The organism is Acidovorax sp. LjRoot117 (assembly GCF_964252695.1).
Lineage (GTDB): Bacteria > Pseudomonadota > Gammaproteobacteria > Burkholderiales > Burkholderiaceae_C > Acidovorax.
This window is the reverse complement of sequence record NZ_CAXUPO020000019.1, coordinates 1-56,131: the sequence shown is the minus strand read 5'-3', so window position 1 is coordinate 56,131 and position 56,131 is coordinate 1. Positions and strand designations below refer to the sequence as shown.

The following is a 56,131-nucleotide window of genomic DNA, read 5'->3' as shown; positions in this document are numbered from 1 at the left end:
TGCGCGCTGCAAGCGAGTCGTGTCGGAAGCCCACTTTTGCAATGTATCCAGGGCAGCGCCTGTGTCTTTGGCGGCTTTAAAGTAGGTGAGGAAATATTGCGCTGCACGCGGGGCGTCACCTAGTTCCGCATACACCAAGCCGAGGTTTTGCAGCGTCATCGCACGGCTGGGCTGAACTTTCAAAGCCGTCAGCAGCGTACCCAGGGCTGCTTCATGCATGTCTTGCAAGTACTGTGCGTAGCCAAGGTTTCCAAGAATTTCCGCATCGAACGGATAAAGCGTCGCGGCTTCGGTCAGCGTGATGATGGCTTTTTCGCGACGACCGTCACGCATCTCATCAAGCCCAAGTTGGTTCAGCTCGCGCGCGCGCTTTCTGTCTTGAACTGGATCACGTGTTTTCTGGGCACTGATGCCGGCATCAGCCAGTATGTTCTGGATCTTGCTGGCTGGTGTGGGCACGAACTGTACGCCCATGGTACCCAGGTCTTGCGGCGTCAGGTAGTACATTCTTTGTGGAGGTGTCCTGATGATCTTGCCGAGAATGGCATCAGGCACGTCCAGTGTTTCGGCGAGTTCCCTGGAAAAATGGATCGTGGCGGCCTTCGCTTTGTCTGTCTCTAGGCCATTCTCTGAGGCACTATGCACTCCGACTCGAGCGTGTGTGCTGGCCCACCGATGAATGCCGGCAGCAAACAAGTAGAAACAGGCGCTCGCACAAACGTCATTGGCACCCACATGGGTAGATAGGCGGTTCTGACGGATGATTGATGCCAACTGCAAACCTGCCTCGACGTTCCCTCCGTCGGACTTGAGAAAGAGTCCCCAGACTGGGAAGTTCTTAGCCTTGGCTGCGTTCAGGACTTGTGTGAGACGAAAGGGATCGCTTTCCTCGATCTTGCCTTCAAACTTGACGATTATTTTCCCATCTGAACTCCAGGAAGGAGTCAGTGTGCTGGCTGATGCCACTGTACAAGACAAAAGGAGGGCAATCCCCTGTACCACCTTTAAGAAACTCTTCATCCCGAGACTCATGATTTTTGTGTTTGGTTGGGCCAACTTACTGAAGTTGAAGTGACAGCGCATGTGCTTAGTTGGTGCCCAGCAATCATAAATTGACCTCAGGATCTCCAGGCATTCAGATCCCAACTAATCTGATTTCGCCTGCATCGATCAAGCGTGCTGACGTCCACGACGCTGGTCCAATTTGGACTGCCTCGACGTTTCTGCGCGCAACGCCGCCGGGCTTTCAGGCTGTATTCCGCCCCGAGCCGTCTTTGCGTCACGACCATTTGGCTTCAACTCTCACGCTTTCGCGCCGACGCCGCCGCTCCCTTCGCTTGCCTCCATTGATCGGCGTACCCTACCCATCACGGCGGGGCGACTGCTACCACGACATCTTGCCCGCGTAGCGCTTGAAACTCTCGATGGAAAGTTCCAAGAAGCGACGGCTATTCCGCGCAAAGCCTGCGTCCAGCAAAGCCGTGATGGTCGCTTCCGATTGAAGCTCCAGGACGAGTGAATTGGCTGACGAGCTATGCCATCCAACGCGCCCCATGGGCATACGGGCGAACAGGCCGTGAGGCGTATTGGTAAAGGCCTGCTCCAAACTCGCTTCGCTGTCTTCCTCTAGATAGGCAAGAGCGGCAAGCAGTTCAAATCTTTCAAACACCAGTTCAAATTCAGCTGATACACCAGCAAAGCTGGATCGCCAGTTCGTCATCACGTCAAACAGATGATCGCTGAGAGGGGTCTTGCGACGATCCAGACCCTCCAACTCTTTCCAAACCCCACTCTCTGCTCCCTTCCACTCATCCAGAAACAGCGTGGAAACTACTCGCTTCGGGTCACGATACTCCCGGTGCCACGGCGCAACCAGCAGTTCATGGAGTGTCTTCCATCGCTGCGAGCGCGTCAGGCCGACTCCATAAGCAGTGAATATCAAGACGGCCGGATAAGATCGCACGCCCAGCCAAACCGCCAGGCCGTTTCCAACTTTTTCTGCCTGCAGATACAGCCCTCTGACAATGTCAAGGATCGTGGTCAGTTCAGAACCATCCCCCCATCTGCCGAGTACGCCAGCCATGCGCGTCAGAGGTTCTGCCAGCGCCTCATACTGCCGCACCCGTGATCGGAACTCTTCCTGATTCCACTGGCCATGGGGCGCAAACTGGCTGCCATCGAGCTGCGCCATCAACCGCTCAGTTTCCTGTGAAAGCAACTCGTCCAGTTGAATACGATGTTCCGGTTTCGCCAAGTAGCGCTTCGTACTATTCACTAGCAATTCGACGCTCAGCGGATTCTGACGCTGGCTCTGCTCCAGCGTTTCGACTCGCTGTTGAAGCGTCTGAAAAAATTCGTCCGCACCGGAGATCGGTATCGTCTTGGCGCTGCGCTGGGCAGCCAACTCGCTTGCACCCGTTCCCAGCGCACCCCGGGCAGCCCAATACACTGGATAGCGCCTGTTCGGCGCGCGGAGGAAGCCCGCCCGCAGAGCATGGTCCCAATCGCCCGACCAACCGCAGATGATCAAACCATGCTCATCAAAGATGCGATCAAGCAGCTTGTCGTAGCTATCCGGGTAAGCGCTCAGTTCCTGATCGGTATTCAGGATACGAGCATCCTTATAGTCGCCGTGCAGCTTGAGTAGATAGCAGCGGCTGTGCGTCAGTGGCTCTGCCCCCGCCAGGACATCGGTGGAAGACACCACCGTGGGTTCGACCCCTTGCTCTCGAAGGGCGTTCTCCATGAGTCGGTCAAAATTGGTCGTGACGATGACCCGAATGTGACCGGAACGAACAAGCTGCGCTATCGCGTGGTGCGCCTTGGTCGGAATTTTTCGACCTTCTTCGCGATCCCGTTCGTCTGGCTCTATGTAGCGGTGCAAGATCGCCCTTCGCTCGTCGGGTGAGCTGGCGATCTCTTCCAACAGTGCTGAATAGTTCGGCTCCTGGCCCGTCTTCTCGCGGTACCACTTCGCCCAATCAGACTGATCCTCGACGCCTTGGGCGGTCGCCACGCGGCGCACCAGATCCAGTGTGATTTCCCAACCGGTTGGAATCTCTGCGGAACGAGACAGGCCGGACCCAAGGAGGACAGCGAAGACCCCTTTGTTCTCGTAGACGGAAAATGCAAGTTGGGTGATGGGGTCGTTTTGGAGAAGTGTCATTGATCGTCAGCCTGCGCCAGCAGTTCAAGCTCGTGCTTAACCAGCGAGAGTAGCTGGTCCGCCTTCTTGTGATTGTTCCCAGAGTACGCCAATGCCAGAAGCGTGATTGGATGGATCGCCATTACCTCACACAACTCGACCAGCTTGTTGAGCGTCGGGCTCTTCAGATCACGCTCCAGAGAGCTCAGATAGGTTCGACTGGACACGTCAGAGAACGCTTCCTGGCTCAAGCCGCGCGCTTTTCTGACCGTCTTCAGTGCCTTCGCCAGTGAGTGTTTCGCAGCCATCCAGATGGGTTTCCAAAGCCCAAGATGACATTCGATTGCGCCCTATAGGGCTACAATCTATAGTGTTCATTTTGATGAGCGCCCTACGACTTCCAGCCTTTAAAGAAGCCGTATCTGCGGATTTCCACAAAACCGGGGAACTTGATTCGTGCCTTCGCTGGTTCGCAAAATTGCGCTTTTCCGTGTCCGTGCATGTACGGATTCGGCGGGTTGCGCTGCCGTGTCTGCGCACGAAAGTGCGCATCCGGTTCAGTGGTTTCCCGCTTTCGCGCAAAAGCACTTCCGTGCATCCTCGGTTTCGTGGGGTTCCTGACCATGACCCAGCCATTCACCACCGCCGACCAGCGGGTCCAACTGCTCGCCAACGGCGCAGCCCGCGCCACTGGCAGCGACACTGATCCGTTGCCCGTGGTGCGGCTGCTCACGCCAGATGCACACGCAACCTGGCTGCTGGCTGCACTCGACCCGGCGGATGGCGATACGGCCTGGGGACTCATTGATCTCGGCATCGGCATGCCGGAGCTGGGAACCGTCAAGCTTTCCGACCTGGCAGGCATCGTCGGGCCGCATCAAAAGCCCGTGATGCGCGACCTGTACTTTCGCGCATCACGCTCTCTGTCGGAATACGTCCGATTGGCGCAGCTTGACGGATCAATCCCTGACTAGTTCAAGCCACAAATTCCTAAGATAGAGACATCAGAAGACAGGGGTTGAGAAAGTGCATTGTGACTTTCTCGGTCTGATTCAAGACAGCTGGGGTCTGAATCAGCACTCTTGCGCCAACACGGTGCAGTTCTGACCCAAACGGACTCAATGCACGGCGCGGCTTGCGGCACGGTATGCGGTGCTGCGCCCCATTGCGGAGAAGTGCAGCCGTCGCATTCGGACAGGTCGTGCAGGTCTTCGGAGCCAATCAGTCTTGACAATTGACACCGCTCGTTACAGCTGAGTTTATCCCTCTGCTGGAGGGATGTCGAGGGGCCCTGGCGAAGCTCCAGCCCCCAAACCACCGTTGCGGCGATCTCTGTCCAACAGGGGGTTGTTTGATGGTTGATCGAAGCGCCGAGCCTTGGTATCCCACTGCGGCGTACCTCTACGTACTGCACCTGGATGACCTCGCGCTGGCCTGGGAGTATTTGCGCCGCCATCCCGACTACCAGCGTGCTTGGCTGCAGCGAGGCAGCCCGCAGGAGGTCGCTTCCAGCTGGGGGCTTCACTTGATGGAAGATCCGGCCCTGGATGCGCGCGACGCCCATCCCACCTGGTTTGCAGGCCACCCTTGCGTGGCGCAACTCCATCCCGACATCGATCCTCCGCCGGATGCCACTGAGTTCGAGTTCTGGCGTATTCCCGGTCAAAAGCACCTGGTCCACGATGGCCGGCGCCTGATGCTCGCCGCGCGCTGGCCAGGCTGCTGCCTGCGCCTGACCTTGGCACCCGGTTTGGAGGATGGCATGGCCTACGTCTACGCCACCCGCACCTGCATCGTGCCCTGCACACGCCCTTGCATGCTCCGTGCAGAGATGGACAAGCTGGCCACCGTCCCCGAAGAAGTACCTGCAGCTGCGGCGCGGCCACGGCCGACGCAGACGGCTCTGCAGGAGCTGCATACCCTGCAGGCGCTCGACGCAACGCTGGCGGGGGCCTCCTTGCGCGAGGTCGCCGAAGGGCTGTTCGGCACCGAGGCGGTGCTAACAGGCTGGCACGCCGATGGCGGATTGCGCTCCCGCGTGCGCCGCCTGGTGCGACGCGGCCTGGCGCTGATGCGCGGCGGCTATCGCCGCTTGGCCCAACTCCAATGACTTGGGGAGGGTCGTTTTGCCTTCGCGGCAGAACGACCCTGAACGGAACGCATCCCTTTCTTGAGACTGCCTCCATCTGGCTGCGCTCGTGCAGCCGGTCTTTCCTGACCGATGGAGGCTTACCCGATGCGACCCACTCCCTTGCGGCCTGCTGCCGTGCACAACACGGCGCCGCAACCCGCTGCTGCAGCACACCCCCAACGCTACCTGACAAACGACGAGGCCGCCGAACACCTGCGCCTGTCGCCACGCACCCTGGAAAAGCAGCGTGTGATCGGCGGCGGCCCGCGTTTCCGCAAGTTTGGCCGCCGAGTCATGTACGCGGTGTCCGACCTGGACGCCTGGGCCGACCAGCGCAGCTTCGAGGCCACGTCCGATCCCGAATACGCCGAGCACCACTCGGCTGACAGCCGTGCGCGCTGACCGGCGGTTCACCGGTGGCCATCGCCATGCCCAGCCCTCTGCTGCCGTCCCGATCCTCGGGGCAGCGATCAGCGCCGGAGCGCGAGCAGCTCGACCTGTTCCGCGCGCTGCCGGGCGACATGGCACCGCGCGACAGCCAGGATTTGATGGCCTTTCCGTTCTTCTCGCTGGCGAAGTCCAAGCGCATTCAGCCCATCGACTTCCGCGCCAGCGGCGTGACGATCCGCGTGGAGGGGACTTTGGAGCACGGCATCGCCACGATCTGGGATGCCGACATCTTGATCTGGGCCGCGAGTCAGATCGTGGAAGCGCGCGACGCGGGCATCCACCCATCGCGGCTCATGCGCGCCACGCCCTACGAGATCCTGCGCTTCATCGGGCGTGGCACATCGCTGCGCGACTACCAGCGCCTCAAGGCCGCCTTGGACCGGCTGCAATCGACCACGGTTGCTACCTCCATCCGCGAGACGACCGGGCGGCGCCTGCATCGCTTCTCGTGGATCAACGAGTGGAAGGAACTGGCCGACGCTCGCGGCATACCCCTGGGCATCGAGCTGATCCTGCCGGACTGGTTCTATGCCGGCGTGCTGGACGCGGCGCTGGTGCTGACCATCGACCCTGCGTATTTCAGACTCACGGGCGGCATCGAGCGCTGGCTGTACCGCTTGGTGCGCAAGCACGGCGGCAGACAGCCAGGCGGCTGGCAATTCGACTTCAAGCACCTGCACCGCAAGTCCGGCAGCACGGCCAAGCCCTACGACTTCGCCTGCGACCTGCGCGCGCTGGTGGCGCGACAGTCGATGCCGGGCTACGTTATGGGCATCGTGCGCATGCCCGAGGGCGGGGGCGAACTGCTGACTTTCCGGCCCGTGCCGCAAAAGGCACGGGGATAACCGCGGGACAAGCCGTGAATGCCCTCGTGCTATCAGGCGTGCCGGGTATCGTGCCATCAGGCGTGTCCCTATCGTGCTATCAGGCGTGCAAACCAGCCGGAAGCCCAATAACGGCGAGGGTTCCAGGCTCCTCTAACTTCCCTAACTTAGTTTCTCTAACTTTTAGTAGAAGCGCGCCGTTTCGGTGGACAACTCCCGAAAGGCACAGCTCGCAGTGTTTCGCCCGGCGAAGAGAACCCGGCTTTCCAGCAAGGAGGGCTGCGCCGTGATCATCGCCTTGCTCAATCAGAAAGGTGGCGTGGGCAAGACCACGCTGGCCACGCACATCGCTGGCGAACTTGCCATGCGCGGGCAGCAAGTCGTTCTGCTGGATGCCGATCCGCAAGGCTCGGCGCTGGATTGGACGCAGCGGCGCGCCCAGCCGGGCTTGCCGCGCTTGTTCAGCGCCGTGGGCCTCGCACGCGAGACGCTGCACCAGGAAGCGCCCGAGCTGGCGCGCAGGGCCGATCACGTCGTCATCGATGGCCCGCCGCGCATCGCCGCGCTGGCGCGCTCGGCGCTGCTGGCGGCCGAGCGCGTGCTCATTCCGGTGCAGCCCAGCCCCTACGACCTGTGGGCGTCGGCCGAGATGGTGGCATTGATCCGCGAGGCACAGGTGTTCCGGCCAGCGCTGCGCGCGGCCTTCGCCATCAATCGGCGCGTCAGCACGACCATCATTGGCCGTGAAGCGCGCCAGGCGCTCGCTGACCAGCCGCTCCCCGCGCTGCGCTCGGAGGTGCATCAGCGCATCGTCTTCGCCGACAGCGTGGCCGCCGGCCGGCTGGCCCGCGAGACGGCACCCGGCAGCGCCGCCACGCGCGAGATCGCCGCGCTGGTCGATGAGTTGCTGCGGTGGCCGACATGACCACGGAGCGACTCGTGCGCGGCAAGCGCATCGGCATCGGCGCACGTCCGCCCGCGAACCCGCACGCCGAGGCATGGGTTCGCCAGGGCGAAGCCGACGACCTTCGGAAAGGCGACGTCTACACCGCGCGCCTGACCCTCGACATCGAGCCCTCAATGCGCGCGCGCATCAAGGTTTCTGCTTTCACGCAGGGCGTGACCGTGGCCGAACTTTTGCGTGGGCTGCTGGAACGCGAGTTCCCGGAGAACACACCATGAACGCTCACGCTTTGACGGCCACCACCTTGGCATCCCCGGTAACTGCGCTGTCGCTCGCAGTGCTCAACCACAGGGCTCCCACCACATCACTGACCCGCGTATCGCTCGCTTACGTCGAGCAGCGCATCGACCTGTATCTGCGTTTCGGCGAGCCGGTGCGCACCATCTGGCTCGACCGCTGGCGGCGCGTCGCCCTGTTCCCGTCCGGCGCGGTGTTTTGCCGCATCCGCTGGCATGCCAACGACTTCGGAACGATCCGATGGCAGCTCATGGTGATGCAGGCATGCACGCCGTTGGAGGTGGCACAGCGCATCCCTGGCGTGCTGCCCGGTGCTCGGCTGTTGCTGCAAGCCGAGGGCGAACCGGCCGTGCGCACTGTGCTGGCCCAGATTGACGCTATCGAGGCGCTGGATATCGCCGCAAACGACGTGTCGCCCGCGTACTGGCGCACGCTGGGCAACCGGCTCGCTGCACGCCTGGCGCTGCCCGAATACACCGTAGAACGGCACGCGGCGTGGCTGGCGGGGAGGGCTCTGCCATGACGACGGCTTTCACGTCTACCAACGCCATGGGAACCGCGCCGCGTTCTCCCTCGCGCTGGCGCACTCGCATCGCACTGGTGAGCCTGTCTGTCAGCGGCCTTGCTGCGTTGGCCTGGGCGTCCTTTGTGTCGCCACTGCCGCGCCTGATCTACAACCCATCCGACAGCGTGGCGGTCGGCTGGTATCGCATCGAACTGATCGCCCATCAGGCCGTCTCGCTGCCACAACCATTGGCCGTGGGTAGCATCGTGCTGGCCCGGCTTCCGGCCGATGCCGCCGCGCTGGCCGCGCAGCGCGGCTACCTGCCGACGCGCATTCCGTTGCTCAAGCGAGTGGGCGCGGTGGCACCGCAGGAGGTGTGCATCGTTGGCAATAGCGTGCGCATCGACAGAGTACCGGTGGCCGCTGTTTTGCCGGCTGATCGCATGGGCCGGCCGTTGTCATCCTGGCAGCAGTGCCGGCGGCTTTACGCTGGCGAGCTATTCCTGCTGAGCATGACCAACCCGGCGTCGTTCGACAGCCGGTACTTCGGGCCGATTCCTGCATCCACCGTGATCGGTGTTGCGCATCCAGTCCGGCTGGAGAAACGCCCATGATTGCTGCCGATTCGTCGCGGCTTTGGGTGCGTCTCATTGTGCCATCGGGCGTTTCGTTCCGCTGGCTGTCGCCGTGTCGCTGCGCGTGCAGTGCGTGTGCGTTCGCACCGCACTTCGCGCAGCATCCGGCGCCGCCTCCCCATGTGCTGGTGTCTTGTCTCGAACGCGCCCGGCCTGCGGCCATGGCCGCGTTCGCCGGCAGGCCGGCTGCGAGCAGCGCAGCGCCGCCGGGCCGCCGAGACCCCGAGCGAAAGCGCAGGGCAAAGGCGGAAGGCAAGACAAAAGGGGGCGGCACCCAGCCGCCCGCAAAGCCAGTCTGCACGTGGGGGTGGCGCGGCACGGCGCGGCTTCGCCGCCGTGCCGCGTGGGGTGCGAGGCACGCGCCGATGCTGGCGTGTCCGCGTGCTTCTCACGACGGGACACGCTGTAGCTTCACGAGGAGACTGTCATGAGCGACCGTCGTGATGACGATTTCCGCATTCGCCCCAGCGCCCCGAAGAACCGAAGCCAGGGCTTCGTTTCCAAGGTGCTCAAGCAGGCCGGTAAGGCCAGCAGCGGCAAGTCCTCGGTGCGTTCTCCTCGGGGAACGGGCAAGGGGGCGGGCGCCGGCCAGCGTCCCGGTTCGCGCCTGGGACGCGGCCACACGGCGGCGCGCTTCGCGGGCGCGAAGCTGACGCCCATGTCGCGGCGCGTGACCATCAAGACGCTGCTGGTCAACCAGCGCCAGGCCAGTCCGCAGTCGCTCGCCAAGCACCTGCGCTACATCGAGCGCGACGGCGTGGGTCGTGATGGGGCGCCGGGCCAAGCCTATGGGCCGCAGACGGAAGAAGCCGACCTCGATGCGTTCAAGGAACGCTGCGCCGACGACCGGCACCATTTCCGCTTCATCCTCTCGCCCGAGGATGGGGCTGAGCTGGAAGACCTGCGCACCTACACCCGGCACCTGATGGGCCGCATGGAGGCCGACCTGGGCACGCGCCTGGAATGGGTGGCGGTCGATCACTGGAACACCGACAACCCGCACACGCACATCGTTGTGTGCGGGCGCGACGACACGGGCAAAGACCTCATCATTGCAGGCGACTACATCGCCGATGGCTTCCGCCATCGCGCCGCCGAGCTTGCGACTGAATGGCTGGGGCCACGCACCGATTTGGAGATTCAGCAGACATTGCAGCGCGAGGTGACGCAAGAGCGGTGGACGAGTCTGGATCGCACCCTGATGCGCGAACTTGGCGAAAACGGCCGGGTGCAGATAGAACGTTTCAATGAACCGCGGCTGCAACGCCAGCGCTCGCTGCTGATCGGTCGGCTGCAACGCTTGCAGCGACTGGGCCTGGTCGATGAGGTGCAGCCCGGTACCTGGGCCATCCATGCTGATGCCGAGAAGACCTTGCGCGCTCTGGGCGAGCGTGGCGACATCATCCGCACCATGCAGCGCGCCATGAGCGGCCAGCCGCGTGAACTGACTGTCTTCGAGCCTGGTCAAGATGAAGGAGGTGGCCGCACGGTCATCGGCCGCGTGGTCGCCAAGGGTCTGGCCGACGAGCTGCGCGACCGGGCCTATCTCGTCATCGACGGAATCGACGGCAAAGCTCACTATGTCGCGCTCAACGCCCGCGACGAACCCGCGAACTACCCGACCGGCGCTGTGGTGGAGGTACGCGGTTCGGCTGACGTGCGCACGGCCGACCGCAACATTGCAGCGCTGGCAAGCAGTGGCCTGTACCGCACGGATCATCACTTGGCGATTGTGCAGGGACGGGCCCCGACCGGGCGGGACCCGCAAGAGGTGGTTGCGGCCCACGTTCGCAGGCTGGAAGCCCTGCGCCGCGCCGGCATCGTGGAGCGTGTGATTGAAGGGCTCTGGAAGGTGCCGGACGACCTACCCGAGCAGGGCCGTCGCTACGACGCGCAGCGCCTCGGTGGCGTGGCGGTGGAGTTGAAATCGCAACTACCCATCGAGCGACAGGCCCGTGTGATCGGTGCAACCTGGCTGGACCAGCAGTTGATCGGTGGCGGCAAGGGGTTGGGCGACCTGGGCTTTGGCAGCGAGGTCAAGGATGCGCTCCAGAAGCGGACCGACTTTCTGGCAGAACAAGGACTGGTCGAGCGACGCGGGCGTCGCGTGATTCTCGCGCGCAATCTGCTGGGAACGCTTCGCGACAGGGAGGTGGCGCAAGCCGCCAAGGGCATCAGCGCGGAATCTGGTTTGGAGCATCGCCCGTCAGCCGATGGCCAGCGCGTGACCGGTATCTATCGGCGCAGCGTCATGCTCGCCAGTGGGCGCTACGCCATGCTCGATGACGGCATGGGGTTCAGCTTGGTGCCGTGGAAGCCGGTAATCGAGCTGCGGCTGGGGCAGCAACTCGCCGCAACGGTGCGCGGCAGTGGGGTATCTTGGGAGATCGGTAGATCACTAGGAAAGGGTATCGGGGGGCTTGAAAGACAGATATGAATAGATCACTTCGTCAGCAGGAATCGTTGGCAAGGAGAAGTCAACTTGTCGGTCTGCATCAACCTTTGTGACTGAATACGTCCAGTACTCCAGAGCCGATCTGTCGTTGCAAAGACATCACCCTTCAGTTCTCCCTGCTAACCTGCAACGGAGTTTGAGTTGGGTATCCACAGACCCCGAGTGGATCAGCTTCATACAAAAGGAGACAGGATGATAGATCTATACAGCTGGGCGGCACCGAACGGGCACAAAGTGCAGATTCTGGTTGAGGAACTGGAGATTCCATACCGGGCCATTCCGATCAACATCACCGCAGGCGACCAGCACACAGACGGCTATCGCGCGATCAATCCGAACGGGAAAATACCAGCCATCGTGGATCACGCACCGTCCGACGGTGGCGTGCCGTTCACGGTCTTCGAGACTGGCGCCATCATGGTCTACTTGGCGGAGAAGGAGAAGCGCTTCCTCCCTACCGAACTGCGCCAGCGCAGCGAAGTACTGCAGTGGCTGTTCTGGCAGGTCGGTGGGATCGGTCCGATGATGGGCCAGGCCCAGCACTTCTTCCGCTATGCGGCTGAAAAGGTGCCCTATGCCATCACACGCTACCAGACGGAGACAAGACGTCTCTTGAAGGTTCTGGATGACCGTCTTGAAGGTCGCGAGTTCATCTGCGATGAGTACTCAATTGCCGACATGGCCAGCTTCGCCTGGATCCGGATCCACAAGATGACCGGTGTCCCGCTGGACGAGTTCCCCCGTGTGCAGGATTGGTATGGCCGGGTGCGCAGCCGCCCTGGCGTTGGCCGCGGCCTGGATCTCCTGAGAGACCAATGGGTGGACGTGACGAAGTCCGACGAAGCGAAGCTCAACCTTTTCAAGAAGAACCGCTAAGCATGTCGATCGACACTGACCGGGTGGAAGCGTTCTTCGATTTGCGAAGCCCGTACTCCTACCTCGCGCTCGGACCGGCCCGCGCGCTTGCTCAGCGCAGCGGCGTCGCCTTCGAATGGTGGCCCTATGTGACGGACTTCCAATCCGCGTACGGTGGGGAAGTCGAGCAGCGATCAAGCCGCGACGTCGCGAAGCTGAAGTACCTGTACATGGATTGCCGGCGGCTCGCAAAGCTGCAGGGGTTGACGGTGCGGTCCACGACGAAGCTCTGGAATCCGACGCTCGCGAGCCAGGCCATTCTTTTTGCAAAGGCCAGGAATCGGCTTTGGGAGTTCTGCGACCCGGTGCTCGCTGCATTCTGGCGGCGCGAGTTCGACTTGGAATCTCCCGCGGAGGTAGAGGCGGCTCTGGTCAACGCGGGGCTTTCGCCTTCGGAGTGGAGCGAGTTCCTGCAAAGAGACGCAGAAAGAGCATTGGCGGGGACGCTCGAACATGCAGAGAGGCTAGGCGTGTTTGGCGCCCCGACTTTCATCTACAGGGGCGAGATGTTCTGGGGCGGAGACCGCATGGATCTGCTCGAGTCGGCGATCCTGGATGCGCCCGAAAAAGGGTAGCGTCGAACGCTGTGCCCAGCGGTTTCTAGCTTCTCAGAGTTTAGCGGCCAGTCTCTTTTCTCTTTGGAGTGGTTCATGAATAGAGTTCATGTGGATGTGGCGATCATCGGAGCGGGGACCGCCGGGATGTCTGCCTACAAGGCAACCCTTGCCCATACGTCCAGTATTCTGGTCATCGAGGGTGGGCCATACGGAACGACCTGCGCGCGAGTCGGCTGTATGCCTAGCAAGCTGCTGATCGCAGCTGCCGAGGCCGCGCATGCGGCGGATCAAGCCCATGCGTTCGGCATTCGGGTTGAGGCGGTCCATGTCGATGGCACGGCGGTGATGAAGCGCGTTCGTGATGAGCGTGATCGCTTCGTCGGATTCACCGTGGACGCAGTGGGAGGTTGGCCGTCTGAGCATCGCTTGCGTGGCTATGCGAGATTCCTGGATGACCACACTCTGCAGGTGGACGAGCACACCCAGGTGGTTGCCGAGCGCATTGTCATTGCCACCGGCTCCCGTACAAACGTGCCGGCGCCGTGGCGGCAAGCCGCAGGTGAGCGGTTGATTGTCAATGACGATGTCTTTGAATGGACCACATTACCGGATTCAGTTGCCGTGCTGGGAACAGGCGTGATCGCGTTGGAGTTGAGCCAGGCGCTGCATCGCCTCGGGGTCAGGGTGAAGCTGTACGGGCGCAGCGATCGCATGGGGCCGCTGACAGACCCTGCCTTGCAGACGCTGACCTCGCAGATCATCGGCGATGAAATTCCTGTGCACATGGAGGCGAAAGGTCTGCGCCTGAGCCGTGACGGTGACGAGGTACTGGTGCACGTTGGCGACGACACGCAGCGATTTGAACGGGTATTGGTCGCCAGCGGCCGGAGTCCGAACCTATATGGACTGGATCTGTTGCGGACCACGCTTCCAATCGACTCGGACGGCTTTCCGGTCTACGACCAGGAAACGGGTCGCGTCGGGGAGAGCCATGTCTTCATTGCGGGCGATGTCACCAACGAGTTGACGGTGTTGCATGAAGCTGCTGATTCAGGACGCATTGCCGGGGACAACGCAGGGCGATATCCGGAGGTGCGGCGCCGCAAGCGCCGCACCCCTTTGAGCATTGTCTTCTCGGATCCACAGATCATGGTGGCGGGCCAGACGCATGCTCAGTTGAGCCAGTCCGGCGTGGATTTCACGGTTGGCACCGTGTCCTTCGCCAACCAGGGCCGCAGCCGAGTCATGCTGAAGAACAAAGGGGCATTGCACTTGTATGCGGCAAGCGGCTCCGGGCGACTGCTGGGGGCGGAAATGATCGGTCCTGCTGCAGAGCATGTCGCCCACTTGCTGGCCTGGTCCATCCAACGTGGTGACACTGTGCACGAGATGCTCGGATATCCCTTCTATCACCCTGTCATCGAAGAGGGCTTGCGCACGGGCCTGCGGAATCTCGCACGAGCCATGCCCGATCGGAAACAGGTGGGAGCCTTTCTCGGCTGAGTGCGGCACGGTCCGGTCTCGGTCCGCAGCCGTACGTTGTCAACGCGTGGCCGCGCTGTCAAATCCCGATGTAGTTGCGCAGGCGTTGTGTGTGGACGACCAAATATCCTTTGGTGCCTTCGGTACGGACGATTCCATCCTGCTTGAATGATGCCAGCGCCATGTTCACTCGCTGGCGCGAAAGCCCGCAAATCAATGCCAGATCGTGTTGATGGATCGACAGCCTGAGCGCGTCTTCGCTTCCGTTCTTGGCGAGCATCAGGAGTGCCTTCGCAACACGCTTCTCAGGCCCCAGCAGGCGCGACGCCACAAGCATCCCGACGAATTCGCCCATTCGGGCGTTCATGACATCGCAAAGAAAGTTGCTGAACTCAAGTGACGAACTGCGCAGCACATTAAAGGTGTTCGCAGGAACAAGGCAGAGATGTGCGGAGGTTAGTGAGCGCAGGTCGTACTGCATCAATTCCCTCTTCAACAAGGAGCCGTCGCCGCACCATTCTCCTTCCCGGAGGTAGTACAGCGTCGTCTCGTCTCCTTCAGGGCCGACGATGTACATCTGCAGGTGGCCGCGCATGACGCCGTACCAGTATGCGCTGGGCTCGCCGGCGCGGGCAACATACTCGCCAGCGGCCACCTTAATCTCCGCTGACGTTCCTAGCGTCATGGCCCGAAGTTCGGCGGAGAGCGTGTGGAACCATGGCCACTTCCCGAGGAAGTCGGCTAAGCTTGACATGGAAGGGTCGTCCACTATGGATGCTTGGATGATTCTGTGTTCCATCATTCGTTTGCAACGCCTCAGCCACTGGCAACTGTGTTGATCCGGCCTAGATCGAGGAGTCCATCTGGAAGCGGCCGCGGTAGGCTCCCGGACTCATCCCGATGCGTTGACGGAAGAGTCTGGAGAAGGAACTGGTGTCGCTGTATCCAACCTGGCTCGCCACTTCTTCTACGCTATGTGAGCTTGTCTCGAGCAGTGCGCGTGCAGCTTCTAGCCGAAGATCTTGCAAATAGGCCAGGGGCGTTTGATCCAAAACGCTGCGGAAGCGCCGGATAAGGGTTCTGCCGCTGACCGCGAGCGTATCGGCGAGCTCGGTGATCCTCAGGTCGTTGGTCATGTTGCTCTGCAGCCAACGTTGGGCTCGATGCACCAGCTCGTCTGAGTGGTTCTTTTGTGCCAGCAATGGAAGGTAGGGAATCTGGCTGGTTTGGCTCACGTCGATCAGCATTGCCTTCGCACACTGGGACGCGATGACCGGCCCCGCAAAGCGCTCGATGACCCGCACGGTCTGAATCAAGTACGACGCTGACGCGCCTGCGCAGATCAGTCGATCCATCTCCGTGATCACGGGGCGAAGTTGCAGGTCGACGCGCGGAAACTTCGCCCTGAATTGCCGCTCCAGCCACCACGTAGTCGTTGCCGTGCGTTCATCCAGCAAGCCCGTCTGGGCCAGGATGAAGGTACCCGTGCAGTTCGCAGCAATCCATGTTCCTGTATGCCATTGCGCCGATAGCCATGCGCAGGCATCGGCTTGCCGGTCGAGGAACTGGTCGAACTGCCGGTGCCCGCCATAGTGAAAGCTGGGAACAAACACCAAGTCATAGCGTTCACGTGGTCCCAACTTATGGGTTTGCAAAGGCAGTCCATTGCTGGCAATCGCCGGCTCGCCCGACGGCGACACGAAACGCCAATCGAACAATGCCGACGCTGGTGCATTTCCGAGCTTCAGATGCGAGTTCGCAATCTGAAGGATGTCGGCAAACCCAGCCACGCTGGAGGCGTAGCAGCCGTCGAAGGTCAGGATGGCAGCACGTGTCATTCGTCGTAAACAGCATAGAACATGTCAGTTTCGACAATGTACACCAACCTATGCAAGTCTGCCTAATGAGCGTTGCTGGCCTCTAGACCAGCGACTACAAGAAGGAGCACGGAGATGAGCGGAATACCCTTTGCGCTATTGCGCAGCAATGTTCCTGACTGCGATCAGGCTTCGCGGCATCAGATGGATGTGAACTCTCATGACAGAGGACCTCATCCCGCTTTTGAAGCTGGCGACCAGATTGCTGTACTGGGAGGCTGCCAGGGATTCGTTGTTGTCCCGGCCGGTCAAGCGCGGGACTTCTATCTTGGGTACGCGTTGGTGGCCGTCCTAGCCATGGCGATGGTAGCCGTGGTCGGAATTGCATATTTCGTATTTGGGCTTTCGTTCTGAGTGCCTCCACTGTCTGCACCCCAGTACGTGATGGCGGATATGGCACAAACAAAGTCAATTTCGCCAATGTACGAATAGGGCGGGGTGTTGGTTAATAGGGGATCGGCAATTGACCGACCAAAAATTCCAAGGAGTTCCCCATGAGCCTGTCACTGCGTGCAGCCGAAGCACATTTCAGTGCTGTTCTTTCCGCCTGCGTCCAACATGGAGGGGGGCGGCATGTCTGAGGTCACACCGCCGCCAGGAGCTCTGCTACGTCCGGCGAAACTCGACGACCGGTATCGGCTGGATCGCGGCCCCGCCTACATCAGCGGTTCGCAGGCGCTGGTTCGATTGCTGCTCAACCAGAGCGCGCGCGACCGTGCGGCAGGGTTGAATACTGGCGGGTTCGTGAGTGGTTACCGTGGTTCGCCGCTATCTGGCCTCGACCAGGTACTTTGGGGCGTCCAGAAGCTCCTGAAGGAAAAGCAGATCGAGTTCATCCCGGGCCTCAACGAAGACTTGGCTGCGACCGCCTGCTGGGGAACCCAGCAATTGATGCAGCACCCGGAGGAGGCCACGGTCGACGGCGTGTTCGCTATGTGGTACGGCAAGGGGCCCGGCGTTGACAGAAGCGCGGACGCCCTCAAGCATGCCAATGCGGCTGGAACTTCCCCGCATGGCGGAGCGCTCGTGCTTGCCGCCGACGACCACACGGCCAAGTCGTCCTCGTTTGCGCACCAGAGCGAGCAGTTGCTGGTTGCTTCGTTCATCCCCATCTTGTACCCGAGCAACGTGCAGGAATACCTCGACTACGGGATTCATGGATGGGCGATGAGCCGCGCGTCGGGCCTGTGGGTTGGGCTCAAGTGTGTGGGGGATATTGTCGAGACCACGTCGATCGCGGACGTCGATCCGTTCCGGGTCGAATGCCGGCCGCCCGAGGATTTCAAGCCGACGGAAGACGTCCACATCCGCTGGCCCGACGTATGGGCGACGCAGGAGCCGCGGATCGTGCGCACCAAGCTGCCCTTGGCGCTGTCTTACTGCCGTGCCAACGGGTTGAATCGCATCGTCGCCAAAGGCGCAGATTCCCGTATTGGCATCATCGCGGGCGGCAAGCCCTACAACGACGTGCGCGAAGCTCTGGGAATGCTCGGCATCGGCGAGCAGGATATGGCCGCGAAGGGCATAGCCCTGTTGAAGCTGGGCATGGTCTGGCCGCTGGAACCGCAGATCATCCGCGAATTTGCGCAGGGCCTCGACGAGATCTTCGTGGTCGAAGAGAAGAGGGCGTTGATCGAGCAGCAGGTCAAGGACATCCTCTACCCGCTTGCCGCCAGCGGTGAGAAGGCGCCTCAGGTGGTTGGCAAGTCCAGTGGCGGGCTCCAATGCGCGGAATTCGAGATTCCGCATGAGCATCGCCTCTTGCGCGGGGACTCTGAACTCGGTCCCGTGGACATCGCGGCGGCTCTGCAGGCTCGGCTGCATGCCGCAGGCATGGACGCGTGCCACGCATTTCCCTTCACGTCAGAAAAGGGAAAGCTTCTGGCGCCCCTTATGCGCACGCCGTACTTCTGCTCCGGCTGCCCGCACAGCAGCTCCACCAAGGTCCCGGAGGGCTCGCGCGCCACGGCCGGGATCGGCTGCCACTACATGGCCAATTGGATGGATCGCCGCACCGAGAGCTACACGCACATGGGCGGTGAGGGGGCTCCTTGGGTGGGGCAAAGCCGCTTCTCCAAGCGGCCGCATATGTTCGCCAACATGGGCGATGGCACGTTCTTCCATTCGGGCTCGCTCTCCATCCGTCAGGCCGTGGCGGCCAAGACGCCGATGACGTTCAAGGTCCTGTTCAACGACGCTACAGCGCTCACGGGCGGACAGCCGCACGACGGGCCGCTCACGGCGCCGATGCTGACGCAGCTGCTGCATGCCGAAGGTGTGACGCGCGTCGTGGTTGTCAGTGACGACGTCGAGAAATACAAGGGGCACGAAGCAGCGTTTGCGCCTGGCACGACATTCCATCACCGGCGCGATCTGGACGCCGTTCAGCGCGAACTGCGCGAATTGCCTTTCGTGACCGCTTTGGTCTACGACCAAACCTGCGCCGCCGAAAAGCGCCGTCGGCGCAAGCGCAACAACTATCCGGATCCTCAGGTCCGCTACGTCATCAACCCGGAAGTGTGCGAGGGCTGCGGCGATTGCACTGTCAAGAGCAACTGCGTCTCCATCGAGCCGCTGGAGACGCCGCTGGGCCGCAAGCGCCAGATCAACCAGTCTTCGTGCAACAAAGACTACTCCTGTGCCGACGGCTTTTGCCCGAGCTTCGTGGCCGTAGAGGGTGGGGCCTTGCGCAAGAAGCCGGTCGATTCCGGTGCCGGCTCTGAAGGCGATCCGGCAGCCTGGCCCGAACCGGCACATCCCCAACTGCCTGCGCTGCACACGAGCTATGCGGTGCTGGTCAACGGCATTGGTGGCACGGGCGTGCTGACGATCGGCAACATCCTGGGCATGGCGGCTCATCTGCAGGGTCTGCATTGCTCCGTGATGGACATGGCAGGCCTGGCCCAGAAGGGCGGCGCGGTGTGGAGCCATGTGCGCATCGCGGCATCTGCCGAGGACGTCCACGCACCCCGCATACCGGACGCCGCCGCAGATGCGCTCATCGGGGGCGATTTGGTGGTGAGCGCGCATCCGGACTCCATCAGTCGACTGAAGTCCGATTGCCGCGCCATAGTGAATACCAATGTATCACCTACCTCCGACTTTCAGCGCAACCGCGACTTCAGCATGCCGAATGAGGCTCTGTGGGCCACCATCGAGCAGGCGTGTGCTGAGAAGAACTTGGCCAAGATTCCGGCGCATGACATCGCGGTGCGGTACTGCGGAGATAGTGTCTATGCCAACATGATTTTGCTGGGTGCGGCTTGGCAGGCGGGGCAGGTTCCGCTGTCGCACGATGCGCTGCGCCGCGCGATTGAGCTGAACGGGCAGGCGGTCGATGCCAACTTGCGCGCGTTCAAAATCGGTCGGCAGTACATGGCGTCGCCAGAGCGGCTGGTGGCAAAGCCCGCTGTGGTGGTGCAATGGGCTCCAAGGGCAGGCAAGGAAGACGTGCAGCAACTGGTGCATGATCGTCACGTGCGGCTCGTGGCCTATCAGGGTAGCAGCTATGCCCAGCAGTACGAAGATTTTCTGCAGACGGTACGCTCGTCCAGTGCTGTTAAGCCCGCTGGCTACGAACAGGCCGTCGCCAAGAACCTCTTCAAGCTGATGGCCTACAAGGACGAGTACGAGGTGGCGCGCCTGCATTCGTCCCCTGAACTGCGCAAGCTGATCGAAAGCCAGTTCGATGGGGAATACAAAATTGGGTTTTCCTTGGCGCCTCCACTCTTTGCCCGTCGCGGCTCGGATGGTCTCCCGCGCAAACAACTGTACGGCGGCTGGATGGCGTCGGCATTCAGAGTCCTTGCGAAGCTGAGGTTCCTCCGGGGGACGTTGTTCGATCCGTTCGGGTACACGCATGAACGCAGGACGGAGCGCGCGTTGATCGAGGAATATATGCAGGGTATCCAGGCCGCGATGCCTTTCTTGGCGGCCAAGCAGAAGGAGTGTCTGGAGTTGGCGCGCATTCCCGAGCAGATACGTGGGTTCGGGCATGTGAAACTGCAAGCCATCGAGGAGGCACGTGAACGCCAGCGTGCTTTGCTGGAAGAGATCACTGGCAAGGGCATTCCGCCGAGGACGCAGGGAAACAGCTTGCAAGGAGCATCCGCGTGAGCATGAACAATACCGAATCCATCCAATGCAGTGTGCAGGACGGGGTATGGCACCTCTGCATAGCTCGGCCTGAGAAGCGCAACGCACTCACCATGCCGATGTTTGCGGCCATTGCCGAGGCTCTGAAGACCGCCGACGAAAGAGACGACGTGCGCTGCATGCTGGTGACGGGGGCAGGTGAAGTGTTCAGCGCTGGGCATGACTTGAAGGCCTTTGACGAATGGCCCCAGCAGCCGCAGGATGCCGTACCGTCCTTTCTGCACGCTATCGCCGACGTGAGGAAGCCTGTTGTGATGGCGGTGCATGGCTCTGCCACAGGGATCGGCGTAACTTGGTTGCTGCATGCCGATTGGGTGGTGACGAGTTCCGACACGGTCTTTCGGCTTCCCTTCATCGATCTGGGCATAGTTCCGGAGGCGGCCAGCACGCTGCTGTTGCAGCAGGCTGTTGGCTTGCCGCGGGCCAAGCGCCTGCTCCTCGGCGGCGAGAAGTTCACGGGCGCCGAGGCATGCGAGTGGGGGCTTGTCGCAGAGGTATCCCCTGCGATAGATGTCGCTGCACGGGCCTGGGAGCGTGCAAAGTTTCTCGCCACGAAGGATCCAACGATTCTTCGTCGTATCAAGGACTGGCTGCATCCCAGCAGCGAGTATCACCAACGCATTGACGAAGAGGTGATCGAAATCAACGCGGCCATCGGCCGCCGTCGAAGGTCAATGGAGAGCATGCAATGAAACGCGCACACATCGTTTACGCACACCCTGAACCAAACTCATTCGTCGCGGCCATGCGTGACATGACCAAGGAAGCCTTAGAGAAAGATGGCTGGCAGACGAGTGTCACCGACCTGCAGGCTATCAACTTCAATGCCGTCGCAAGTGCTGAGGATTTTGGTTCCAGGTCGCGCGAGGACTATCTGGTCTATCCCCTGGAGCAGCGTCATGCCTGGCAAAACCAGACCATCGACCCACAGATTGCCGCCGAGGTCGAGGCTGTGCGCAATGCCGATCTGCTCGTGCTGGTATTTCCCATCTTCTGGTACTCGGTACCGGCACAACTCAAGGGTTGGATCGACCGGGTGTTCCTGTCGGGTGTCTTCTACGGTGGAATGCGGGTCTACGACCAAGGTGGCATGCGTGGCAAGCGCGCGATGGTTGTAGCGTCTCTGGGTGGGCGGGACTACATGTTCGGCCCTGACTCGATCCATGGTGACCTGAAGGACATGCTCAAGCACCTGCTGCAGGGCACGTTAGGGTATGTGGGCTATTCCGTCCATGAGCCGTTCTTTGCGTACCACGTCCCCTACGTGGACAGCACGGAGCGCGCTGGCATGCTCATGTCGCTTTTCCACGCCGTGGAGAACATCGACAGCCGGCCGGTACTGCCCATGCCCAGCCTGGATGATTTCGACGACCAGTTCCGGCCCAAGGTGGCGCAGACTTCATCAACCTGACTCAAGAGCAGTGAGATGACCGAAATCATCGATGCATGGATGCAGCTTCCGAACAAGGCGTACTTGCTGGACCCTATGTTCGATTCTTTGCGTCGATGGCCGACGGCTTGGCGGACGTTGGCGCAGGACAACCCGGACATCTCGCACGACGAGGCGCTCAAGACATTCCGCGACCAAGGTGTCACGCGAGCGATTGCGAGTGCGTGGTGGGGGCCAGCGGGGCCGATGATCACGAACGATGAAGTGGCCGCGGCGGTCAAGGCGCACGCCGGATATGTTGTCGGCGTTGCGTCCGTCGACATCAACAGGCCGATGGACGCGGTGAGGGAACTGCGCCGATGCGTCAAGCAGTTTGGTTTCAAGGGCTTGCGTGTCCTGCCCTGGCTGTGGGGGCTTCCTCCCGACGACCGCAGGTACTACCCCCTCTATGCCGAGTGCGTCGAACTCGACATCACGTTCTGTCTTCAGGTGGGCCATGCAGGCCCGATGAGGCCTTCGGAGCCTGGGCGGCCGATCCCTTACCTGGACAACGTTGCGCACGAATTTCCGGAACTGCGCATCGTAGGCGGGCACATCGGATTCCCATGGGTGAACGAGATGATCTCGCTCATGATGAAACACCCGAACGTGTACGTCGACACCTCGGCCTACAAGGCCTCCCGCTTTCCGCCGGAGCTGGTAGCCTACATGCGCGGCCCGGGAAAGCACAAGGTGATGTTCGGCACCAACTATCCGATGCTGACCCCAACGGAATGCATGAAGGACATCCAGGCGTTGGAACTCGGAGACGATGTACTCCCCCGGTTCCTCGCAGGTAATGCACGTCGTGCGTTCAATCTGGAAGATTAATTCCACCGGCCGCTATTTTGCTTAACAACTGAAGGAGACTCCGCATGGCATGGGATATCGAAGTCATTGATGAATGCGCCGTCGTGCGCATGAACACCAACAAGGTCAACGTTCAGAACGACCAGTTCTTTGCCGATCTGCACGCAGCATTTGATCGCCTCGAGCGCGCGTTCAGCGAGCTCCCCGTCGTTTTGACGGGGCAGGGTGATGCGTTCTCGGCTGGTATCGACTTCCAGTACAGTTTCGAAATATTCGGAAGCGGTAACCTCGACAAGATCCGCGACTGGTACAAGGCCTACCGCGAGACCAATCTGCGCATCTTCCGCTACCCCAGACCCACGGTCGCGGCCATCAATGGTCACGCCATTGCGGGCGGCCTGATCACCGCACTGGACTGCGATTTCCGCGTTGCGGCCCGAAAGAGCGCGAAGTTTGGCCTGAACGAGGTCCCCATCGGCATTCCGATGCCAGCTGCCTATGTGGAGATCATCAAGTACACCCTCGGCGACAAGATCGGTGCGCTGACCACCTTGCGTGGTGAGTTGTACGGCTTGGAGGAAGCCGAGCGACTGGGGTTCTTTCATGAAGTGGTGGAGCCGGACCAACTGCTGTCCACGGCCATTCGCTACGCGCGCTGCATCACTCCTGACTGTAACGTCGCCTATGCGATGTCCAAGAAAGCTCTGCAGGATGCGACGAACAAGCAGATCGATGAGCGCACCGTTGCTCTTGATGCTTTGCTACCGATTGGCATGAGCGACTCTGGGAACCGGCAGGCTCAGGATCGCCGCCGGCAGGAAATCATGCATAAACGAAAGTAAGGGGCGCACACGACCTTCCCATGTCGCCGGGTGATCGCAATCCAGAACGGCAGCATATGTCGGCCTGACACACGTCAACGAGCCTCCGCAAAAGCGGGTCTGGCTCGTCCAGTCTTTCTGGTTGGAGTTGGGCCGGAACTGAGATAGAACTTCTTGAGAGGACGGTTTTCGTGACAGCGCAAGGCGAGCGGTTGCTTGCAAGCTCCTCTTGGGGAGCTTGCTTGACGAAAGAGCAACATAAGTATGTCCGGAGCGAGATGTTCGAGCGCGCGTATCCGGCAGGCGCTTCTGTTTGCGAGCAAGGTTCTCCTTCTGCCCATTGGATAGGAGTTGCTGATGGCATCTTGAAGTGCGAGTCCATCGACGTGACAGGTCGCGCAACCACGTTGGGGGCTGTGCCGGCAGGTGCGTGGGCCGGCGAAAGCTGGGTGCTGAAGGGCGATCCTCGGCCGTATGCTTTTGTTGCGTTGCAGGACAGCACGGTCGTCTTCGTGCCACAAAGCACCTTCTTGTGGCTGCTCGAGAACAACCCAGCTTTCAGTCGATTCGTCATCGGCCAGCTGAATGAGCGCCTTGCGCACTACATGGCGTTGGTGCAGATCAGCAGATTGAATGATGCAACCGGGCGGTTGGCGTACAGCCTTTCCGAATTGTTCAATCAAGAGTTGTATCCCGGTGCATGTAGCCGGGTGCAGATGTCCCAGGAGGAGGTTGGTCGGTTGTCCGGGCTGGCGCGCGGGAACACCAATCAAGCACTCCGTGAACTACAGGAAGCGGGGCTGCTGCGTGTTCGCTATGGCGGCATCGAAGTGCTTGACATTGACGGTCTACGCGCCTGGTCAAGTGGCGAAGCGCGTTGTCCCCCCACCAGGCATCGCACGACAGGGATGTCCACGCTGCTATCCCTGCGGGATCGGGAAAACCCAGCCAGCAAGTGTCTTGTGCAAAACTGTCTTTGAGCCTGATCGTCGTCACACTTGCCTCAATTCTCTTGAGGAGTGAACGCGAATAAATCGCTTCGATAACCACAAGGAGAAGCCAAGCAAGGTCCTCTATTCCAAAACTCGAGGTGGTCCAATGAATCGTCGTTCTCTTATCAAAAGTGGTGGCATCGATTGATTAGCCCTCGTGGCAGCTGCAATTGGTCTTGGCTTTCGATTTTCCGGGAGTAGTGAGACGGGCCACACTGCTACGACATCTGCGGGACGACGTGGATCTTTTGGATGCTGAAAAGATTGCGGCGCAAGTGCAGGGCCAGCGACTCTGAGGCTTTTGCGTTCTCTCCCTGCTCCAGCAGATCAAGGATGTTCAGGTGCTGATGGCAGTGCTCCTTGTGCCAGGTCCTGTCCTTCGTTGACCTGTAGGCGAGCAGTCTGCGCACAGTGTTCACCTGCCTGATTGCATCAATAAACAGCGGATTCTTCGACCCAGCCACCAGTGCTTCGTGAAAGCTGACACCGCGCGCATGGATCTGGTCTGCGGTGTCAACGTCGATCCCCTGGTGCAGCATTCGAATCTCTGCCGCACGGCACTGCTCCAAGATCTCACGGGGCATCCTGTACCCGGGCTCTAAAAGTGCGGCAGGCTCCAAAGCCAAGCGCAGTCGGTACGACTGCATCAGCTCGTCGGGAGTCGTCAGCATCGTGCAGAACTTCCAACCGTGCCCCGCACGTTCTTGGATCCACCCCTCTTGGCAAATTCGCGCGAGAACTGCCGATGTTTGATTGGGTGTCAGCGCGTAGCGCTGCCGGATTTCGAGGTCCGAGAACTCGTCTCCCAGCTCGCCTTGAAGCCGGTCTTCCGCGATCTGCAGATAGGCATGCGTGATGCGGTCCTTTTCCACCGCTTCCCTGGCCGCGGAAAGAGCACTGGACTGCAGATCAATCGGTTGGGCAAGGATGTATCCGCGCTTCCTCTCCCATCGCAGGACACCTTGTTCAGACAGCTGTTCCAAGGCTGCGTTGACGGGTGTTCGAGAGACGCGGAGCCTGGTCGCGAGAGACTGCGCCGACAACCTTCCACCAACCTTGAGGTTCGACTCCGCGACGAAGTCGAGGACCTGCACGACCAGCGTGGAACTCAGCCGCATATCCATTCCGAGGTGCATGCCTGCGCGCGAAGCCCAGCGTTCGTGAGGACCTGCACGCACCTATTTCCTACCTGCCAACGGGCGCGTAGGGTGACCTGAATGCTATGTGCATAAGACATGCCGCCAGTTTGCATCAAAACTTAATTTGGTACAATACGAATCGGCATGCACGACAGCATTTCATTCGATAGGCAGGGGCCTGATGAAAGGCGAAATGCGCAAATTTGTGCACGAAATTTACTCAGCCGAGGCCTTCATGGCCGATGTGGAAGCAGTAGCAGCTCCATCTTTCATTGTACAAATTCAATGTTTGGTACAAAATAACGGCCGTCTGGTGCCGCAGATCAGCGCTTCCGTTGGGAAGCCCTTGCGGCCGCTACAACGCTCTCCCGAAATGGGTGACCTACAACTGATCGAGACGCCATGAACCCCAGCATTCAGCTAAGTCAATTTTTCCCGTCGCCTGAAGACATACCGAGCGAACACAGGCTGGAAACGCCCATCCATCAGCGCGCGTACGTTGTGAACGGTCGGCTCGCTACATGGTCAGGGGACATGAAGCGCGTGCTGTCGCCGATCTGCGTGCGAGCAACCGATGGTTCGGTGTCCCAGGTGGAGATTGGCAGCTACCCCGTCATGGGGGTCGCCGAGAGCGACTCGATTCTTGAGGCCGCTGTACAGGCCTACGACAGCGGACGTGGAGAGTGGCCAACGATGCCCGTCTCAAAGCGCATTGAATGCATGCAGGAATTCGTTCGACAGATGGCCGCTCAGCGGGACCTGGTCGTCAAGTTGTTGATGTGGGAAATTGGAAAAAGCCTTGCCGACTCGCGCAAGGAGTTCGATCGAACTGTCGAGTACATCCAGGCCACCATCGTCGCCCTCAAGGCGCAGGACAACGAAAACTCGCGCTTCACCGTGGTCGAGGGCACCATCGGTCAGGTTCGGCGAACACCTTTGGGTGTGGTGCTGTGCATGGGCCCTTACAACTACCCGCTCAATGAGACCTTCTGCACGCTGATCCCGGCGCTGTTGATGGGGAACACCGTCGTGCTGAAACCACCGCAGTATGGAACGCTCTTGTTCTGGCCACTGCTCGAAGCATTCCGTACCGCGTTTCCCAAGGGTGTCGTCAACACCATCTATGCCCCCGGCGAGCTGGTCGTGCCGCGCATGTTGGCGAGCGGCAAGGTCAACGTCCTGGCGTTGATCGGATCCAGCCGCGTTGCGGACCATCTCAAGAAGCAGCATCCAAAATCTCACCGCCTGCGCGCCGTACTCGGGCTTGACGCGAAGAATGCCGCCATCGTGCTCCCCGACGCGGATCTCGATGTTGCGGTCAAAGAGTGCGTGCAAGGTGCGCTCTCGTTCAACGGTCAGAGGTGCACTGCATTGAAGATGTTGATCGTGCACCAGTCGATCGTCGCGGAGTTCATCCGTCGTTTTACCGACGAGGTCCGCAAGCTCAAGGTTGGCATGCCGTGGGAGAGCGGCGTCAACATCACGCCACTGCCTGGGCCTCATCGCACGGCATACATGACGGAGGCCATTACGGAAGCCGTGGAGAAGGGTGCTGTCGTGGTCAATGCGAACGGAGGCGAGCACTGCGCCACCTTGTTCTATCCGGCGGTCGTCTATCCGGTTCGGGAGGGAATGCGCCTTTTCCGGGAGGAGCAGTTCGGACCCGTCGTGCCGGTGATGACCTTCGACGATGTGAAGGAGGCGCTGGACTACGTCATGACCTCCGACCATGGTCAGCAGGTCAGCATCTTCGGCACTGATGCAGACGAGATCGGCGCCTTGGTCGACCCTCTCGTCAACCAAGTCTGCCGGGTGAACATCAACTGCCAGTGCCAACGTGGTCCAGACGTGTTCCCTTTTGCAGGACGGAAAGACTCCGCTGAGGGCACGTTGTCCGTGGCTGATGCACTGAGAGCGTTCTCGATTCGCTCGATGGTTGCCCTGAAGGAGACGGAGAAGAGCAAACAACTGCTCAATGCCATCGTCCGCGACCACAGCTCCAACTTCATCAACACAGGGTTCATTCTGTGAAAAGACCGACCATGAAGAGATCGAGAAAAGCAAAGATCGTCGCGACCCTTGGGCCCGCCAGCGCGGACCTTCAGACCATACGCGCACTGTTCGAGGCTGGTGCAGATGTCTTCCGTCTGAACTTCAGCCATGGCTCGCATGCCCAGCACCAGGAGCGTGCCGAGATGATCCGGCAAGTCGAGCGCGAGACCGGTCGCCCCATCGCAATCTTGTTGGACCTGCAAGGTCCCAAGTTGCGCATTGGAAAGTTCGCCGATGGCCCTGTCATGCTCGCGCCTGGTGACAAATTCAGGCTGGACCTCTCACCCGAAGTGGGTGGGAAAACTCGCGTCTCGATGCCGCATCCAGAGATCTTTGCGGCGCTGCAGCCTGGCACGGATCTGCTCCTTGATGACGGGAAAATCCGCCTTCTTGTTGAGTCCTGCGGTCCTGACTACGCGGACACCGAAGTGGTGGCAGGCGGCGTTCTCTCGGAGCGAAAGGGTGTGAACGTACCTTCTGTTTTGCTGCCGCTTTCCGCGCTCACCGAGAAGGACCGCGCTGATCTGGAGTTCGGCCTCACCTTGAACATCGACTGGGTCGCCCTGTCGTTTGTGCAGCGCCCCGAAGATTTGGAAGAGCTGCGCGCCATCGTTCAAGGGCGTGCAGGCGTCCTTGCCAAACTTGAGAAGCCCGCGGCGATTGAATCGCTGGATGCCATCGTGGCGGCGTCTGATGCCGTGATGGTTGCCCGAGGCGATATGGGCGTCGAGCTGCCGGCGGAACAGGTCCCCAGGATCCAGCGTCGAATCGTCAGGACCTGCCGGGAAGCAGGAAAGCCGGTCATCGTGGCTACCCAGATGCTTGAGTCGATGATCTCGTCTCCAGTGCCAACGCGAGCAGAAGCGTCCGACGTTGCCGCCGCCGTCTACGACGGCGCAGATGCGGTAATGCTTTCCGCCGAATCTGCTTCCGGCTCATTCCCTCGGGAGGCGGTCGCAATGATGAGCCGAATCATTGCCGAGGTCGAGTCGGACCCGCAGTACCGAGCTGGCATCGAGGCAACCCAAAAGACTCCCCAAGCCTCAGTGGCTGGCGCGATCTGTCTCTCGCTTCGCTCGGTCGCGAACCTCCTCGAACTATCGGCGGTGGTCACCTATACCCGTTCGGGCGCGACCTCGCTGCGTGCAGCGCGCGAGCGCCCCGTGGCCACTGTGGTGAGCGTCACGCCAGACGAGGCGATTGCACGGCGCCTCAGCCTGGTATGGGGTGTCCACTCTGTTTTCTCCGGCGACGTCGTCGCCGATGTTCCTGACATGGTGCAAAAGGCCTGCGCTATCGCTGGCGCGCAAGGCATCTCATCGCCTGGGCAGTTCTTCGCCGTGGCGGCGGGCATGCCCTTCGGGCAGGTCGGAAGCACGAATTTTCTTCACATAGCTAAGGCATAGAAATGGCAAAGATCACAAACATTAAAGGTCTCGAAATCCTCGACTCGCGAGGCAATCCCACCGTTGCCGCTACGGTGACCCTGGAGGACGGAACAACGGGCTTCGCAGGCGTCCCATCCGGTGCTTCCACCGGGACCCGTGAGGCAGTCGAACTGCGCGACAACGACAAAGGGCGCTATGGCGGCAAGGGCGTGCTGAAGGCGGTTTCGCATGTCAATGGCGAGCTTCGCTCAGCCTTGATCGGGATGGACAGCGACGATCAGGCCGGGATCGACAAAGTCATGATCGAACTGGACGGTACCGAGGCGAAGGAACGTCTTGGCGCCAACGCACTTCTTGCCGTGTCGCTGGCAAATGCAAAGGCTCGGGCCGCCGCGTCCGACCTTCCTCTGTACCGCTCGCTCGCAGCACCTGGCCATCGCTTCCAGTTGCCCGTGCCCATGATGAACATCATCAACGGGGGCGCCCATGCCGACAACAACATCGACATCCAGGAGTTCATGATTCTGCCAACGGGCGCCCCGACGTTTGGCGAGTCGCTGCGCTACGGCGTGGAGGTCTTTCACGCGCTGAAGTCGATTCTCAAGAGCCGTGGGCTCGCGACTTCGGTTGGCGACGAGGGCGGGTTCGCGCCCAACCTGGCCTCGAACGCGGAGGCCCTGGAGACGATCCTCAAGGCCATCTCCGTTGCAGGGTTCGTTCCAGGGAAAGACATCTGGCTGGGCCTTGATGTCGCAAGCTCGGAGTTTCGACATGATGGGAAGTACGTCCTCAGCTCTGAGGGCGGATCCTATTCGTCGGAAGATTTCGTGGACTACCTTGCCTCCTTGTCGGCAAGCTACCCCATCCTCTCGATTGAGGATGGCTTGGCGGAGGACGACTGGCACGGCTGGCGCCTCCTGACGGAGAAGATCGGCCGCACCGTCCAACTCGTCGGCGACGACTTGTTCGTGACCAATACCTCCATCCTCAAGCGCGGACTTTCCGAAGGCATCGCCAACTCCATCCTCATCAAACCCAACCAGATCGGAACGCTTTCCGAAACGCTGGCTGCCATCAAGCTGGCAACCGATTCGAAATTCACCGCGGTGGCATCGCACCGGTCAGGAGAGACAGAAGACACGACGATTGCCGACCTTGCAGTTGCGACGCGTGCGACCCAGATCAAGACGGGCTCACTCTGCAGATCGGACCGTGTGGCGAAGTACAACCGCTTGTTGATGATCGAACGTGAATTGGGGACTGACGCTCTGTATGCAGGGGAGTCTGCATTCATCAACATCAAGCGGTTTGCTTGAAGCGTTGATCCGATTTGATCACCGCCGCTCAAAGGTTGGATCACGTCGCGCTTTCCAGGCGCGGTATCCAGACTTGCGAGCGGTCGGTTGTGGAAGTCATCGGAAGCGGATCTGGCTGCCGATACCCGGTCGCGCAGAGGCTGACACTTTTTTTGCCCTTTGATTTCGTGCGAACTCGTTGCGTGTCGAAACATGCGAGAAAGTCGATGGCGGCGCAAGGCGCAGATCCAATCCCAAGCAGGTTCGAGAGGGTCGGACGCAAGAGTCCGGTCCGCTGACAGGGGCCAGCCTCTACGCGTGCACTAGCGCCAAGCCGTGGCCCAGGCGTCGGCCATGGCGGGCGTGTGGTAGCAGGCGGCCTCGAAGCTCTTGGTGCAGACGGCGCGCTCCAGCAGCTGGATGTCGGCCTCGTGCTGGCGCGCGACGTGCACGTCTTCGAAGAACAGCACCTTGTCGCAGCGCTGGTCGAGCACCAGCTCGGCGATCTGTGCGTCGCCGCCCAGCGGGCCGCTGCGCAGCGGCTGCACCCAGGGCAGGTCGCGCGGCCAGCCGCGCGACCAGGCCATCTCGTTGAGGCGGCCACCGGTGGTGCCGGTGGCAAAGCGCTCCTTAGTCTGCGAGAGCAGATCAAAATGGCGGAAGGCGAAGTCCACCATGGCGGACTTCAAGGCATCGTGGGCGATGAGCGCGACGGACTGTTGGTCGATGGCCGGCACCATGGCCGGCGGGCGCTGGCGCAGCGAAGTGCCAGCCTGCAATGCGGCCTCCACCGCGACCCACTCGACTGCGGCGGCCACGGTGAGCAGCAGGGGCTTGCCGTGCGAGATGCACTGGCGCTTGAGGGCCTGGGCCTCGGGGTACAGCGATGAGGGGTCGAGCGGGTCCAGCAGGTAGATGGCGCCAGCCAGTTCCTGCTCGGCATGCACGCCGCCTGCGATGCGCGAGACCACGCGCATCACCCCGCCCTCGCGGCCATAGGGCAGGCGCGTGAGGTGCGGGAAATGGCCAGCCAGGGCATGCTTCTCAATGGCGTCGGCGCAGCCGCCAACCGCGGCAATACCCAGCTGCAACTCGGCTAGCGCGCTTTGCGAGGCAGCAGCCCATAGGGCCAATCCACCGTCCGCTTTCGAGCGGTGCAGCCGGTGTGCTGCCAAGCCGAATGACCTTCGAGGACGGTGCTCTACCACGATGCAGCGAATGTTTCGCGCAGCTCCGCCAGATCTGAGTCGCCCAGGCTGGAGCAACTGAAATCCGAGAGCAACCAGAGTTTGGCGGTCTCCTCCAGTTCCTCCAACGTGGCCATGGCCTCGGAAGGCGTGCGGTGCCACACATTCGGACCTAGCCGGTCGAGCATCACCGCGCGGAGCTGGCGGCCCTTGGAGGCGTATTCGGCAATGAGTTGCGCAACCTCCTGCGCCACGGCGGGCGCACCAGGCCGCTGGTAGGGCACCAGGGGCACTCGGCCCACCTTCATCACGAAATAAGGGGTGATGGGAGGGAGCAATTCGCCGCTCTGCTCCAGGTAGCCACTGCGCCGCAGCGTGAGCGCAACCAGGTGCGTGCTATGGGTGTGCATCACACAGGTGGCGGGTTGCCCCGCAGCCTCGGTTGCACGGTAGATGGCGCGGTGCAGCGTGATGGTCTTGCTGGCGCGGGCGCCGCTGAGCTGAGCGCCGTCGTCGCCGATGCGCGCCAGTTGCGCCGGGTCCAGAAAGCCCAGGCAGGCATCGGTGGGAGTGATGAGAAAACCGCCGCCGTGCTCCGGTGCAAGGCGGGTACTGATGTTGCCGGCCGTGGCGTGCACATAGCCACGTGCGAACAGGCTGGCTCCCACGCGGCAAATTTCTTCTCGGGCCTGGGATTCGGTCACTCCTCGCTCCCCAATTTCGTGATGCGCGCGGTGTTCAGGTGCTGACGCAGGAACAGCGACGCTTCCATGCGTTCGCCGCGCACCAGCAGCTCGATCAACTGCAGGTGCTCTTCGCACTGGCGGTGGAGGCGGCTGCGGTCCAGCAGCGTGCCGTATTCGACGATGCGGCGCATCTGATTGACGTTGCGCAGCGCATCGACCACAAAGCGGTTGCCGCTGCCGGCCGCCACGGTTTCATGGAAGTGACTGCCCGCCTGGAACAGCTGCGCTGGTGTGCACTGCTCGATGCCGCCATCGAGCAGTTCCTGCTGCTCCCGGCGGCAGCGCTCCAACTCGGCCAGGTCCACGGTGTAGCCAGGTTCGAGAATGGCAGCGGGCTCCAGCATCATGCGAAAGCGATAGCTCTCGCGGTGCGATTCGAGGCTTGTGAGCATGCGACGAAAGACCCAGCCGCGCCCGGGCTTGCGGTCCACCAGGCCGTCCTTGGCCATGGTGTTGAGAAGTCGCTGCATCTGAGGCCTGGCCAAGCCGTACCGGCTCATCAGCTCTACCTCGGTCACCTCCTGATCGATGTAGCCCTTGATGCGATCGCTGGCGATTCGCATGTAGGTATCCTCGCTGGAAACGCCGGCCTCAGAGAGATCAAGGCCTTTGATCTCATGCGACTCCTTGGCGAGCTGGAATCCCCGGTTCGGATTGGAAGTCACGACCCCGGTGGATTCCAGGAACTGCAGGGCCTTTCTCACTGGCGAGCGAGACACGTCCAATGCGTCGCACAACGCTTGCTCCGTGAGACGGTAACCCTTGGGCAGGCCCTCGCGCTGAACCATCTCCAGAATCTGGGCAGCCAGTTTGGGGATGAGAGGGCTTACATTCCCACTCGGCGCGATTTCAAGTGCAGCATTGGATTTCATCGTGAACTCGTCAGGTCAGCTGTTCAAAGGCCTTGGTAAAGAAATCAGTTGTGCCGAAGTTGCCGGACTTCAACGTCACGTGGATTCCATCGGTCAAAGCATAGCGTGATTGTGCGTGGCACCAGGGGACCCCGGGTGCGATGGCGGGACCGATGCGCATGCGGTCAATGCCAAGCGCCTGAACGCAAGCACCCGAGGTTTCGCCTCCAGCGACCACCAGTTGCCCCACGCCTTTGGCTACCAACCCGCGGGCAATCTGGGACAGTGCATGCTCAACCATCTGCCCGGCTTCCTCCACACCGAGCTTTGCCTGGGTGGTTTTCACCGCCTCAGGCTCCGCGGTGGCATACACCAGCACAGGCCCAGCATCGAGCAGCTTGTCTGCCCACGCCAACGCTTCGGAGACCACGTCCACACCGGCCACGATCTGCATCGGATCAATGGAGAACGCGGCCCCACCACGCTGCCGGAAGTCTGCAACCTGTGCATTGGTGGCCACCGAGCAACTACCGGACACGATTGCACGGCGGCCATGAGCCGCTGGCAGTCTTGCGGCCAGGTCGCTGGCAGTCACCCCGAAGTTGGCTGGCAGGCCGACGGCAACGCCCGAACCCGCAGTGACCAGGGGCAGCCCGGCCAAGGCGGGACCCATCGCCAGCAGATCGTCATTGTCGATGGCATCGACGATGGCGATTTCAACGCCTTCGCTGCGCAGCTCGGCAATGCGAACGCTGACGGCGTCACTACCCCGCCGGACGTAGCTGTGATCCACCAGACCCACGCGCCGCTTGGTCTGGGCCTGCAGCACGCGCACGAGGTTGGAGTCGGTCATGGGCGTGAGGGGATGGTTCCGCATGCCCGACTCCTGCAGCAACACGTCGCCCGCGAACAGGTAGCCCTTGTAGACGGAGCGACCATTCTCGGGGAACGCGGGGCACGCAATCGTGAACTCGGTGCCGAGTGCGTCCATGAGCGCATCGGTTACCGGGCCGATGTTGCCTTCTGGCGTGGAGTCGAACGTGGAGCAGTACTTGAAATAGACCTGCTGCACTTGCTGCGCCCGCAACCATTGGAGCGCAGCGAGCGACTGCTCCACGGCCTGGTTGGCCGGGATCGTGCGCGATTTCAACGCGATCACGATCGCATCGACCTCTTCACTGGGAGGCTCAGACGGAATGCCGATGGTTTGCACCACCCGCATGCCGCTGCGCACCAGGTTGCTGGCCAGGTCGGTCGCGCCGGTGAAGTCATCGGCGATGCAACCCAGATAGGGTGGTTTCATGGGCACCGTCCAGACTCAGGCGGCTGACACGGCATCCGCCACGGCCGTGGCGAAGGCCTTGCAGCCGATGCTTCCGCCGATGTCCGCAGTGCGGGTAGTGGGGTTCTCCAGCACCTTGTCCACTGCGGTCTCGATGGCCTTGGCAGCTTGCTTGAGCTTGGCGTCGCCGCGCTTGTCGCCGAGCCAGGCCACCATCATCGCGACGGACAGGATCATGGAGGTGGGGTTGGCCTTGTCCTGGCCGGCGATGGTAGGTGCCGAGCCGTGCTGAGCCTGCGCGCAGCAGTTCGTGTCGCTGGCCATGATGGAACCTGCCAGACCCAGGCTGCCCGAAAGTTCGCTGCACAGGTCCGAGAGGATGTCGCCGTAGAAGTTGGTGGCCACCAGCACGTCGAAGCGCTCCGGCTCCTTGACCAGGTGGGCGGTCGAGGCATCCACCAGCAGATCGTCCAGCACCACCTCCGGGAAATCCTTGGCAACATGGCGCACTGCTTCGAGGAACAGGCCGTCGGTCATGTGGAAGCTGTTGGCCTTGTGGATGGCGGTGACGCGCTTCTTGCGGGTCATGGCCAGCTCGAAGGCGCGGCGCGCGATGCGCTCGCTGCAGTGGCGGGTGATCTTGCGCGTGGACAGCGCCATGTCGGGACTGGGCATGACCTCACCCCAGCCGCGCGACATGTTGCGGTCTGGGTAGAAGCCCTCGGTGGCTTCGCGCATGATGACCAGGTCCATGGTCTTGCCTTCGCGCATGTTGGACTGCAGGAAAGGCCGTGTGCGTGCGGGGCGCACGTTGGCGTACAGGTCCAGACCGATGCGGTACGCAGCGGACACGTTGCGACCGCCCTTCTCTGGCGGGGGGTAGTCGGCATGCGACTGCGTGCCCAGGATGATGCCGTCGTAGGTCTTCGAGCGTTCCAGCAGCTCGTCGCGGATGGTAACCCCGTACTTTTCCAGGCTCGCGAAGCCCAGGTCTTCATAGTCGAATTGGAAGTCCAGGCCGAAGCGAGTGCCGGCTGCCTTCAGCACGCGCACGGATGCGTCAACGATTTCGGGGCCGATGCCGTCGCAGGGCAGAACGATGAATTTCATGTGAGTCTCCAGTCAGTTGCGGGGGTTAAAACTAGGGGGTGGTGGCGGAATGTTCAACGGAACGCCTGAGCAGCTTTACCGCGCTGTCAGGACTTGAAAGGACTGGCCGACGCGTCTCCGCTTCGACGCGGCTCCTCATGTGTGAGGTAGAGAACTGGCCCAGCATGATCACGTCACAGTCGATGAGTTCCTGTGCGGCCTTGCTGACCAGGGTGTCATGGATATCAACGTTGCCTTCACTCAGCGCCTTCAGCGCGGCGTATGGGCACTCGACTTTCAGCACGTAGTCCAAATTCAACTTGGCTGCGAGTTCGCGAAGCTCTTCCTTCATGCTCGACACAGAGGGCGCGAACGTCGAAACCATTCCTATCTTTCCTGTGCGCCCAAGCTTTGCGCACACGCCCAGCGCTTCGCCAAACATCGCTTCGTTTGGTTTGAACGTAGGCAAGTCGACACCTGCTGCTGCCGCATCGATGGCTGGGCCAAACGCTGAGCAAGTGAAGAGCACGCCCTTCACTCCAGCACTCTCCGCATAGCGGGTCAGGGAGTGGAACCGGTCCGTGAGGCCACCGGTGATTTCGCCTGCCTCAGCGAGGTCAACAGACAAGCTGTCATCAAGCAAGTTCATGCAGTAGGCCTCTGGCCAAAGACGCGCAAAAGCTTCTTCGATTGGCCTAATCGCCAGCGGCGTGGCATGTATCAAAGCAATTTTTGGTGCATTCATTTGCTGGATATCCGATGTAGGGTTGACACTGATTGTACCAATATCGATGCCGATACAATATCGGGTATCTACCGACCACAAACCAAAAGGAGACAAAAGTGCATCTGACCAACAATCAACGCCTTCGCAGACTCGCCCTGATGACGATCGGAGGCCTGCTGGCTGTTCCTGCGTTCGCGAATACTGACGTTGGAAGCTATCCAAACAAAAACATCACGTTTGTGGTGCCCTACGCCGCGGGCGGCAGCTCGGACACCCGTTCGCGCCAGATTGCGACGAAGTTGTCGGTGATGTACGGCGTGCCGGTAATCGTTGAAAACAGGCCAGGTGCTGGTGGAAACATCGGGACGGACTACATCGCCAAAGCGAAGGGCGATGGCTACGTCATCGGCTTGGGCAACTTCGCCCCGCTTGCGGTCAACAAGGCCCTGTTCCGCAAGCTCAACTTCGATCCAGCAACTGACTTGGTGCCTGTTGTGATGATTGAGAAGGGGCCGCTGATCATGTCGGTCGCACAGGCATCCCCCTTCAAATCCGTCAAGGAGGTGATAGCGGCAAGCAAGGCAAAGCCCAATTCGCTGAGCTTCGCTTCCGGTGGTATCGGTGGTTCTCATCACCTTGCGGGCGAGCTGCTGCAGGATGCAGCCGGCATCGAGATGACGCACATTGCGTACAAGGGAGGCGCGCCGGCGACCAATGACCTGATCGCTGGGAACGTCAACATCATGTTTGAGTGGATCTTTGCGGTGATGCCCTATGTCTCAGGCAGCGAGCCTCGACTGCGCCCTCTGGCGATCACTAGTACCCAGCGCTCGCCGCTTCTCAAGGACGTGCCTACCTTTGAGGAGTTGGGCATCAAGGGCATGGAGATTTCCAACTGGTTCGGTGTCGTCGCTCCCAAGGGCACGCCAGCGCCCATCATCGCGAAGCTGAACGCCTCCATCAACGAAATCCTCAAGCAGCCTGAAATGGTGAAGGCCATCACCAGTTTGGGCGATGAGCCGGTAGGCGGCACCCCTGAACAGTTTGGCAGCTTTATCAAAGCTGAGACGGCGCGCTGGTCGCAGTTGGTCAAGAGCCACGACATCAAGCCCGAGTAACTCCTTCCATCAACGCAGCGGACATGCCGCTGGAGATTCCATGCAACATTTCAAAAAAGCCGCCATGCGCAGCATGGCCGGTCTGGCGCTTGTCGCGCCGGCCTTCACCTTTGCCCAAACATCCAGCCAGACTTTGTACGGCATCATGGATGTGACCGTTCGGCACGCCAGCAATGCTGGCGCGAACCGGGGCGGCCTTACTACTGTTGGCGACGGCCTGTTCGGCGGCTCTCGCCTGGGATTCAAGGGCACCGAAGATCTGGGCGGCGGGACCCGAGCCTTCTATGTGCTGGAGATGGGGATCGATCCATCCACCGGCCTGGCACAGCAATCCACCGCCACAGCGAACTACGGACAGGTCGCATCAGCGGCGGGTCGTGCCTTCGGACGTGAATCCCTGGTGGGCGTGTCCTCCGAGGCACTAGGAGTGCTCACTCTGGGCCGCCAGTACACGCTGGCGCACCAGGCTGCCGCGCGTATCCAGCCTATGGGCAATCCCAACATTGATGCGATCACGGTGCTGAGCAACCATCACATGGCGCGCCAAGACAACATGATCAAGTACGCGAAGGAGCTTGGTCCCGTCACGCTGGCAGGCAGCGTCACGCTGTCAGAGGGGAATGGCCGCGGCAGCGGACTTTCGGCGACGTATGCTGGCGGGCCATTCGAGGCCGTGGCGTATGGCCAGAACCTGTCGGCGGCCACTGGCGGCGAGACGCGCAATATCCGCGGTGCTGGGGTGGCGTATCGCATCAGCACGGATTGGAAGGCGTTCCTCGCCTACATGGAGCGCAGCCATGAGATCAGCCTGCAACGCAACAAAGTCGCTTCCATTGGCGTCAATTACAGTGTCACCCCACTGCTCACCCTGACAGCGAGCTACACACAAGACCGCCAAAACGCGTTTGCCGCCAACGGCTCGGGAACCCGGAAAGTCGCGTGGGTCTCCGCGGACTACTACCTGTCCAAGCGGACGGATGTGTACGCAGAGGTAGATCGCAACCGGATCGATGGCGGCTACGTGCTGCCTGCGTTCATGGGCACGCGCGGTTCGCAGACGGGTGTGACTGTTGGTCTGCGTCATCGGTTTTGAGAGGAGCACGGAACATGTCCCACTTCCTGATCGCACGCCGAGCCCTGTTGTTGGCTGGCCTTACAGCGTCATCGCTTGCCATCGCTCAGTCTTATCCCACCAAGCCTGTTCGGCTGATCGTACCTTTCGCTGCCGGCGGGCCCAACGACGTCATGGCCCGGGTGCTGGCGAAGCGCCTGACAGGCGACACGGGCCAGCCCTTTGTGGTGGACAACAAGCCGGGAGCCGGCGGCATCATCGGCACGGATGCGGTGGCCAAGGCCACGGCCGATGGCTACACGCTGGGCTTTATCAGCGGACCTGTGACCATGGCCCCGGCCTTGCAGCCGAAGATGCCGTACGACACCATGCGCGACCTGGTGCCAGTGGCACGTGTGGCTGAGTCGCCGATGGTGATGATGGTCCCCGCAACCTCGAACTTCAAAACCGCGGGCGAACTCATCGAGTTCGCAAAGAAGAATCCGGAGAAGCTGACCTACGGTACCGGAGGCGTGGGCAGTACGCCGCACCTCACGACCGAACTGCTCTCCAGCATCACGGGTGCGAAGTTCCTGCATGTGCCCTACAAGGGCGGCGGCGAGTCGATCAAAGCGGTGATGGGCGGCGAGGTTGATCTGTTGATCGACAGCGTGACGAGCACCGGTTCGGCCTTCGCCTCGGGCCGCATCAAAGGTCTGGGCATCGGCTCCGCCAAGCGCCTGCCAAACTTGGCCAGTGTCCCTACCTTCGAGGAAGCAGGGCTGAAGGGCTTCAAGGTAGAGCACTGGGTGGGGATCGTTGCTACGGCCAAGACGCCCCAGCCGGTGCTGGATGCCCTGCAGGCCCAGATCGCCAAGGCGCTGCAAAGCCCTGAGGTCGCCAAGAAGTTCGAAGAGCTGGGCGCGCGCACTGTCTCGGACACTCCCGCAGAGTTCGACAAGTTCATGCGTGAGGAGTTGGCCAAGTGGCAGCAGTTGGTCAAAACCGCCAAGATCCAGACGCAGTGAGCGAGCCATCCTTCCAGCTACCGCAGAGCGTGCTCTGTGACACCCACGTCCATGTGTTCGACGCGGCACGGTTCCCTTTCGCGGAGCGCCGACGCTTCACGCCGGGCTATGCGGGCGTGGATAGGCTGGTCGAGCACCTGGATCACATCGGCGCAGGCCGCGTGGTGCTGGTGCAGCCCAGCGTCTACGGTAGCGACCACGGCTGCCTGGCCCATGCGCTGCAGCGGTTGAAGGGCCGCGGACGTGGCGTGGCCGTGCTGGCGCCCACCAGTACAGCCCTCGAGGTCGCGGGACTAGACTCGCTCGGGGTACGCGCCGCGCGCATCAACTTCGTCGTGGATGGCAATGCCGACGCATCCGCTGCGCGCGATGCGGTCGCGCAAGCGATCCGGCAGGTGCCTGCTCACTGGCATGTGCAGCTGCATGTCACCCTGGGTGTGCTGCGCGAACTCGGCAACCTCATCCGGAGCAGCTCCTGCCATTTCGTGCTCGATCACATCGGGCTTCCTCCCGTCACGCCCGGTGCTGCGGAGAGCGAGGAGTGGCGGGAAGTGTGCGACTTGGCTGCAGCAAGCAAGCTCTCCGTGAAGCTGTCCGCGCCCTACCTTTCCGCTCCAGATGCAGAACTGCTTGCGCCGATGGCCCACAGCCTCCTGCAGGCCGCCCCCCGTGCCGCGCTGTGGGGGACAAACTGGCCGCACACGCAGGGCACGGCACGCTCAGCTCCGGCAACACCCGACGCAATCGAACCGTTCCGCGAGGTAGACGACCTTGCCTGGCTGACCCGGTGCCAGGGTTGGCTGGAAACAGCCGGCCTGGCGGCCGATACCCTGGATGCCAACGCACAACGGCTCTATGAATTCTGACCCATTGAAGACCTTCTGATGACATCGAGGAACGACCCCAACTCAGCTCCGCGCTATGCCTATGTGGGATCGCGCACCACGCGCGAAAGAAATGCCCGGGGTGAAGGTATCAGCGTCTATGCCATCGAAGCCGATGGAAGACTGCGCCTGATGCAGGTTTTTGGTGGGCTCGTGAACCCATCGTTCCTGGCGTTGAACCGCGACCGTAGCCGCCTGTACACGGTGCATGGCGACGGCCACGAGATCAGCGTGCTGGCCATTGACCCGGAACACGGCACGATCTCGCTGCTGCAGACACAGGAGTGCGGTGGCCTCAATCCGGTGCATCTCGCGCTGGATCCAACTGAACAGTGGCTACTCGTTTCCGATCACCTCGGCGTCGGCCGCCAGGGCGGCGCTTTGCTGGTGATGCCGGTGCGCCCCGATGGAACCTTGGATCCGGTAATCCAACGCGTGGAGATGACGGGGACACCGGGACCACACCGAAAGGAACAGCCGCACGCCAAGCCGCACTTCAATCCGTTTGATCCCAGTGGCAAATTCGTAGTGGTACCCGACAAGGGATTCGACCGCGTGTTCGTGTTTCCGTTTGATGATGGGCGGATCGACACGGATGCCCAACGTTGGGTCGATACACGCACGGGAGCCGGTCCCCGGCACATCGCGTTTCATCCAACACTGGCCACCGTTTATGTGGTGAACGAACTGGACTCCACCGTCGCGGCGTACCGGTTTGACACGGCGACGGGCGGGCTTTCTCCATTCCAGGCGCTGTCCACGGTGCCAGATTCATTCACAGGCAACAACACAGGCTCGGAAATCGCGATATCCCGATGCGGAGGACAGCTCTATGCGTCCAACCGGGGGCATGACAGCATCGCGGCATTTGGCGTCGATTCGACGACGGGGCGGCTGACTTTTCAAGGCGCGACCTCGTCACTTGGCAAGACGCCCAGATTCTTCGCGCTGGAGGACGAACAGTCGCGAATGTATGTGTTGAATGAGGACAGCGATTCGATCATTGTCTTCTCCACTGATTCCACCGATGGAGTCACGCTCGATGTCATTCAACAGATTGAATCTGGCAGTCCCGTGTGTTTGGTAATCTAACTTTTCGGCGGTGATGGGATCCACGCATGCAGCAGGGCTGCAGCCGTGACCGCGACAAGTCCTATGGCAGAGGTTCCAACGGCCAGCGAACCCAGGGAAACGATCAACGACAGCGCCGCGGTCCCCGCAATGGCTCCGATGTCCGCCAGGAGGCGCCATACGCCCAAGAAATAGGCCCGGCCCTGGGCTGGTGCGTGGTCGGCGCCCAGCGTCATGTTCATTCCTGAACCAATCCCGTTGCCGAAGCCGATCGCCATGGCTGCGAGCAGCATGGTGGAAAAACTGGCGGTGAACGGCATCGCCAGCATGCCAGCCCCCATGATGAGCATGGAAGGCAAGGCCACCCAGCGACGACCCTTCAAATCCATCACCTTGCCTGCGGGATAGAACACCAGCATTTCGATGCCCCCGGCCAGACCATAGATCAGCGACGACACCGCGGGCGACAGGCCTAGGTGGTCTGCCCAGAGCGGCAACACCACCTGGCGGGCAGCCCGGACGGCGCCCACCAGTGCAATCGCGACCCCCAGGGTGAGGAACACCCGGCGGTGGTCTGCGAATGTCGTCAACACGGACACCTGGGCCTGCTCCTGCGCGGGTGTGGGCGCGCCCGACGCCTTGAGATCCTTTATTCCGGCTGCAAGGCTCGCCGCGGACAGCGCGGCGATGATTCCCACGGCGAATGCTGCGGAAAGACCGTAGAAGTGGATCACTGCGGCGCCGGCAAAAGGCCCGATGAACGTTTCGATCCGCACCACCCCACCCAGGCTGGACAGGGCCCGTGCCCTGTGGCTGATAGGCACGACCTCCGTCGTGTAGCTTTGGCGGGCCAGGCTGTAGACACCCTGCGACATACCGATCATGAAGCACCCGACGTCCAGCATCCCGAAGTGCGTTGCAAAAAGGCCGACGGCCATGCCCAGGGCGCTCCACACCCCGGCTCCCACGATGCAGGAGCGCTACCCCAGCCGGGTGATCATCACGGATGCTGGCACATTGTTCAGTACGCAGCCTATGCTGATCAGCATCACGGCCAACGCAGCCATCGGCACCGATGCGCCCAGCTCCCGTGCCAGCAGGGCCACCACAGGGAGGATCGCTCCTTCGCCGATGCCAAACAGCAGCGACGGGCCGAACGCCGCCAAGGCAATCTTCTTGAATGAAAAGTCGTTCACGTAGTCTGATTGTGGCCTTGCCCTGCCATGCTACGGGACTTCAGCGTTCAAAGCCGCTTTGCGCTTATGGCTAGAGTGGCGCCTTCTCTCTCGATAGAGACAAGCTTCTGAGCGGCAAATCAACCGAGCCCAGGTGAGGTACCCGCGGGAGGTCGAAGAGTTTCTCTATCGAAATTCCGCCATCCAGGACGTGCAGGTGTTTGGAGTGCCGTATCTGAAATACGGTGAGGAACTGTGCGCATGGGTTGTCCTTCGCGACGGTGCCACGCTCAGTGAAGATGAGTTGCAGTCGTTTTGCAAAGGGCAGATCGCGCACTACAAGATTCCTCGGTACATCCGCTTCGTCGAGAGCTTTCCAATGACGGTCACCGGAAAGATCCAGAAGTTCGTGATGCGGGAGATGATGAAAGAAGAACTTCGTCTCAACGACGCAGCCTCTGCGTAAGGCGTGACTGAGATATCTGTCGATCTGGGCGTTTCGAAAGAGCGCAAGGTCTTTTGTTCTTACCGGACGACAACAACGGACACGCGGGCGCATCCGTCGTCATACTGGGTTGGCGGAATACGCATAAAAACAGTCAATTTAGCCACTGTTCTGGAGAGCCTGAAACTTCTAAAGTACTTGAAATCGGGTGCCATGCCATTCCCGGGCATCCACGCAACCTGACCGCTTCAGCTTCTGACAGGCCCTCTATGAATGCTCGCGAAATCTTTGTTGTCGCCACCGCTCGTACCGCCATTGGCACCTTTGGCGGTGCGTTGAAGGATGTGCCAAACACCCAGTTGGCAACCACTGCGGTCAAGTCTGCATTGGAACGCAGCGGCATTGCGCCCGACGCCATCGGGCATGTCGTCATTGGGAGTGTGATCCCCACCGATCCGAAGGACGCGTACCTAAGTCGCGTCGCCGCCATCGATGCGGGGATACCGATAGAGACCCCAGCATTCAACGTCAATCGTCTGTGCGGCTCTGGGCTTCAGGCCATTGTTTCGGCTGCGCAGGCCATTGCCCAGGGCGACTGTGAGATCGCTATCGGCGGGGGGTCGGAGTCGATGAGCCGCGGTCCATACATTGATACTTCGGCGCGCTACGGTGCCCGCATGGGCGATGCGACGCTTGTTGACTACATGCTCGGCATCCTGCATGACCCCTGGGAAAAGATCCACATGGGCATTACCGCAGAGAACGTAGCGGAGCGCTTCAAGATCTCGCGCAAGCAGCAGGATGAACTGGCGGTTCTCAGCCAGAAACGCGCGGCCGCTGCCATTGCTGCGGGTCGCTTCAAGGAACAGATCGTTCCGGTGGAAATAAAGACCCGGAGGGGAGTTTTGCTGTTCGACACCGATGAGCACGTGCGCGGCGACACCACGGTCGAGTCCCTCGCCGCAATGAAGCCCGCCTTCAAGAAGGACGGGTTGGTCACAGCCGGAAACGCCTCCGGGATCAACGATGGCGCAGCTGCCGTGGTGTTGGCGGAAGGGAATCGCGTGAATGCGCTGGGCCTCAACCCGCTGGCTCGCTTGGTGGGCTATGCGCATGCGGGTGTGGAGCCTGCCTATATGGGTATCGGCCCCATTCCGGCTACGCGCAAGGTGTTGGCACGCACGGGCCTGAAAGTCCAGGACCTCGATGTCATCGAGTCGAACGAGGCATTTGCGGCACAGGCCTGTGCGGTGATTCAGGAGCTTGGCTTCGATCCGGACAAGGTGAATCCGAATGGCTCCGGCATCTCGCTGGGTCACCCTGTCGGTGCAACGGGCGCAATCATCACGACGAAGGCAATCGCTGAATTGCACCGCATTGGTGGACGTTATGCGCTGGTGACGCTGTGCATCGGTGGAGGGCAGGGCATCGCAGCCATCTTCGAACGTGTTTGATTAAGTATCGCTCTCGCCTGCCACGCCCTATCGCGGTGAGAGCTCTGTGATTTTCAGGGTGTCGAGTTCGATGCCGCATCATGTATGGGTACGCGCGTACCTCGGAGGCGCAGTTCGATCTTGCTGCGGTGGTGGACTTCGTGCGTGCCCGAAGCGGCAATGCCCGTGTCAATTTGATTGGTTGGTCTTGGGGCACGGCGCTTGCAGGTGGCTTCACCGCGGCGAACAACGGGGCGGTGAGGCATCTGGTCTTGTTTGCCCCGCTGTGGCTGATCCGCAATACGCCTAGCATGACCATGATGCGATGGGCCATGGCGGGCCTCCCGCCTTCGTTGGCCCCTGGTGCCCACCTGAGCGACTTTCGAGCCATCAGCAAGGCAGAGGCGCGCCAGCGCTGGGTGCGCGGCCTTTCTGCCTCCTTGGCAGAGCAATTGATGTCTCAAGCGGAATTCGACAGCTGGTGGAACGCGCTGTCCAGCATTCAAGGCAAGCCCGGGGATGCAAGCGAGGCGGTACTGTCGCCGAACGGCGTGATTGTCGATTTGATGGAGTTGTGGTCTGCCGGCCGGCCTACTTATGAGCCCGAGCGCATTCGCGTGCCTACGCAATTGCTGCTGGGCGAATGGGACGTGGATACGCCGGTGTACATGGCGCAGGAATTGTTTTCCAAGCTGGAGCAGGCGCCCTACAAACGGCTGGAAGTGCTTGCGCGCGGTACGCACTCGATGGTGTTGGAATTGAACCGGATCGAGCTGTACCACCGGAGCCGTGAATTCTTGGAATTACGTTTCCTGTGACGGATATGGCATTGAATGTGTCATATTTGCCAATGGCTCTAAGTGCTGGGTAGCTGGACACTGCTGATTCTTACTTCTCCGAATTCATCATGAAAAGACAGCACGTTGGCGTGATCGGCGCCGGAACCATGGGCAACGGCATTGCACAGGTGTGTGCGCTTGCCGGACTCGACGTCACGATGCTCGACGTCTCCGAAGAGGCACTCGGACGCGGTATCTCGACCATTGCTGCCAGCCTGGACCGGCAGGTAAAGAAAGAAAAACTCGCGCCGAGGGCAAGGATTTGACCTTGCCAGGATTCATCCGACGGTCTCCTATCAGGATCTGCGCGGTGCTGGCCTGGTGATAGAGGCGGCTACCGAAAGGCTCGATATCAAGCTGCGCATCCTCCGTGACATCGAGGCAGTGGCCAGCGACGATGTAGTGATTGCGACCAAAACCTCGTCTATTTCCATCACGCAGCTGGCTGCCGTCCTGAACCGGCCGGATCGTTGCATCGGCATGCACTTCTTCAACCCAGTTCCTGTGATGGAACTGCTGGAGTTGATTCGCGGGTTGCAAACCTCGGATCTGGCACACGAACAGGCCTTGGCCTTTGCACGGGCGATCGGCAAGAGCGCGATCACTGTCAAGAACAGTCCCGGGTTCGTAGTGAACCGCATTCTTTGCCCGATGATCAATGAGGCCATCTACGTCCTGCAGGAAGGGCTCGCCAGTGCTGAGGAGATTGACGTCGGGATGAAGCTCGGCTGCAATCATCCGATTGGGCCTTTGGCATTGAGCGATCTGATCGGTCTGGACACGATGCTAGCAGTGATGCAAGTGTTCCATGAGGGATTTGGCGATCCGAAGTACCGGCCTGCACCCCTGCTCAAGGAGATGGTGGATGCTGGCCGCCTGGGGCGCAAGACTGGCCAGGGCTTCTACACCTACAGCGGTCGTTGACCAATTGGAGGGCTGAGGGCGATGCACAGCGCCTCGGTCCTTCTCCAGTGCATTTTGATTGAGGCCAAGCCATGAGAATTTCCAAGCGCGCTGAGCGCATCGAGCCGTTCTATGTGATGGAGGTGGCCAAGGCCGCTTCGCAGTTGGCTCGTGAGGTCGCCTGTGGCGACAAGCCCATGGTCTACCTGACCATTGGCGAGCCGGACTTCACTGCCCCGCCTCTGGTGCAGGAGGCCGCCGTGAGCGCGGTGCGGAATGGCACGACGCAGTACACACCGGCTATCGGGTTGGAGCCTTTGCGCGAGCGCATCAGCAACTGGTACAGGCAGCGTTTCGGCGTGAACGTCCCAGTACGCCGGATCGCGGTGACCGCAGGCGCCTCGGCCGCGCTGCAACTCGTTTGCCAAGCCTTGATCGAGGCTGGCGATGAAGTCCTGATGCCCGACCCGAGCTATCCGTGCAACCGGCACTTCGTGATTGCCGCAGAAGGCCAGCCCGTCATGGTGCCCACCACGGCAGCCGAGCGGTATCAGCTGAGCGCGGAAAAGGTCGAGGCCCATTGGGGCGAGAAAACGCGTGGCGTGCTGCTCGCCTCGCCGTCCAACCCCACGGGAACGTCCATCCATCCTGAAGAACTACGCCGCATCCATGCCTGCGTCCAGGCCAAGGGGGGTGTCACGCTGCTCGACGAAATCTACCTCGGGCTGAGCCACGACGATGCTTTCTGTCAGACCGGCCTGGCCATAGACGAGAACGTGATCAGCATCAACAGTTTCTCTAAGTACTTCTGCATGACAGGGTGGCGCTTGGGCTGGGTGGTGGCGCCAGAACCCCTGATCCCGGTGATTGAGCGTTTAGCGCAGAACTTCTTCCTCTGCCCCAGTACCGTCGCCCAGCATGCCGCACTGGCTTGCTTCGAGCCCGACAGCATCGCCGAGTACGAGCGCCGACGGGCTCAGTTCAAGGCGCGCCGCGACTGGTTCATCCCGGAACTGGAGAAGATCGGGTTCAAGGTTCCGGTGGTGCCCGATGGCGCGTTCTACGCATGGGCGGATTGCTCGTCGTGGTTCGACGCCTGGAACGTTTCGAACAGCTGGGACTTTGCGTTCGAGGCCATGAAGCGGGTCCACGTTGCGATCTCGCCTGGCCGCGATTTCGGCACGGCCGAGTCGGCGAGGTTCGTTCGTTTCTCTACCGCCAACTCGATGGAGCAGTTGCAGGAGGCTGCAACCAGATTCGCCGATCTGCGCCCGTGACGCTGAACAGGTAGGCGTGGAACGCGTCACGATCAGCCGAAGATCCACCGGAGCGCCTGCACTCTTATCAGAGGCGCAGTCTGGAGGCTGGTCGACGACATGGCGCCACCGCTGTATTGAGGCTATTGCGATGCTTCACGCATGTGCTGATCTGGACCCTCGCGATGCGCATGCGCGCATCCTGGTGGCGGGATCCCCGTTCTTCGCGAGTGACGTGATTCGGAAGAGCGAGAGCCATGGGCAGGCTGCGCAGGCGATTCTCCACAACCGGTGGCAACGCGACAGGTCAATTTTTTCGCTGGGCAAGGAAGCGAGACACCTGCGAGTCATCGGTTTTTGGGTGCGCACCGCTAGGCGACCGGCGGCACAACACGGGAAAGGAGTATGAACATGGGAACAGCGGGCCACCTAGCGCAGACGTCGGTGCTTTCCTTCGTAGAGCGATGGCCGTGGTATCACGCACTGACTCCCGAATTGCGTTCGCTGGTCATACAGACGGCGACCGAACGCGTTGCCGACGCGGGAGAGTACATCGCCCGCGCGGGAGCCCCTTGCGCGGATGGGTATGGACTCATGCAAGGTTTCCTGCAGATGTATGTGATCGGCACCCGCGGGTCTGAGACCACGCTGTATTGCTTGAGAGAAGGCGAGTGGGGCGGTGAAGGATCCCTACTGAAAGGAGAGCCCCGCCGGTATGACCTGCGTGCCCTTACCCCGGTCAGGCTGTGCACGATTCCATTGAAGACATTCGAGCTATTGCGTAACTCGTCAATCGAGTTCAATCAATTTCTCTGCGAGATCATGAATGCCCGCATGGGCATTTTTGTCGGGATGCTGGAGGCCTCCCGACTGCTCGGGCCGGAGATGCGCGTGGCGAGAACACTCATGATGCTCGCCGATGGTCAAGCTAGCGATGCGCAAGAGATTTCGATTTCGCAGCATCAGTTGGCCTTGATGTGCGGACTATCGCGCCAGCGAGTCAACATGGCGCTCAACACGCTGAAGCAGTCAGGGTTGGTCCGCTGCGAGCGTCGGTGGGGTTTCGTCAGTGTCCACGCACCACGTTTACGCAATTATGTAACCCTGCCGAATTGAGAGGGTGTCGCTCCGTAGGAGAGCGCCGCCACACCCGATGGCGTATCGCTCACCGGCTACGAAGAGATCTCAGGCGGCTTCTCAGCAATTGGCCCGCTGTCCGTGGCAGTGAAATCCTGTTCAAAGTGGGAGTTGAGACGTTAGCTTGATCTTTTGCATGGGGATCTCGGTCTTGACACTTTGAACTCCTTTTATGCGCGTCAGATGCTCACCTTGGAAGCGTCTGTAGGCGTCGAGGTCAGCCGCAACAACGCGAAGCAAGAAGTCACAGTCACCCGCCATGAGATGGCATTCAACGATCTCAGGGAACCGCTGAACTTCAGCCGTAAATCCATCGATGGTTCGCGCATCCTGGCTTGTTAGCCAGATGCGGACAAAGACAGTCAATCCGATGCCGAGTTTTGACGGGTTCAAGAGAGCGACATACCGCTCGATGGCTCCGCACTCTTCAAGGAGCTTGACTCGACGTAAGCACGGAGACGGCGACAGTCCTACCTTCTCCGCTAGATCCACGTTTTGGATGCGCCCATCTTCTTGAAGAGCCTGGAGTATTCGGCGGTCAATCGCATCTAGATCTTTGACGATGTTGTTTTGCATGGCATTGGATTCTGTATTTTATAAAAAACAAGCTACTGTATGCCGAAATTGAATTCTTATTGGGCATAAACGCAATCAAATTCTATAAAGATTGGCCTAATATTGCAATTCTGTTTTTCATGATGATGCACCCCGAATCAAGGAGTTGAAGAGTGACGTCAAGTTCATCGCTGCGCTTTCCTGTGGAAAGTCATCTATTCCCAGTGGGTGCGGATCAGAGGCAGGCACTGCTTCAAGACCCACTGTTTGGCCAGGTTTTCACCGACCACATGGTCACCATCAAATACTCCAAGAATCAAGGCTGGCATGACGCAAAAATCGGCCCTCGCCAGGCATTGAGCCTCGACCCGGCAGCGCTAGTGTTTCATTACGCGCAAGAGATCTACGAAGGCATGAAAGCCTATCGCCTGGATGGAGGTGGAACGGGGCTGTTCCGTCCCGAAGCGAATGCGCGCCGTTTTCGCCGTTCGGCCGCCCGCCTTGCTATGCCGCCGTTGCCCGAGGAGATGTTCATTGAATCGGTGCGTGCACTGGTGCGAGTGGATAACGCTTGGATTCCTTCTACCGAAGGCTTCGCGCTGTACCTGCGGCCATTCATGATCGCAACCGAATCCGTTCTCGGGGTCAGGGCGTCGGCCGACTATCTCTACTGCGTCGTCGCATCGCCAGTTGGACCTTATTTCAGACGTGAAGCTACCGCAGTGACACTTTGGGTGTCGGACAACTTCACGCGCGCCGCGCCTGGTGGAACGGGGGACGCCAAATGCGGCGGCAACTATGCGGCCGGTCTAGCGGCGCAGGCCGAGGCAATCCGCGAGCAATGTGACCAGGTGATTTTCCTTGACGCTGTGGAGCGCCGTTGGATCGAAGAGCTCGGTGGGATGAATGTCTTCTTCGTGTTCGCCGATGGATCGATCCAGACGCCTCCTTTGAGCGACACGATCCTGGCGGGCATCACCCGCGAATCGCTGATCACATTGGCCCGCGACATGGGACTGATTGTTCGTGAAGAGCCTTACTCCATTGACCAGTGGCAAGACGATGCCAAGAGTGGCCGGCTGCTGGAGTCTTTCGCTTGCGGCACGGCAGCGGTGGTTGCGCCAATTGGAGAAGTCAAGGGACGCAAACATCGCTTCGTCATCGGCGATGGGGGCCCAGGTCCCATCACCGAGCGACTGAAATCTGCACTGACGGACATTCAATTGGGGCGTGCCCCTGACACGCGTGGCTGGCTAGATCGGTTGGCATAAAAAGAACGGAACACTATGCGGATTTTCCAGATAGAACTGAGCGCTTTGCTCGCGGCCGTCCTGCTGGCCGGCTGCGGCACCACGGTACCCTCGCTTAACTACAGCGTGCCCACGCAGCCAGAGGGCTCGTCCGGCTACACGGAGAAACCCGGCTGGCAAACAGCTAAGTTTGCCGTCGCGGCGGCTAACCCACTGGCCACCGACGCTGGTTTCCAGGTCCTCAAAGCCGGTGGCAGCGCTGTGGACGCGGCCATCGCCGTGCAAATGGTTCTCACGCTGGTGGAACCACAGTCCAGCGGCATCGGCGGCGGCGCGTTTCTCATGCATTTCGATGGCAAGTCGGTCGAGGCCTATGACGGCCGCGAGACCGCCCCTGCTGCTGCCGACGAAAACCTATTCCTCAAACCAGACGGAACGCCCATGGCTTTCATTGAAGGCGTCGTGGGTGGACGCTCGGTGGGTGTGCCAGGCACCGTGCGCATGCTGGAACTGGCCCACCAGCAGCACGGTAAGCTGCCCTGGGCTAGTCTTTTCCAGCCAGCCATCACCTTGGCCGAACAAGGCTTCAAGGTCAGCGCCCGGCTGAACACGCTGCTGGCGGCTGAACCGCACCTCAAAAAAGACCCAGTTGCAGCCGCCTACTTCTACGACGGCAGCGGCCAGCCCTGGCCCGTGGGGCATGTCCTGAAGAACCCAGAGCTGGCCCAGGTGCTTCGGGACATCGCGGCAGGGGGTTCCAAGGCGCTGCTCGAAGGCCCCGTGGCCCAGGCTATCGTGGACAAGGTACGCTCCCATCCGTCCAACCCCGGCCGAATGACCCTGGCCGACCTATCCGGCTACCAGTCGCGCAAGCGCGAACCGCTGTGCCACGACCACGCCGTGCTACCGCAGAAGGTGTACCGGCTTTGCGGATTCCCACCGCCCAGTTCGGGCGCCATCGCCATCGGCCAGATGCTGGGCATACTGCAGAACACAGCGGGTGCCGCGCTTCCCCTGGGGCAAGACGGCCTACCCACCGCCGATTGGCTTCACTTCTATACCGAAGCCGCCAGGCTGGCGTTCGCCGACCGAGCACTGTATGTAGCCGATCCCGATTTCGTGGCCCCGCCCGCAGGTTCGTGGATGAGCCTGCTGTCGCCAGACTACCTGGCCGATCGCGCGCGGCTCATTGGCAACCAGTCTATGAAGGTTGCCCAGCCCGGCCACCCGGGAGGCACGCAGACCAGCTTCGCCCCTATGCCCGATCAGCCAGAGTACGGCACGAGTCACATCAGCATCGTCGATGCCCAGGGACGTGCTGTGGCCATGACCACCACCATCGAGGACGTCTTCGGTGCGCGGCAGATGGTCAAGGGTTTCCTGCTCAACAACGAATTGACCGACTTCAGCTTCGCGCCGCGTGACGCCAAGGGCAACGCTATCGCCAACCGCGTGCAACCGGGCAAGCGCCCGCGTTCGTCCATGTCACCCACACTGGGATTCGACAAAACCACCGGCCAATTGGTCATGAGCGGCGGCAGCCCCGGTGGCGCGTTGATCATTCATTTCACGGCCAAGACCTTGTGGGGCACTCTGCACTGGGGCCTGAACGCGCAGCAAGCAATCAACCTGCCCAACTTCGGCTCGGCCAACGGTCCCACGCTGCTCGAAGAAAAACGCTTCCCGGGAGCTACCGGCGAGGCACTCAAGGCTCGGGGTCACGAGGTCCGGGAGATGAACATGACAAGCGGTCTGCAGGCGATCCAACGGGTGCCGGGCGGCTATTTCGGCGGAGCCGATCCGCGCCGCGAGGGCGTGGTCATGGGGGACTGACGGCATGCACCCCGCATGCAACCAATTCAGCCCGTCCCCGGACGCTGCGCAAGCGCAGGGATATTCGCTCATTTTTCAAAACAGGAGTTCTATATGACCCATTTCACAGCAGCTCAGGGCTTCATGGGGCCTTTTTCCCATGACGGGAGAGCCAGTATTGCCCCCAATCCACCGTGGCATTACGCGGCCGACTTCATTACGATCGAGTGTTGGTCGGAGCCCTCCGCCGTTGAGGCGCTGCTGCCGCCTGGTCTGAGTCTCCACCCTGACGAACGCGGGCTGATGACGGTCTCCTTTGTCGATTGGCAAGCTTGTACTGACACTGGGGGCGAATTGCTGGACCCTATTCGGGCCCAGTACCGTGAGTGCATCGTGCTCGTGAGCGTCCAGCATGAGGGCAAGCTCATGCAGTATTGCCCTTACATCGTGGTTGACCAGGATACGTCGCTCGCGCGCGGCTGGGCTCTGGGCTATCCCAAGAAGATCGGCTCGGTGTGGATCACGCGTTCAATGGGCGTACCTTCTATTGCTTCTCCGAGGCTCGAGCCTGGTGCGACCTTTGCTGGTACGGTTGCAGTCAAGGATAGGCGTTTGGCGGAAGGACACGTGAAGCTCTCTGGCCCTGCGGACACGTCGGCGGTCACTTTTGGGAGCCGGCCAATCGTTGCCCTTCGACACTTCCCATCGATGTTCGAGGGGCAGCACGATCAGCCGGCTGTCTACGAACTTGTGCGGCTCCAGGCTGAAAACGTACAGGCCAGCCCTGTCTGGAAAGGTGATGCAGCATTGACGATCTTTGATTCGCCCACGGAGCCCCTTGCTGCCCTACGTCCAACCAGGATCGGTCGCGGCTGGCGGTACTCGCTTGCGATGACGAACCGAAACAACTATCTGCTTCGGGACCTTCGCAGCATCGCCCAACCTGGTTCGTCTGAGGAGAAATGACATGGACTCTTTGCAGCTTCAACGTACTTACCTTGATCTCACGACGCCGCACGTCGCGGATGCATGCATGCGTCTGGGTATCGCGGTTCGCTGTGCACCCGCTGGACTTCGTCCCTTGTGGAGCGAATCTCATATCGTCGGTCGAGCATGTCCTGCTCGGCACTATGGCAGCGTAGACGTTTTTCTCGAAGCGATCGATCGTGCAGTTCCCGGTGATGTTCTGGTGGTCGACAACGGCGGGCGGCTGGATGAGGCCTGTGTTGGTGACCTCGTAACTCTGGAGACGGCCCTGGCTGGCCTCCGCGGTATCGTCATCTGGGGATTGCATCGCGATTCATCTGAATTGCGGACCATCAGGCTACCGATCTTCAGCCTTGGCACGTTGCCGACGGGGCCGCAGCGTTTGGAGACGCAGGAGGCTGCTGCGCTCACTTCCGCCAAGTGTGGAGAGCATGAGGTCACCTCCGAAGACTTCGTCTTGGCAGACGACGATGGGGTGATCTTCATGCCCCTGAGCCAAGCCAAAGGCGTGGCGGAGCTCGCTGCCGCGATTCGCGACACAGAGCGCAGTCAGGCGGCACGCATGCAACTCGGTACGAATTTCAGAAAGCAGGCTCGCTTCGATGAATTTCTGGCGGCCAGGACCGCTGACGAGAGCATGACGTTCCGACAACATCTGCGCTCAATCGGTGGTGCGATCGAGGAGTGAATCTCTGGCAGAGAGCATTGGGACAGCCGGACTTCAGTTCTCTTCCATTTCTTGTTTATAGAGCCATCTTCAATGACTAAAAGTTCATCGAGAGACAACCATGCCGCACAAGCCCGCGTCGCCATCGATGCGACGGCGCCGTATGGAGGAAGCGAACGCAGCACAGATCGGAAATGCAAGAAGGTCACCACTTCGCGAATTACCGAAATGCGAGCCAGTGGGGAGAAGATTGCGGTGCTTACGGCCTATGACGCCACATTCGCGGCAGTCGCAGATGCCGCGGGCGTCGACTGCCTTCTGGTCGGCGACTCTTTGGGAATGGTTTGCCAAGGCCGGACTACCACGGTGGGCGTGTCACTCGAAGAAATGCGGTATCACACCCAATGCGTATCCCGGGGACTGGAACGCTCGCAGGGCTGCTCCCTAATCGTTGCTGATCTTCCTTTCGGCAGCTATCAGCAGTCGCGTGAGCAGGCCATTGCGTCGGCGGCACTTTTGATGCAAGCGGGCGCCCATATGGTCAAGCTCGAGGGGGGTGGGTGGACCGTTGACGTGGTGGACTTTCTGGTCGAGCGCGGAGTTCCTGTTTGTGCGCACCTGGGATTGACGCCGCAAACGGTGTCGGCGTTGGGTGGATATCGCGTGCAGGGGCGTCAAGAAGAGGTCGGCGACAAGATCCGACGCGACGCGTCAGCACTTGAGGCTGCTGGCGCCTCGATGATGGTGCTTGAGATGGTCCCCCGGCAACTTGCGACCCGCATCTCCAGTGACATGAAGTCTTGTGCCACGATCGGTATTGGGGCTGGTAGCGGCACGGCAGGACAGGTCCTGGTGATGCATGACATGCTGGGACTCAATTTGGGGCATATGGCAAAGTTCGTGCGCAACTTCATGCGCGATGCGTCGGCCGTGGATGCCGCCTTTACAGCCTATGTCGCGGCGGTCAAGGATGGCTCGTTTCCAAACGACGAACAGCACGCTTGGTAGTCCCTGCATACATGCCTGCTCGGTAACGGCCAGGGCATATCTATTCCTAGAAGTAGACCTATGTTCCCCTCTGCTCGCCCGATTTCAGCCAGCGTAGCACCGCAAATGTCGAAAACGGCCATGAATATGGCGTTTCAGCCAATGTAAGGAAGGCCTGCGACGAGTAACACTGGGAACGTAGCGTGCCACACATGGAGCGAGAGCGCAGCACTCGCTCCATGTGTGGCTGTCCAACGACCATTCATGGTTTTCATTCGTAACTTTCATCATGAGCCTCCAGTCCGTCAAACAGTTTCTCGCCGAGAAGGCCCCGGATCTTTCGATCATTGAGGTGGACTCGAGCGGCGCTACGGTTGCAATGGCGGCCACGGCGTTCGGTGTAAATCCAGGACAGATTGCCAAGACGCTGTCTCTGAGCGTAGGCGAGCAAGTCATCTTGCTCGTCGCCCGAGGCGATGCTCGACTTGACAACAGAAAGTACAAAGACCAGTTCGGGGCAAAGGCCCGCTTCCTCGCGGCGAGTGAGGTGGAGAAGGCAACGGGTCACCCAGTTGGCGGCGTTGGGCCCTTTGGGCTTGCCAGTCAGCTCGATGTCTATTGCGATGTCTCGCTGCGGATCTTCAGCGAAGTACTTCCCGCTGCTGGCGCAAACAATGCAGGTGTCAGGGTCTCGCCTGAGCGGATGGCGCAACTTGTCAACGCACGTTGGGTGGATGTCATGCAGCATGAAATTGCCGCCGATTCGCCGGCTTGTTGATTTCCACCCGGAACTGACCCACTGACCCCCAGGAGGGGGTGCGGACGAAAACTTGGACTACCAAGAGGTAGTTCATGTATTCCTACGAAGACCGAATCCGAGCCGTTGAGCTCTATATCAAGCTGGGCAAGCGCGTCAGACCCACTATCCGTCAGCTGGGCTACCCCACCAAAAATGCATTGAAAGGCTGGTACCTTGAGTATCAGCAGCGCCAGGACCTTGCCCCTGGCTATGCAGGTAGAGAACCCAAGTTCTCACAGGCTCAGAAGGTTGCAGCCATCGAGCACTACCTGACCCACGATCAATGCATTGCGGCCACCATGAGGGCCCTGGGCTATCCTGGGCGTGGAACCCTGACCAAGTGGCTTCGTGAAGCCCTTCCTGACGTCAGGAGAGCCGTTGTTGGCAGTGTGGGCCAACGAAGGTATCCCGATTCCTTGAAGCAGGTGGGAGTGATGGAGCTTTGCACCCGGCAGGAAAGTGCGCAGGCGGTGGCCAACAAGCTCGGCGTGTGCCGGCCGACGTTGTACAACTGGAAGAACCAGCTTCTGGGACGTGAGGCACCCGCATCCATGAAACACACCGATCAATCACCGCAGGCGCGAGAGCGGGAAG

General features: G+C 60.8%; 54 protein-coding genes and 2 pseudogenes (1 of these 56 cut by a window edge). 41 read left to right on the top strand and 15 right to left on the bottom strand.

Annotated features, from left to right (window positions below):
• The 3 genes from ACSQ3D_RS27450 to ACSQ3D_RS27440 all read right to left on the bottom strand — a co-directional run.
• Nucleotides 1-1,020 carry the 5' portion of a hypothetical protein gene (locus tag ACSQ3D_RS27450; protein WP_436128965.1) on the bottom strand. 48 nt of this gene lie to the left of the window's left edge, so only the first 1,020 of its 1,068 coding nucleotides appear in the window; it begins with the start codon at nucleotides 1,018-1,020; the stop codon falls past the left edge of the window.
• Nucleotides 1,021-1,384: 364 nt separating this feature from the next.
• Nucleotides 1,385-3,166: an SIR2 family protein gene (locus ACSQ3D_RS27445; protein ID WP_436128964.1), complete on the bottom strand. Its 1,782-nt coding sequence runs from the start codon at nucleotides 3,164-3,166 to the stop codon at nucleotides 1,385-1,387.
• Entirely contained in the window at nucleotides 3,163-3,453 is a 291-nt protein-coding gene (locus ACSQ3D_RS27440; protein ID WP_436128963.1) for a helix-turn-helix domain-containing protein, read from the bottom strand. Before ACSQ3D_RS27440 ends, ACSQ3D_RS27445 begins: the two co-directional genes overlap by 4 nt.
• Nucleotides 3,454-3,768: 315 nt before the next feature.
• Between ACSQ3D_RS27440 and ACSQ3D_RS27435 the strand changes: the two genes are divergently transcribed.
• The 12 genes from ACSQ3D_RS27435 to ACSQ3D_RS27380 all read left to right on the top strand — a co-directional run bounded on the left by ACSQ3D_RS27435 (nucleotide 3,769) and on the right by ACSQ3D_RS27380 (nucleotide 14,321).
• Nucleotides 3,769-4,119 carry a DUF2958 domain-containing protein gene (locus ACSQ3D_RS27435; RefSeq protein WP_436128962.1) on the top strand — a complete coding sequence of 117 codons (351 nt, stop codon included), beginning with the start codon at nucleotides 3,769-3,771 and terminating at the stop codon, nucleotides 4,117-4,119.
• A 380-nt stretch (nucleotides 4,120-4,499) separates the two neighbouring features.
• The gene (locus tag ACSQ3D_RS27430; RefSeq protein WP_436128961.1) at nucleotides 4,500-5,255 is read left to right on the top strand and encodes a DUF2285 domain-containing protein; all 756 of its coding nucleotides are present in this window, start codon (nucleotides 4,500-4,502) and stop codon (nucleotides 5,253-5,255) included.
• Between the two features lie 126 nt (nucleotides 5,256-5,381).
• Nucleotides 5,382-5,678 (top strand): helix-turn-helix transcriptional regulator, encoded by a 297-nt coding sequence (locus ACSQ3D_RS27425; RefSeq protein ID WP_436128960.1) that lies wholly within the window; start codon nucleotides 5,382-5,384, stop codon nucleotides 5,676-5,678.
• 26 nt (nucleotides 5,679-5,704) lie between these two features.
• Entirely contained in the window at nucleotides 5,705-6,571 is an 867-nt protein-coding gene (locus ACSQ3D_RS27420) for a replication initiator protein A (RefSeq protein ID WP_436128959.1), read from the top strand.
• 265 nt (nucleotides 6,572-6,836) lie between these two features.
• A complete protein-coding gene (gene parA / locus ACSQ3D_RS27415; protein WP_436128958.1) occupies nucleotides 6,837-7,475 on the top strand; it encodes a ParA family partition ATPase in 639 nt (212 codons plus the stop codon).
• Nucleotides 7,472-7,732 carry a chromosome partitioning protein ParB gene (locus tag ACSQ3D_RS27410; RefSeq protein WP_436128966.1) on the top strand — a complete coding sequence of 87 codons (261 nt, stop codon included), beginning with the start codon at nucleotides 7,472-7,474 and terminating at the stop codon, nucleotides 7,730-7,732. Before parA ends, ACSQ3D_RS27410 begins: the two co-directional genes overlap by 4 nt.
• A complete protein-coding gene (locus ACSQ3D_RS27405) occupies nucleotides 7,729-8,274 on the top strand; it encodes a DUF2840 domain-containing protein (protein WP_436128957.1) in 546 nt (181 codons plus the stop codon). Before ACSQ3D_RS27410 ends, ACSQ3D_RS27405 begins: the two co-directional genes overlap by 4 nt.
• Complete coding sequence (locus tag ACSQ3D_RS27400) at nucleotides 8,271-8,870, top strand: S26 family signal peptidase (RefSeq protein ID WP_436128956.1); 600 nt, start codon at nucleotides 8,271-8,273, stop codon at nucleotides 8,868-8,870. The genes ACSQ3D_RS27405 and ACSQ3D_RS27400 overlap by 4 nt, the downstream gene beginning before the upstream one ends.
• Before the next feature lie 448 nt (nucleotides 8,871-9,318).
• Nucleotides 9,319-11,328, top strand: coding sequence for a DUF3363 domain-containing protein (locus ACSQ3D_RS27395; RefSeq protein ID WP_436128955.1), 2,010 nt, complete (start codon nucleotides 9,319-9,321; stop codon nucleotides 11,326-11,328).
• 210 nt (nucleotides 11,329-11,538) lie between these two features.
• Nucleotides 11,539-12,222, top strand: a complete 684-nt coding sequence (locus ACSQ3D_RS27390) for a glutathione S-transferase N-terminal domain-containing protein (RefSeq protein WP_436128954.1) — start codon at nucleotides 11,539-11,541, stop codon at nucleotides 12,220-12,222.
• 2 nt (nucleotides 12,223-12,224) lie between these two features.
• Nucleotides 12,225-12,836, top strand: coding sequence for a 2-hydroxychromene-2-carboxylate isomerase (locus ACSQ3D_RS27385; protein ID WP_436128953.1), 612 nt, complete (start codon nucleotides 12,225-12,227; stop codon nucleotides 12,834-12,836).
• Nucleotides 12,837-12,911: 75 nt separating this feature from the next.
• Nucleotides 12,912-14,321, top strand: a complete 1,410-nt coding sequence (locus ACSQ3D_RS27380) for a dihydrolipoyl dehydrogenase (protein ID WP_436128952.1) — start codon at nucleotides 12,912-12,914, stop codon at nucleotides 14,319-14,321.
• 58 nt (nucleotides 14,322-14,379) lie between these two features.
• On the opposite strand, the gene ACSQ3D_RS27375 is transcribed toward ACSQ3D_RS27380, so the two are convergent.
• On the bottom strand, nucleotides 14,380-15,099 hold the full coding sequence (locus tag ACSQ3D_RS27375; RefSeq protein ID WP_436128951.1) for a Crp/Fnr family transcriptional regulator: 720 nt from the start codon (nucleotides 15,097-15,099) through the stop codon (nucleotides 14,380-14,382).
• A 46-nt stretch (nucleotides 15,100-15,145) separates the two neighbouring features.
• Nucleotides 15,146-16,138: a GlxA family transcriptional regulator gene (locus ACSQ3D_RS27370; protein ID WP_436128950.1), complete on the bottom strand. Its 993-nt coding sequence runs from the start codon at nucleotides 16,136-16,138 to the stop codon at nucleotides 15,146-15,148.
• Nucleotides 16,139-16,252: 114 nt separating this feature from the next.
• On the opposite strand from ACSQ3D_RS27370, the gene ACSQ3D_RS27365 reads away from it, so the two are divergent.
• The 7 genes from ACSQ3D_RS27365 (at nucleotide 16,253) to ACSQ3D_RS27335 (ending at nucleotide 24,372) form a co-directional block, all read left to right on the top strand.
• Entirely contained in the window at nucleotides 16,253-16,531 is a 279-nt protein-coding gene (locus tag ACSQ3D_RS27365) for a hypothetical protein (RefSeq protein ID WP_436128949.1), read from the top strand.
• Nucleotides 16,532-16,750: 219 nt separating this feature from the next.
• Entirely contained in the window at nucleotides 16,751-20,293 is a 3,543-nt protein-coding gene (locus ACSQ3D_RS27360) for an indolepyruvate ferredoxin oxidoreductase family protein (RefSeq protein WP_436128948.1), read from the top strand.
• A gap of 2 nt (nucleotides 20,294-20,295) precedes the next feature.
• Entirely contained in the window at nucleotides 20,296-21,024 is a 729-nt protein-coding gene (locus ACSQ3D_RS27355) for an enoyl-CoA hydratase-related protein (protein ID WP_436128947.1), read from the top strand.
• Nucleotides 21,021-21,743, top strand: coding sequence for an NAD(P)H-dependent oxidoreductase (locus ACSQ3D_RS27350; protein ID WP_436128946.1), 723 nt, complete (start codon nucleotides 21,021-21,023; stop codon nucleotides 21,741-21,743). Before ACSQ3D_RS27355 ends, ACSQ3D_RS27350 begins: the two co-directional genes overlap by 4 nt.
• A gap of 15 nt (nucleotides 21,744-21,758) precedes the next feature.
• Nucleotides 21,759-22,592, top strand: a complete 834-nt coding sequence (locus tag ACSQ3D_RS27345; protein WP_436128945.1) for an amidohydrolase family protein — start codon at nucleotides 21,759-21,761, stop codon at nucleotides 22,590-22,592.
• A gap of 44 nt (nucleotides 22,593-22,636) precedes the next feature.
• Nucleotides 22,637-23,413, top strand: a complete 777-nt coding sequence (locus ACSQ3D_RS27340; protein WP_436128944.1) for an enoyl-CoA hydratase/isomerase family protein — start codon at nucleotides 22,637-22,639, stop codon at nucleotides 23,411-23,413.
• A 221-nt stretch (nucleotides 23,414-23,634) separates the two neighbouring features.
• Complete coding sequence (locus tag ACSQ3D_RS27335; RefSeq protein WP_436128943.1) at nucleotides 23,635-24,372, top strand: Crp/Fnr family transcriptional regulator; 738 nt, start codon at nucleotides 23,635-23,637, stop codon at nucleotides 24,370-24,372.
• Between the two features lie 230 nt (nucleotides 24,373-24,602).
• On the opposite strand, the gene ACSQ3D_RS27330 is transcribed toward ACSQ3D_RS27335, so the two are convergent.
• The gene (locus ACSQ3D_RS27330) at nucleotides 24,603-25,508 is read right to left on the bottom strand and encodes an FCD domain-containing protein (protein WP_436128942.1); all 906 of its coding nucleotides are present in this window, start codon (nucleotides 25,506-25,508) and stop codon (nucleotides 24,603-24,605) included.
• A 196-nt stretch (nucleotides 25,509-25,704) separates the two neighbouring features.
• Here ACSQ3D_RS27330 and ACSQ3D_RS27325 point away from each other — a divergent pair, with 196 nt between their 5' ends.
• From ACSQ3D_RS27325 to eno, 4 genes are read left to right on the top strand one after another with little or no spacing between them, the layout of a single operon-like run.
• Entirely contained in the window at nucleotides 25,705-25,929 is a 225-nt protein-coding gene (locus tag ACSQ3D_RS27325) for a hypothetical protein (RefSeq protein ID WP_436128941.1), read from the top strand.
• Nucleotides 25,926-27,554, top strand: coding sequence for an NADP-dependent glyceraldehyde-3-phosphate dehydrogenase (locus tag ACSQ3D_RS27320; RefSeq protein ID WP_436128940.1), 1,629 nt, complete (start codon nucleotides 25,926-25,928; stop codon nucleotides 27,552-27,554). Before ACSQ3D_RS27325 ends, ACSQ3D_RS27320 begins: the two co-directional genes overlap by 4 nt.
• Before the next feature lie 11 nt (nucleotides 27,555-27,565).
• On the top strand, nucleotides 27,566-28,981 hold the full coding sequence (pyk, locus tag ACSQ3D_RS27315; protein WP_436128939.1) for a pyruvate kinase: 1,416 nt from the start codon (nucleotides 27,566-27,568) through the stop codon (nucleotides 28,979-28,981).
• 2 nt (nucleotides 28,982-28,983) lie between these two features.
• The gene (gene eno, locus ACSQ3D_RS27310; RefSeq protein ID WP_436128938.1) at nucleotides 28,984-30,279 is read left to right on the top strand and encodes a phosphopyruvate hydratase; all 1,296 of its coding nucleotides are present in this window, start codon (nucleotides 28,984-28,986) and stop codon (nucleotides 30,277-30,279) included.
• A 302-nt stretch (nucleotides 30,280-30,581) separates the two neighbouring features.
• Here eno and ACSQ3D_RS27305 read toward each other — a convergent pair whose 3' ends face one another.
• The 6 genes from ACSQ3D_RS27305 to ACSQ3D_RS27280 all read right to left on the bottom strand — a co-directional run bounded on the left by ACSQ3D_RS27305 (nucleotide 30,582) and on the right by ACSQ3D_RS27280 (nucleotide 36,158).
• A complete protein-coding gene (locus ACSQ3D_RS27305; RefSeq protein WP_436128937.1) occupies nucleotides 30,582-31,391 on the bottom strand; it encodes a methylglyoxal synthase in 810 nt (269 codons plus the stop codon).
• Between the two features lie 68 nt (nucleotides 31,392-31,459).
• On the bottom strand, nucleotides 31,460-32,149 hold the full coding sequence (locus ACSQ3D_RS27300; protein WP_436128936.1) for a class II aldolase/adducin family protein: 690 nt from the start codon (nucleotides 32,147-32,149) through the stop codon (nucleotides 31,460-31,462).
• Nucleotides 32,146-33,063 (bottom strand): GntR family transcriptional regulator, encoded by a 918-nt coding sequence (locus tag ACSQ3D_RS27295; protein WP_007852672.1) that lies wholly within the window; start codon nucleotides 33,061-33,063, stop codon nucleotides 32,146-32,148. Before ACSQ3D_RS27295 ends, ACSQ3D_RS27300 begins: the two co-directional genes overlap by 4 nt.
• Before the next feature lie 10 nt (nucleotides 33,064-33,073).
• The gene (otnK, locus tag ACSQ3D_RS27290; RefSeq protein ID WP_436128935.1) at nucleotides 33,074-34,345 is read right to left on the bottom strand and encodes a 3-oxo-tetronate kinase; all 1,272 of its coding nucleotides are present in this window, start codon (nucleotides 34,343-34,345) and stop codon (nucleotides 33,074-33,076) included.
• A 15-nt stretch (nucleotides 34,346-34,360) separates the two neighbouring features.
• The gene (locus ACSQ3D_RS27285; RefSeq protein ID WP_436128934.1) at nucleotides 34,361-35,434 is read right to left on the bottom strand and encodes an isocitrate/isopropylmalate dehydrogenase family protein; all 1,074 of its coding nucleotides are present in this window, start codon (nucleotides 35,432-35,434) and stop codon (nucleotides 34,361-34,363) included.
• A 31-nt stretch (nucleotides 35,435-35,465) separates the two neighbouring features.
• Complete coding sequence (locus ACSQ3D_RS27280; RefSeq protein WP_436128933.1) at nucleotides 35,466-36,158, bottom strand: aspartate/glutamate racemase family protein; 693 nt, start codon at nucleotides 36,156-36,158, stop codon at nucleotides 35,466-35,468.
• Between the two features lie 98 nt (nucleotides 36,159-36,256).
• Between ACSQ3D_RS27280 and ACSQ3D_RS27275 the strand changes: the two genes are divergently transcribed.
• The 5 genes from ACSQ3D_RS27275 to ACSQ3D_RS27255 are packed head-to-tail and all read left to right on the top strand — an operon-like array spanning nucleotide 36,257 to nucleotide 41,313.
• Entirely contained in the window at nucleotides 36,257-37,258 is a 1,002-nt protein-coding gene (locus tag ACSQ3D_RS27275) for a Bug family tripartite tricarboxylate transporter substrate binding protein (protein WP_436128932.1), read from the top strand.
• Nucleotides 37,259-37,298: 40 nt separating this feature from the next.
• The gene (locus ACSQ3D_RS27270) at nucleotides 37,299-38,351 is read left to right on the top strand and encodes a porin (RefSeq protein WP_436128931.1); all 1,053 of its coding nucleotides are present in this window, start codon (nucleotides 37,299-37,301) and stop codon (nucleotides 38,349-38,351) included.
• Nucleotides 38,352-38,365: 14 nt separating this feature from the next.
• On the top strand, nucleotides 38,366-39,337 hold the full coding sequence (locus ACSQ3D_RS27265) for a Bug family tripartite tricarboxylate transporter substrate binding protein (protein WP_436128930.1): 972 nt from the start codon (nucleotides 38,366-38,368) through the stop codon (nucleotides 39,335-39,337).
• Nucleotides 39,334-40,203, top strand: a complete 870-nt coding sequence (locus ACSQ3D_RS27260) for an amidohydrolase family protein (protein WP_436128929.1) — start codon at nucleotides 39,334-39,336, stop codon at nucleotides 40,201-40,203. The genes ACSQ3D_RS27265 and ACSQ3D_RS27260 overlap by 4 nt, the downstream gene beginning before the upstream one ends.
• Nucleotides 40,204-40,221: 18 nt before the next feature.
• The gene (locus tag ACSQ3D_RS27255) at nucleotides 40,222-41,313 is read left to right on the top strand and encodes a lactonase family protein (RefSeq protein ID WP_436128928.1); all 1,092 of its coding nucleotides are present in this window, start codon (nucleotides 40,222-40,224) and stop codon (nucleotides 41,311-41,313) included.
• On the opposite strand, the gene ACSQ3D_RS27250 is transcribed toward ACSQ3D_RS27255, so the two are convergent.
• Both ACSQ3D_RS27250 and ACSQ3D_RS27245 read right to left on the bottom strand, forming a co-directional pair.
• Nucleotides 41,310-42,260: an MFS transporter gene (locus tag ACSQ3D_RS27250; protein WP_436128927.1), complete on the bottom strand. Its 951-nt coding sequence runs from the start codon at nucleotides 42,258-42,260 to the stop codon at nucleotides 41,310-41,312. The genes ACSQ3D_RS27255 and ACSQ3D_RS27250 overlap by 4 nt on opposite strands.
• 12 nt (nucleotides 42,261-42,272) lie before the next feature.
• Nucleotides 42,273-42,488, bottom strand: coding sequence for a hypothetical protein (locus ACSQ3D_RS27245; RefSeq protein ID WP_436128926.1), 216 nt, complete (start codon nucleotides 42,486-42,488; stop codon nucleotides 42,273-42,275).
• A gap of 139 nt (nucleotides 42,489-42,627) precedes the next feature.
• Between ACSQ3D_RS27245 and ACSQ3D_RS27240 the strand changes: the two are divergent.
• From ACSQ3D_RS27240 to ACSQ3D_RS27215, 6 genes and pseudogenes are all read left to right on the top strand, one after another.
• Nucleotides 42,628-42,933: pseudogene (locus tag ACSQ3D_RS27240) on the top strand (AMP-binding enzyme); the annotation flags it as partial.
• A gap of 248 nt (nucleotides 42,934-43,181) precedes the next feature.
• Nucleotides 43,182-44,366, top strand: a complete 1,185-nt coding sequence (locus ACSQ3D_RS27235) for an acetyl-CoA C-acyltransferase family protein (RefSeq protein ID WP_436128925.1) — start codon at nucleotides 43,182-43,184, stop codon at nucleotides 44,364-44,366.
• 80 nt (nucleotides 44,367-44,446) lie between these two features.
• Nucleotides 44,447-45,163 (top strand): alpha/beta fold hydrolase, encoded by a 717-nt coding sequence (locus ACSQ3D_RS27230; RefSeq protein WP_436128924.1) that lies wholly within the window; start codon nucleotides 44,447-44,449, stop codon nucleotides 45,161-45,163.
• 89 nt (nucleotides 45,164-45,252) lie between these two features.
• Nucleotides 45,253-46,108 (top strand): annotated as a pseudogene (locus ACSQ3D_RS27225) (3-hydroxybutyryl-CoA dehydrogenase).
• A 71-nt stretch (nucleotides 46,109-46,179) separates the two neighbouring features.
• On the top strand, nucleotides 46,180-47,364 hold the full coding sequence (locus ACSQ3D_RS27220) for a pyridoxal phosphate-dependent aminotransferase (RefSeq protein ID WP_436128923.1): 1,185 nt from the start codon (nucleotides 46,180-46,182) through the stop codon (nucleotides 47,362-47,364).
• 390 nt (nucleotides 47,365-47,754) lie between these two features.
• The gene (locus ACSQ3D_RS27215) at nucleotides 47,755-48,459 is read left to right on the top strand and encodes a Crp/Fnr family transcriptional regulator (protein WP_436128922.1); all 705 of its coding nucleotides are present in this window, start codon (nucleotides 47,755-47,757) and stop codon (nucleotides 48,457-48,459) included.
• Nucleotides 48,460-48,579: 120 nt separating this feature from the next.
• Here the strand turns inward: ACSQ3D_RS27215 and ACSQ3D_RS27210 are convergent, their stop codons facing one another.
• A complete protein-coding gene (locus tag ACSQ3D_RS27210; RefSeq protein ID WP_436128921.1) occupies nucleotides 48,580-49,056 on the bottom strand; it encodes an Lrp/AsnC family transcriptional regulator in 477 nt (158 codons plus the stop codon).
• 152 nt (nucleotides 49,057-49,208) lie between these two features.
• On the opposite strand from ACSQ3D_RS27210, the gene ACSQ3D_RS27205 reads away from it, so the two are divergent.
• From ACSQ3D_RS27205 to ACSQ3D_RS27175, 7 genes are all read left to right on the top strand, one after another.
• On the top strand, nucleotides 49,209-50,306 hold the full coding sequence (locus tag ACSQ3D_RS27205) for a branched-chain amino acid aminotransferase (protein ID WP_436128920.1): 1,098 nt from the start codon (nucleotides 49,209-49,211) through the stop codon (nucleotides 50,304-50,306).
• Between the two features lie 15 nt (nucleotides 50,307-50,321).
• Nucleotides 50,322-52,118 carry a gamma-glutamyltransferase family protein gene (locus ACSQ3D_RS27200; RefSeq protein WP_436128919.1) on the top strand — a complete coding sequence of 599 codons (1,797 nt, stop codon included), beginning with the start codon at nucleotides 50,322-50,324 and terminating at the stop codon, nucleotides 52,116-52,118.
• 93 nt (nucleotides 52,119-52,211) lie between these two features.
• Entirely contained in the window at nucleotides 52,212-53,063 is an 852-nt protein-coding gene (locus ACSQ3D_RS27195) for an acetoacetate decarboxylase family protein (protein ID WP_436128918.1), read from the top strand.
• A 1-nt stretch (nucleotide 53,064) separates the two neighbouring features.
• On the top strand, nucleotides 53,065-53,772 hold the full coding sequence (locus tag ACSQ3D_RS27190) for an RraA family protein (protein ID WP_436128917.1): 708 nt from the start codon (nucleotides 53,065-53,067) through the stop codon (nucleotides 53,770-53,772).
• 72 nt (nucleotides 53,773-53,844) lie between these two features.
• Nucleotides 53,845-54,759 carry a 3-methyl-2-oxobutanoate hydroxymethyltransferase gene (gene panB / locus ACSQ3D_RS27185; RefSeq protein WP_436128916.1) on the top strand — a complete coding sequence of 305 codons (915 nt, stop codon included), beginning with the start codon at nucleotides 53,845-53,847 and terminating at the stop codon, nucleotides 54,757-54,759.
• 268 nt (nucleotides 54,760-55,027) lie between these two features.
• A complete protein-coding gene (locus ACSQ3D_RS27180; protein WP_436128915.1) occupies nucleotides 55,028-55,516 on the top strand; it encodes a YbaK/EbsC family protein in 489 nt (162 codons plus the stop codon).
• 74 nt (nucleotides 55,517-55,590) lie between these two features.
• The coding region (locus tag ACSQ3D_RS27175; RefSeq protein WP_436128914.1) for a transposase at nucleotides 55,591-56,131 on the top strand (541 nt) is incomplete at its 3' end.

Excerpts from the sequence above, each read along its gene's own strand:
- ACSQ3D_RS27215 (WP_436128922.1), top strand. The coding sequence starts at position 47,755 with ATGGGAACAGCGGGCCACCTAGCGCAGACGTCGGTGCTTTCCTTCGTA.
- pyk (WP_436128939.1), top strand. The coding sequence starts at position 27,566 with ATGAAGAGATCGAGAAAAGCAAAGATCGTCGCGACCCTTGGGCCCGCC.
- ACSQ3D_RS27230 (WP_436128924.1), top strand. The coding sequence starts at position 44,447 with ATGTATGGGTACGCGCGTACCTCGGAGGCGCAGTTCGATCTTGCTGCG.
- otnK (WP_436128935.1), bottom strand. The coding sequence starts at position 34,345 with ATGAAACCACCCTATCTGGGTTGCATCGCCGATGACTTCACCGGCGCG.
- ACSQ3D_RS27375 (WP_436128951.1), bottom strand. The coding sequence starts at position 15,099 with ATGGAACACAGAATCATCCAAGCATCCATAGTGGACGACCCTTCCATG.
- ACSQ3D_RS27255 (WP_436128928.1), top strand. The coding sequence starts at position 40,222 with ATGACATCGAGGAACGACCCCAACTCAGCTCCGCGCTATGCCTATGTG.
- ACSQ3D_RS27355 (WP_436128947.1), top strand. The coding sequence starts at position 20,296 with ATGAACAATACCGAATCCATCCAATGCAGTGTGCAGGACGGGGTATGG.
- ACSQ3D_RS27320 (WP_436128940.1), top strand. The coding sequence starts at position 25,926 with ATGAACCCCAGCATTCAGCTAAGTCAATTTTTCCCGTCGCCTGAAGAC.
- ACSQ3D_RS27330 (WP_436128942.1), bottom strand. The coding sequence starts at position 25,508 with ATGGATATGCGGCTGAGTTCCACGCTGGTCGTGCAGGTCCTCGACTTC.
- ACSQ3D_RS27200 (WP_436128919.1), top strand. The coding sequence starts at position 50,322 with ATGCGGATTTTCCAGATAGAACTGAGCGCTTTGCTCGCGGCCGTCCTG.
- ACSQ3D_RS27220 (WP_436128923.1), top strand. The coding sequence starts at position 46,180 with ATGAGAATTTCCAAGCGCGCTGAGCGCATCGAGCCGTTCTATGTGATG.
- eno (WP_436128938.1), top strand. The coding sequence starts at position 28,984 with ATGGCAAAGATCACAAACATTAAAGGTCTCGAAATCCTCGACTCGCGA.
- ACSQ3D_RS27285 (WP_436128934.1), bottom strand. The coding sequence starts at position 35,434 with ATGAAATTCATCGTTCTGCCCTGCGACGGCATCGGCCCCGAAATCGTT.
- ACSQ3D_RS27280 (WP_436128933.1), bottom strand. The coding sequence starts at position 36,158 with ATGAATGCACCAAAAATTGCTTTGATACATGCCACGCCGCTGGCGATT.
- ACSQ3D_RS27395 (WP_436128955.1), top strand. The coding sequence starts at position 9,319 with ATGAGCGACCGTCGTGATGACGATTTCCGCATTCGCCCCAGCGCCCCG.
- ACSQ3D_RS27430 (WP_436128961.1), top strand. The coding sequence starts at position 4,500 with ATGGTTGATCGAAGCGCCGAGCCTTGGTATCCCACTGCGGCGTACCTC.
- ACSQ3D_RS27390 (WP_436128954.1), top strand. The coding sequence starts at position 11,539 with ATGATAGATCTATACAGCTGGGCGGCACCGAACGGGCACAAAGTGCAG.
- ACSQ3D_RS27400 (WP_436128956.1), top strand. The coding sequence starts at position 8,271 with ATGACGACGGCTTTCACGTCTACCAACGCCATGGGAACCGCGCCGCGT.
- ACSQ3D_RS27425 (WP_436128960.1), top strand. The coding sequence starts at position 5,382 with ATGCGACCCACTCCCTTGCGGCCTGCTGCCGTGCACAACACGGCGCCG.
- ACSQ3D_RS27350 (WP_436128946.1), top strand. The coding sequence starts at position 21,021 with ATGAAACGCGCACACATCGTTTACGCACACCCTGAACCAAACTCATTC.
- ACSQ3D_RS27180 (WP_436128915.1), top strand. The coding sequence starts at position 55,028 with ATGAGCCTCCAGTCCGTCAAACAGTTTCTCGCCGAGAAGGCCCCGGAT.
- panB (WP_436128916.1), top strand. The coding sequence starts at position 53,845 with ATGACTAAAAGTTCATCGAGAGACAACCATGCCGCACAAGCCCGCGTC.
- ACSQ3D_RS27410 (WP_436128966.1), top strand. The coding sequence starts at position 7,472 with ATGACCACGGAGCGACTCGTGCGCGGCAAGCGCATCGGCATCGGCGCA.
- ACSQ3D_RS27385 (WP_436128953.1), top strand. The coding sequence starts at position 12,225 with ATGTCGATCGACACTGACCGGGTGGAAGCGTTCTTCGATTTGCGAAGC.
- ACSQ3D_RS27195 (WP_436128918.1), top strand. The coding sequence starts at position 52,212 with ATGACCCATTTCACAGCAGCTCAGGGCTTCATGGGGCCTTTTTCCCAT.
- ACSQ3D_RS27405 (WP_436128957.1), top strand. The coding sequence starts at position 7,729 with ATGAACGCTCACGCTTTGACGGCCACCACCTTGGCATCCCCGGTAACT.
- ACSQ3D_RS27340 (WP_436128944.1), top strand. The coding sequence starts at position 22,637 with ATGGCATGGGATATCGAAGTCATTGATGAATGCGCCGTCGTGCGCATG.
- ACSQ3D_RS27370 (WP_436128950.1), bottom strand. The coding sequence starts at position 16,138 with ATGACACGTGCTGCCATCCTGACCTTCGACGGCTGCTACGCCTCCAGC.
- ACSQ3D_RS27440 (WP_436128963.1), bottom strand. The coding sequence starts at position 3,453 with ATGGCTGCGAAACACTCACTGGCGAAGGCACTGAAGACGGTCAGAAAA.
- ACSQ3D_RS27435 (WP_436128962.1), top strand. The coding sequence starts at position 3,769 with ATGACCCAGCCATTCACCACCGCCGACCAGCGGGTCCAACTGCTCGCC.
- ACSQ3D_RS27345 (WP_436128945.1), top strand. The coding sequence starts at position 21,759 with ATGACCGAAATCATCGATGCATGGATGCAGCTTCCGAACAAGGCGTAC.
- ACSQ3D_RS27270 (WP_436128931.1), top strand. The coding sequence starts at position 37,299 with ATGCAACATTTCAAAAAAGCCGCCATGCGCAGCATGGCCGGTCTGGCG.
- ACSQ3D_RS27325 (WP_436128941.1), top strand. The coding sequence starts at position 25,705 with ATGAAAGGCGAAATGCGCAAATTTGTGCACGAAATTTACTCAGCCGAG.
- ACSQ3D_RS27295 (WP_007852672.1), bottom strand. The coding sequence starts at position 33,063 with ATGAAATCCAATGCTGCACTTGAAATCGCGCCGAGTGGGAATGTAAGC.
- ACSQ3D_RS27235 (WP_436128925.1), top strand. The coding sequence starts at position 43,182 with ATGAATGCTCGCGAAATCTTTGTTGTCGCCACCGCTCGTACCGCCATT.
- ACSQ3D_RS27190 (WP_436128917.1), top strand. The coding sequence starts at position 53,065 with ATGGACTCTTTGCAGCTTCAACGTACTTACCTTGATCTCACGACGCCG.
- ACSQ3D_RS27380 (WP_436128952.1), top strand. The coding sequence starts at position 12,912 with ATGAATAGAGTTCATGTGGATGTGGCGATCATCGGAGCGGGGACCGCC.
- ACSQ3D_RS27365 (WP_436128949.1), top strand. The coding sequence starts at position 16,253 with ATGAGCGGAATACCCTTTGCGCTATTGCGCAGCAATGTTCCTGACTGC.
- ACSQ3D_RS27420 (WP_436128959.1), top strand. The coding sequence starts at position 5,705 with ATGCCCAGCCCTCTGCTGCCGTCCCGATCCTCGGGGCAGCGATCAGCG.
- ACSQ3D_RS27445 (WP_436128964.1), bottom strand. The coding sequence starts at position 3,166 with ATGACACTTCTCCAAAACGACCCCATCACCCAACTTGCATTTTCCGTC.
- ACSQ3D_RS27210 (WP_436128921.1), bottom strand. The coding sequence starts at position 49,056 with ATGCAAAACAACATCGTCAAAGATCTAGATGCGATTGACCGCCGAATA.
- ACSQ3D_RS27265 (WP_436128930.1), top strand. The coding sequence starts at position 38,366 with ATGTCCCACTTCCTGATCGCACGCCGAGCCCTGTTGTTGGCTGGCCTT.
- ACSQ3D_RS27360 (WP_436128948.1), top strand. The coding sequence starts at position 16,751 with ATGTCTGAGGTCACACCGCCGCCAGGAGCTCTGCTACGTCCGGCGAAA.